This is a genomic window from Mycobacterium sp. NGS24 (genome assembly GCF_059813065.1).
This window is the reverse complement of record NZ_JCALDW010000016.1, coordinates 57436-115106: the sequence shown is the minus strand read 5'-3', so window position 1 is coordinate 115106 and position 57671 is coordinate 57436. Positions and strand designations below refer to the sequence as shown.

Sequence of the window (57671 nt, the reverse complement as noted above, 5' to 3'; positions counted from 1 at the left end):
CGATCTTGCCGGCGATCCAGCCCGCCAGCGCCCCGATGATGATGTAGCCGACAACACCCACGCTGGTCAGAGTTGTTGAGCGAGCGAGAAACTCGGTTGTTGCCACAACGTCCATGAGGGGTCTCCTTGCAGTCACTGACAGTCCAGCCCCAATGCCGGACCGTGATGTCGGGTATACCCCGTCTAGGTCACGAATTCGACACTAAGCGGGTTGGCTGCGTGGTTCGGCCGGCGCGGGATTTCCCGAGGCCGGAGCCTGGCCGGGAACCTGCGCGGGTGCAGGAGCGCCGGCGTCCGGTGCGGGCGCCCCTGGGACGGGCGCTGCCGGTGCCGGCGCACCCGCAGCCGGTGCCGGCGCCGCCGGAGCACCTGCCGCTGGAGCCGGCGCTGCCGGAGCACCTGCCGCTGGAGCCGGCGCTGCCGGAGCACCTGCCGCTGGAGCCGGCGCAGCTGGTGCCGGCGCACCGGGGACGGGAGCCGCGGGTGCGGGAGCGCCCGGGGCGGGGGCACCCGCGACACCCTCCGGAGCGGGAGCCGCCGGCGCATTCCAAGGCCGGATCGACTCGGCGAGCACCTTGGCGGCGTTCTTGTCGATCGGGTTATTGGACGTGCCCAGCCACACCACGAACCAGCGCTGCGGCGGGCCGGCCGCGGGGGTCGCGCCCGCGGGGGTGCCGACCACACCGGTCCAGATCTGGCCCACCGGCTTGGCGGCGTCGCTGAACTTCACCTCGTAGTACGACGCGCTGCCCGAGATCCCGTTGGCGTTGAGCGGAATCGTCTCCTGGTTGAGTCGGGTCCCCGGGTACGGCATGAAGAACTCGCCCATGTCCGAGCCGAGTCGAACCGCGGCCTTCGGGTTGGTGGCCTCGGCGCTCGCGTAGAGCTTCTGGTCCAGCCGCCCCAGCACGATCCGGGTGTCGTTGGCCACCGCCGGAGCCTGACCGGGCATCGGCGCCTCCCCGGCCGCCTTGCTCAGCAGCGCGGACCCGTAGTCGAGGTGGGACGCGTCCGACTCCACCCAGCCCGCCGGCACCACGAAGCTGAACCCGCCGACGGCGTTGGTCACCCGCCCAGGCTCAGGCGCAGCGGGGTCAGGCGGCGGCGCCATCGGGTCGGTCGGCGGGACCGCGTTGGGGTCACCGGGCTGCGCGATCGGCGCGGGTGCGCCGGGAGCGGGCGACGCACCGGCACCGGGCGGCGGAGCCGGAGACGCCTGGGCCGACGGGCTCGGCGGCGCCGGCTCCGGGTCGGCGCCCGCGGTTGCCGGCAAAGCAATGGTCACGACGCTGGCGCTGGTGGCCGCGGCGATCGCCAACGACGCCCACAGCCCCTTACGACGGGTCGGGTTCGAGTGCACCTGCTGCATGGCGACGAACCTACCGTGTCAACGCTGCGAAGCAAGGATGGCCCGGCCGGTGTCACCGCAGTTCATTCCCGTCGCCGCCACACCGGATGCAGGGCCACTTCGGCGGCCTTGACGGTGAACCAGACCCGGTCCCCCGTCGTGAGCTGCAATTCTGCAGCCGCCTCGACGGTGATGTCGGCGGCCAGGCCCGGCGCACCGTCGGCTTGGTCGGCACCGCGGACCGTCACCGCCGCCCCGCGACTGTCCATTGCGGCGACGACGACTTCGACGATGTTGCGCGGGCTGCCGTGCGGTCTTTCCGCGTACACGGCCACACTCGCGGGCGCGAATACCGCCACCGCAGGCTGACCACCAGAGATCCCGGCCGCCGCACCCGCGGCGCCGTGCCAGATCTGGCCGGACGGGGTGTGTAGCGCACCGTCGGATCGGATCGTTCCGTTGACCAAGTTGACACCGGCGAACCGGGCGCCGAAATGACTGCGCGGGGCGGCCAGGATCTGGGCCACCGTGCCGGCCTCGACGATCCGGCCCGACTCGAGCACAAGCACCCGATCAGCAAGGGCCAGCACATCCAACAGGTCATGAGTGACCACAATGGCCGCACAGCCGCCGCGCACGACCACATCGCGCAACACCGCGCGAACCGAGGCGGCCGCAGCGACGTCAAGACCGGTCAGGGGCTCGTCGAGCAGCAGTATCTCCGGTTCGACGGCCAAGGCACGGGCAATCGCCACGCGCTGCGCCTGCCCGCCCGACAACTGCTGCGGCGTGCGCTGGGCAAGCTCCTCGGCGTGCACCTGGCCCAGCCAGTGCAGTGCCGCACCGTGGTCGCGGGAGCGCCCGAACCGGAACAGCGGGCTCCGACTGCGCGGTCCGAACGCCACGTTCGCGGCGACCGTCAAATGCGGAAACAGCAGCGGATTCGGCAACAGCAGCCCGACTCGGCGGTCGTGTGTGGCCACTTGTATCCCGGCAGCGGTGTCGGTCAGCACCCGGTCGCCAAGTCGCACCAGCCCCGTATCGGGCCGCAGCAAACCCGCGATCACCTGCAGCGCGGTCGACTTCCCGGCGCCGTTGGGACCCAACACCGCCAGCACCTCCCCCGCGGCCACGCCGAATTCCACGTCCAGACAGCGCTCCTTGACCATCGCGCGCAACGCGAGATCGCTCATCGCGCTTCGGCCGCGATAAACCGGCGGGCACCCAGGCCGAGCACCACCAGGGCGGCGACCGCCACCAACAGCAGTGACAGCGCGACCGCGGCGTCGGGGTCGTCGACCCGGCGCAAATAGATCTCGAGCGGCAACGTTCGGGTGACGCCCTGCAGCGACCCGGCGAAGGTCAGCGTGGCGCCGAACTCGCCCAGCGCCCGGGCGAATGCCAGCACGGCCCCGGACACCAGGCCCGGCAGCAGCAACGGCATGGTGACCCGCCACCAGATCGTGGTGGGTCGCGCACCCAGCGTCGCCGCCACCACCTCGTAGTCGGCTCCGGCGCTACGCGCGGCACCCTCCAGGGAGATCACCAGGAACGGCAATGACACGAAGGCCTGCGCCAGCACCACAGCGGAGGTGCTGAACGCGATGCTGACGCCAGCGGCCTCCAGATACCGTCCCAGCAGGCCGAGCCGTCCGAAGACGTAGAGCAGCGCGATGCCCCCGACGACCGGCGGCAGCACCAGCGGAAGCAGAATCAGCGGTCGCAGCACGCGGACCAGGCGTAGCCGGCTGCGCGCGAGCACCAGCGCCATCGGCACCCCCAGCAGCACACACAACGCGGTGCTCGCCGCCGCGGTCTTCATACTGAGCAGCAGCGCGGTTGCCGACGATTCGCTGCTGATCAGCGACCAGAAGTGCAGCCAGTCCACCTTGAGCGCGATCCCGACCAGCGGCAGTCCGACAAAGACCGTCCCGATCGCGGCGGGCAGGTAGACCCAGCGAGGCAAATCCGTCCCGGCGCGCATCAGGGTTTGACGAAGCCCGCCCGGTCCAGGATCTGCTGCCCTGCCTGGCCGGTCACCGTCGCTGCGAATTTCCGAGCCAGCGCAGGCTGCGATGCGTTCTTCAGCACCGCGACCGAATAGGTGTTCACCGCGCGGGCGGCCTCGGGGATCCGCACCGTCGCCACCTTGCTGCCGGCGTCGAGCGCGTCGGTCACGTACACCAACGCGGCGTCGGCCTGTCCGGAGGTGACTTTGTTCAGCGCGTCGGTGACGCTCGGTTCTTCGCTGACCGGGTGCAGTCTGACCCCGCTGATTTCTGCTACCCGGGCGGTGGCGGCGCCGCACGGCACCGGACGCTGACAGACCACCACGTGAAGACCCGGTGCGGCCAGATCGGCAAAAGACTGCACGTGCTTCGGATTGCCCGGTGCGGTCACGATGACCAGCGTGTTGGCGGCGAAGGTGGCCGGATCGGCGGCCGGCAGCCCGGCCTTCGCGACCTTGTCCATCTGTGCGGCATCCGCGGAGGCGAAGACGTCGGCGGTGGCACCCTGGGTCAGCTGAGCGGCCAGGTCGGAAGAACCCCCGAAGTTGATCTTGACGTCGACCCCGGGGTTGTCCGCTCTGAACCGTTCGGCGATCTGAGTGAAGGCCGGGTTCAGCGATGCGGCCGCGAACACCACCAGCGCCCGGTCCCGCGACGGCGACGAGTGGCACCCGGTCAAGCCCACCACCAGCGCCGTCGCCAGGAAGACGGCGGGCAACCCGACACGGCGCATCGCTAGAACGTAGCGCAGCTGAATAGTTACCCAAATCGTCAGCGCGTCGTGGCGGTGTTCGGTTTCGCCGAATAGCTACTGTCCAGTAACATGAATCGGAATTGATGCCGCACAAGGAGGTCTGGCAGTGGAAGTTGTTGTCACTGGCGGCGACACCGATCTGGGGCGCGCGGTAGCCGAGGGGTTCCGCGACGACGGCCATAAAGTGACCCTGGTGGGCGCGCGCGGTAGCGACCTCGAGGTCATTGCCAAGGAACTCGACGTCGACGCGATCGTGTGCGATACCACCGATCCGGCCAGCCTCAGCGAGGCGCGCAGCCTGTTCCCCCACCACCTGGACACCATCGTCAACATTCCGGCCCCGACCTGGGACGCCGGCGACCCCCGGGCCTACACGCTGTCCGACACGGCAACGGCATGGCGCAAGGCATTGGACGCGACAGTGCTCTCCGCGGTGCTGACGGTGCAATGTGTCGGTGACCATCTGCGCTCCGGCGGGCACATCATCAGCGTGCTGCCGGAAAACCCGGCCACCGGCAGCGTGGACGCTGCGATCAAAGCAGCGCTCTCCAGCTGGGTCAGCGGCCAGGCCGAGGTGTACGGAACCCGGGGCATCACCGTGAACGCCGTGGCCTGCGGTCGCAGTGTGCAGGCCGGCTACGAGGGTCTTTCGCGCTCACCGGCGCCCGTGGCGGCCGAGATCGCCCGGCTGTCGCTGTTCCTCACCACCCCGGCAGCCCGGCACATCACCGGTCAGACGTTGCACGTGAGCCACGGGGCGCTGGCGCAGTTCGCCTGACACCCGCCGACGGCTACGGTGGACACCGTGGCAATTCGGCTGGGTTTCCAGATTCCCAACTTCTCCTACGGCACGGGCGTAGAAAACCTGTTCCCGACGGTCATCGCGCAAGCGCAGGAAGCCGAAACAGCCGGCTACGACTCGCTTTTCGTGATGGATCACTTCTATCAACTGCCCATGCTCGGGACTCCCGACCAGCCCATGCTGGAGGCCTACACGGCCTTGGGCGCGCTGGCCACCGCCACCGAGCGGCTGCAGCTGGGCACCTTGGTCACGGGCAACACCTACCGCAATCCGGCGCTGCTGGCGAAGGTCATCACCACGCTGGACGTGGTGAGCGGCGGACGGGCGGTGCTGGGCATCGGCACCGGCTGGTTCCAGCTCGAACACGAGCAGCTCGGCTTCGAATTCGGCACCTTCACCGACAGGTTCCACCGCCTCGACGAGGCGCTGCAGATCATCCTGCCGATGATCAAAGGCGAGCGCCCCACCTTCGCCGGAACCTGGTGCCAGGCCAGCGAGGCCATGGCCAATCCGCGTTTTCGCGATCACATCCCGCTGCTGATCGGCGGCAGCGGCGAGAAGAAGACATTTGCCCTGGCCGCCCGCCATTTCGATCACCTCAACATCATCGCCAGCCTCGACGAGCTGCCGCGCAAGATGGAAGCGCTCAAGGCCCGCTGCGACGAAGCCGGGCGGGACCCGGCGACACTGGAGACCAGCCTCATGTTGACCGTGATCATCGACGAGAACTTCGACCAGTCGCGTGCCAATCCGCGCATGGTCGCCGGCAGTCCGGCGCAGATCGCCGATCAGGTGCAGGACAGGATTCTCGACGTCGGCGTCGGCGGCGTCATCATCAACCTGCCCAACGGGCATGTGCCCGGGATGATCACCACCGCGGCCGAGGCGCTGCGTCCGCTGTTCGGCCTGTAACGCGGATCACCCGCGAATTCGCTGGATGTGGTTTATCGCACAAGCTGGCGACTGGGTTTGTCGACGTGCGTTGACTAGGCTCAGGACGGGTATTAGCTAACCGCAATCGCCCGCCGAGGAGCCCCGTCAGGAGCAGCGAAAAATGAGCCCCCAGCAAGAACTCACAGTTGAACCGCGTCGCCGGCACCGGGTCGTGATCATCGGTTCGGGGTTCGGCGGGCTCAATGCGGCAAAGAAGCTCAAGCGCGCCGATGTCGACATCAAGTTGATCGCCCGCACCACACACCACCTGTTCCAACCTTTGCTGTACCAAGTTGCCACCGGCATCATCTCGGAGGGCGAGATCGCACCGCCCACCCGCGTGGTGCTGCGCAAGCAGCGCAACGTGCAGGTGTTGCTGGGCAACGTCACCCACATCGACCTGGCCAACAAGCTGGTCGTCTCCGAACTGCTGGGTCACACCTACGAAACTCCGTACGACAGCCTCATCATCGCGGCCGGTGCCGGTCAGTCCTACTTCGGCAACGACCACTTCGCCGAGTTCGCGCCGGGCATGAAATCCATCGACGATGCGCTGGAATTGCGCGGCCGGATCTTGAGTGCCTTCGAGCAGGCCGAGCGGTCCAGCGACCCGGAGCGACGGGCCAAACTGCTGACCTTCACCGTCGTCGGCGCCGGGCCGACCGGCGTTGAAATGGCCGGACAGATCGCCGAACTGGCCGAATACACCCTCAAGGGCGCATTCCGGCACATCGACTCGACCAAGGCGCGGGTCATCCTGCTCGACGCGGCGCCCGCGGTGTTGCCCCCGATGGGTGAGAAACTCGGCGATCGGGCAGCCGCCCGGTTGCAGAAGCTGGGTGTGGAAATCCAACTCGGCGCCATGGTCACCGACGTGGACCGTAACGGCATCACGGTCCGCGACGCAGACGGCACCGAACGGCGGATCGAATCGGCGTGCAAGGTGTGGTCCGCCGGTGTGCAGGCCAGCCGTTTGGGTCGCGACCTGGCCGAACAGTCAGACGTCGAACTGGACCGGGCCGGCCGGGTCCTGGTGTTGCCCGACCTGTCCATTCCCGGGCACCCCAACGTCTTCGTCGTCGGCGACATGGCCGCCGTGGAGGGTGTCCCGGGGGTGGCGCAGGGGGCCATCCAGGGCGCCAAGTACGTCGCGAACAACATCAAGGCCGAACTCGCCGGCGCCGACCCCGCCGAGCGGGAACCGTTCCAGTACTTCGACAAGGGCTCCATGGCGACGGTGTCGCGGTTCTCCGCGGTGGCCAAGATCGGTCCGCTCGAGTTCAGCGGCTTCATCGCCTGGCTGATCTGGCTGGTGCTGCACCTGGTGTACCTGATCGGGTTCAAGACCAAGATCACCACGCTGCTGTCCTGGACGGTGACGTTCCTGAGCACCCGACGTGGTCAACTCACCATCACCGACCAGCAGGCATTCGCCCGAACGCGCCTCGAACAGCTGGCGGAACTGGCCGCCGAAGCGCAGAACTCCGGCGCGGTCGCGCGGAAAGCCAGCTAGACCTCGAGGTTCTGCAGCCGTACCTGGCCGCGGGCCACGACCCGGTCGTCGTCGTCGGTGATCGTCACCTGCCATAGCTGCTGGCGACGGCCGCGGTGCACGGGCTCGGCTCTGCCGTACACCGTTCCGGACTTGATCGCCCGCAGGAAGTCGGTGTTGTTGTTGACGCCGACCACGTTGCCGCCGCCGTGCTCGGCCAGCCAGGTGTAGGCGGCCACACTCGCCATGCTTTCGATCATCGAGCAGTAAACCCCGCCGTGCACCAGGCCCATCGGCTGCAGCAGGTGCGGTTTCACCTCGAGCTGCGCGCGGGCGCCCTCGGGACTGAGTTCGGTGAACTGCAAACCGAGCTGGTTGTCGAACGGGGCTTGGAAATCGGCGGTACCGGACGCGGATGACACGCCCTTGTGTCTACACCATGGGTAGCTGTGACCGGGTGGATGCGACTGCGTGAGGCTTCCCGGAAATACAGGCGAGCCCCGTGCACCAGGCACGGGGCTCGCCGATCGAGTAGGCCGGGGGTCACTGCAGCCCTCAGGACACTTCCGCGGCCGTTATTCGCTCGACCAGAATTAGCATAGGCAAGGCTGCCCTAATTTCGCAAGCACCGATTGCGTAGTGTTGTCGACGTACCGAGCCGGAAAGATCGTGACGGCCAGGTACGACACTCGGTAGTAAGCCGGAGTACGCTGGTACCAACGCTCAGGAGATGAACTATGGCCAAGCTGACGCGGCTGGGGGATCTGGAACGCGCAGTCATGGATCACTTGTGGTCTATGGCCGAACCCCAGACCGTACGCCAGGTGCACGAGGCATTGTCTGCGCGCCGCGACCTCGCGTACACCACCGTGATGACCGTGTTGCAGCGGTTGGCGAAGAAAAATCTCGTCTCCCAGATTCGCGACGACCGGGCACACCGCTACGCACCTGTGCACGGCCGCGACGAACTGGTCGCCGGGCTGATGGTCGACGCCCTGGCCCAGGCCGAGGACTCCGGCGGCCGCCAGGCCGCCCTGGTGCATTTCGTCGAGCGGGTCGGGGCCGACGAGGCCGACGCGCTGCGGCGCGCCCTGGCCGAACTGGAAGCAAATCACCGCAATTCGCCATCTGCTGGACCTCCGGCCGACGACTAAGGGAGAATTACAGCGTGTCTGCGCTGGCCTTCGCCATCCTTGCGGTGCTGCTGGCTGGCCCGACACCGGCTGTGCTGGCGCGTGCGGCCTGGCCGCTGCGCGCTCCCCGGGCCGCCATGGTGCTCTGGCAGGCCGTGGCGCTGGCCGCGGTCCTGTCCACCTTCAGTGCCGGTATCGCGATCGCCAGCCGATTGCTGATGCCCGGCCCGGACGGCCGTCCCACCGCCGGCATCCTGGACGCCGAGGGGCGGCTCGGCTGGCCGCTCTGGGCGGCCTACGTCGCCGTTCTCACGCTGACCGTGCTGGTCGGCGCGCGCTTGATGGTGGCTGTGGTGCGGGTGGCCATTGCAACGCGCCGCCGGCGCGCCCATCACCGGATGGTCGTTGACCTGGTCGGGGTCGGACGCGACTCGGCCCGGTGCACTCAGACCCGCGACCTGCGGGTGCTGGACGTCAAGCAGCCACTGGCCTACTGTCTGCCCGGCGTGCGCAGCCGCGTGGTGGTCAGCGAAGGGGCGTTGAACACCCTCACCGACAGCGAAGTCACCGCCATCCTCACCCACGAGCGGGCCCATCTGCGTGCCCGTCACGACCTGGTCCTGGAGGCATTCACGGCTGTACACGCCGCGTTTCCGCGGCTGGTGCGCAGCGCCAACGCTCTGGGCGCAGTGCAGCTGCTCGTCGAACTGCTGGCCGATGACAGCGCGGTACGCGCCACCGGACGCACTCCCCTGGCGCGGGCGCTGGTCGCCTGCGCATCGGGGCGCGCACCGTCGGGTGCGCTGGCTGCCGGCGGCCCGAGCACCGTGGTCCGTGTGCGGCGGCTCTCCGGCCGGCCGAACAGTCTGCTGTTGTCGGTGACGGCCTACCTGGCCGCCGCGGCGGTGCTGGTGGTACCGACCATCGCGCTGGCCGTACCGTGGCTGACAGAACTACACCGGCTGGTCAGCTTCTGAGCCGAACCCACCCCGGGAGTGCCGCAGGTCCGCTGTGTCACAGTGTGATCCGAATGGCTTGCGGGCGCCCTAGTTCGCCAACCTGGAGAGGCAGGACATGAGTTCATCGGATTCGCCGACCGCGACCGCCCAGATCGGAGTGACCGGCCTGGCGGTGATGGGTTCGAACCTGGCCCGCAACTTCGCCCGGCACGGTTACACCGTGGCGCTGCACAACCGGTCGGTCGCGAAAACCGATGCGCTGCTCAACGAACACGGCTCCGACGGTGAGTTCGTGCGCACCGAGACCATCGCGGAATTCCTTGACGCACTGGAAAGGCCGCGCCGGGTCATCATCATGGTCAAAGCCGGAGAGCCGACCGACGCCGTCATCAACGAACTCGCCGACGCCATGGAAGAAGGCGACATCATCATCGATGGCGGCAACGCCCTCTACACCGACACCATCCGTCGGGAGAAGGCGATTCGCGAACGCGGACTGCACTTCGTCGGCGCCGGCATCTCCGGCGGCGAGGAGGGCGCCCTCAACGGCCCGTCGATCATGCCGGGCGGGCCCGCCGAGTCGTATGAGTCGCTGGGCCCGCTGCTCGAGGAGATTTCCGCCCACGTCGACGGCGTGCCGTGCTGCACGCACATCGGCCCCGACGGCGCCGGTCATTTCGTCAAGATGGTGCACAACGGCATCGAATACTCCGACATGCAGCTGATCGGCGAGGCCTACCAACTGCTGCGCGACGCGCTGGGCAAGTCCGCCGCGGAGATCGCCGACGTCTTCGACGAGTGGAACAAGGGCGATCTGGACAGCTTCCTGGTGGAGATCACCGCCAAGGTGTTGCGCCAGACCGACGCGAAGACCGGCAAGCCGCTGGTCGACGTGATCGTCGACGAGGCCGAGCAGAAAGGTACCGGTCGCTGGACCGTCAAGTCAGCTTTGGACCTCGGGGTACCGGTCACCGGCATCGCCGAGGCGGTGTTCGCCCGGGCGCTGTCCGGGTCGGTGGCCCAGCGCAAGGCGACCACCGGACTGGCTTCGGGGGACCTGGGCGACAAGCCCGGCGACGCAGCGCAATTCATCGAGGACGTCAAGCGGGCCCTGTACGCGTCGAAGATCATCGCCTACGCGCAGGGCTTCAATCAGATCCAGGCCGGCAGCGCCGAATACGACTGGGACCTCACCCCCGGTGACCTGGCCACCATCTGGCGCGGCGGCTGCATCATCCGGGCCAAGTTTCTCAACCGGATCAAAGACGCCTTCGACGACGACCCCGACCTGCCCACGTTGATCGTGGCGCCGTATTTCCGGGACGCGATCGAGGCCGCCATCGACAGTTGGCGGCGCGTGGTGGTGGCTGCCACGCAACTGGGTATCCCGATTCCGGGGTTCTCTTCGGCACTGTCCTATTACGACGGTCTGCGCACCGAACGGCTGCCGGCCGCGCTCACCCAGGGTCTGCGCGACTTCTTCGGGGCGCACACCTACGGACGGACCGACGAGGAGCCCGGCAAGAAGTTCCACACCCTGTGGAGTGGAGACCGAAGCGAAGTACCTGCTTAGCGAGTAACTAAACGATGAGATTTCTCGACGGGCACCGTCCGGCGTTCGACCTGACCTACAACGACGTGTTCATCGTGCCCAATCGGTCCGACGTCGCCTCGCGGTTCGACGTCGACCTGTCCACGGTGGACGGCTCCGGAACCACCATCCCGGTGGTGGTCGCCAACATGACCGCGGTCGCCGGTCGGCGGATGGCCGAGACGGTCGCGCGCCGCGGCGGCATCGTGATTCTGCCGCAGGACCTGCCCATCCCCGCCGTTCAGCAGATGGTGCAGTTCGTCAAGGGCCGTGACCTGGTGCTCGACACCCCGGTGACACTGGCGCCCGACGACTCGGTGTCCGACGCGCTGGCGTTGATCCACAAACGTGCCCACGGTGTCGCGGTGGTGGTCTTCGAGGGTCGCCCGATCGGCGTGGTGCGCGAAGCGTCGTGCGCAGGTGTGGACCGGTTCACCCGGGTGCGCGACGTCGCCGTCACCGACTTCGTCACCGCACCGGAGGGCACCGAACCGCGCAAGATCTTCGACCTGCTCGAACACGCCCCCCTCGACGTCGCGGTGGTGACCGCCGCCGACGGCGCGCTGGCCGGCGTGCTGACCCGCACCGGGGCGATCCGCACCGGCATCTACAGCCCGGCCCTGGACAGTGCGGGCCGGCTGCGGATCGGCGCGGCGGTGGGCATCAACGGCGACGCGGCCGCCAAAGCCCGGGCCCTGGCCGAGGCCGGAGTGGACGTGCTGGTCATCGACACCGCGCATGGACATCAGGCCAAGACCATCGAAGCGATCAAGGCGATCGCCGCGCTGGACCTGGGGGTGCCGTTGGCGGCGGGCAATGTGGTGTCCGCACAGGGCACCCGCGACCTGATCGAGGCCGGTGCCGGCATCGTCAAGGTCGGGGTGGGGCCCGGAGCGATGTGCACCACCCGGATGATGACCGGCGTGGGCCGCCCGCAGTTCTCCGCGGTGGTCGAATGTGCCGCTGCGGCAAGACAATTGGGCGGACATGTGTGGGCGGACGGCGGCATCCGGCATCCGCGTGACGTGGCGCTGGCGTTGGCCGCCGGTGCGGCCAACGTGATGATCGGGTCGTGGTTCGCCGGCACGTACGAATCCCCCGGCGACCTGATGCGCGACCGCGACAACCAGCCGTACAAAGAGAGTTACGGCATGGCCTCCAAGCGGGCGGTGGTGGCCCGGACCGGCGCGGACAGCCCGTTCGACCGGGCCCGCAAGGCACTGTTCGAGGAAGGGATCTCGACGTCGCGGATGGGGCTGGACCCGCAGCGCGGCGGGGTCGAGGATCTGATCGACCACATCACCTCCGGCGTACGCAGCACCTGCACCTATGTGGGCGCGGCGAACTTGGAGGAGTTGTACGAGCGAGCCGTGGTCGGCGTGCAATCGGCCGCCGGATTCGCCGAGGGGCATCCCTTGCCCACCGGCTGGTGATCGGCCTGTGACCAATCCCGGCACTCTGATCAGCGTGCTGGCCATCCTGGGGCTGACCCTGGGGACGGCGATATTCGTCGCGGCGGAATTCTCGTTGACCGCCCTGGACCGCAGCGTCGTCGAGGCCAACGCCCGCAGCGGCGCCACCCGGGACCGCTTCATCCGGCGGGCGCACCGCCGGCTGTCGTTCCAGCTGTCGGGCGCGCAACTGGGCATCTCGGTCACCACGCTGGCCACCGGTTACCTGATCGAGCCGTTGGTGGCCGACCTGCCGCACCCGTGGTTCGACGCGGTGGGAATGCCGGACGAGGTGGCCAACACGGTCACGGTGATCCTGGCGCTGCTGGTGGTCACCTCGGTGTCGATGGTGTTCGGCGAGCTGGTGCCCAAATACCTGGGGGTGGCCCGGCCGCTGCCCACCGCGCGGGCAGTGGTGCTGCCGCAGTGGTTGTTCTCATTCCTGTTCACCCCGGCGATCCGGCTGACCAACGGCGCGGCGAACTGGATCGTGCGTCGACTCGGCATCGAGCCCGCCGAGGAACTACGCTCGGCCCGCACTCCGCAGGAACTGGTCTCGCTGGTGCGCACCTCGGCGCGCAGCGGCTCCCTGGACGACGTCACCGCGGCGTTGATGCACCGCTCGCTGCAGTTCGGTGCCCTGACCGCGGAGGAGCTGATGACACCCCGGTCCAAGATCGTGGCGCTGCAGACCGACGACACCGTTGCCGATCTGGTTGCCGCCGTCGCGGACACCGGCTTCTCCCGATTTCCGGTGGTGCGCGGCGACCTCGACGAGACGGTCGGCATCGTGCACGTCAAACAGGCGTTCGCGGTGCCGGCCGGCAAGCGCGCGCAAACTCTGCTGACCACGGTCGCCAAGCCGGTCCCGGTGGTGCCGTCGACGCTGGACGGCGACGCGGTGATGGCCGAGATACGCGCGAACTCGTTGCAGACTGCGATGGTCGTCGACGAGTACGGCGGCACCGCCGGGATGGTGACCGTGGAGGACCTGATCGAAGAGATCGTCGGCGACGTCCGCGACGAACACGACGACGCCACCCCGGACGTGGTCGCCTCCGGCGACGGCTGGCAGGTCTCCGGCCTGCTGCGCATTGATGAAGTGGAGACGGCCACCGGGTACCGGGCCCCGGAGGGGCCGTACGAGACGATCGGTGGGCTGGTGCTGCGCGAGCTCGGACACATCCCGGAGGCCGGCGAGTCGGTCGAACTGCCCGCGTTGGACCGCGACGGCCTGCCCGATGCCTCGGTGCGCTGGCAGGCCAAGGTGGTCCAACTGGACGGCCGCCGCATCGACCAGGTCAAACTGTGGGAGGTGGGCCAGGTGCCGGATGACCGGCAGGAAGCCGGCTCGCAGCGGGGCACTCTATGAGCTCCCTGCTGGCGGTGCTGCTGGCGATCCTGCTGATCGCCCTCAACGGGTTCTTCGTGGGCGCCGAATTCGCGTTGATCTCGGCCCGCCGCGACCGCCTCGAGGCGCTGGCCGAGCAGGGCCGGGCCAGCGCGGTGACCGTGATCCGGGCCGGTGAACAGTTGCCGGCCATGCTGGCCGGAGCCCAGCTGGGCGTCACAGTGTCCTCACTGCTGCTCGGCCGGATCGCCGAACCGGCGGTCGCTTCGCTGCTGCGCAGCTGGTTGGGGCTGACCGGCATCCCCCCGGCGCTGCTGCACACCCTGGCCTTCGTCATCGCGCTCGCCCTGGTGGTGACCCTGCACGTGTTGCTGGGTGAGATGGTGCCCAAGAACATCGCACTGGCCGGCCCGGAACGCACCGCAATGTTGCTGGTGCCGGCGTATCTGCCTTACGTGCGGCTGGCACGGCCCGTCATCGTGCTCTACAACAAGTGCGCCAACGCGATCCTGCGGCTGTTCGGCGTGGAGCCCAGGGATGAGCTCGACAGCACGGTGTCCACCGTGGAGCTTTCAGAGATGATCGCCGAGTCGCTGTCCGAGGGTCTGCTCGACCAGGAGGAACACGTCCGGCTGACCCGGGCGCTGCGGGTCCGCACCCGGGTGGTCGGGGACGTGGCGGTGCCGCTGGCCAGGGTGCACGCGGTGCCGGTCAGCGCGCCCGGATCCGGACCCACCATCGGCGCGATCGAACGGGCGTTGGGCCAGACCGGTTACTCCCGGTTCCCGGTGGTGGACGGCGACGGCAACTACCTCGGTTACCTGCACATCAAGGACGTGTTGGCACTCGGCAGCGATCATCCGGACACCGTGATCGATCTGGCGCTGGTCCGCGCCCTGCCGCGGCTACCCGGATCGTTGAACGTGCCCGATGCGCTGTCCCGGATGCGGCGCAGCAACAGCCACCTGGCGCTGGTGACCGCCGGCGACGGAGCGGTGGTGGCCATGGTCGCGCTGGAGGATCTGGTGGAGGACCTGGTCGGCAACATGCGCGACGACGCGCCCCGCGACTGAGCGGCCGCGGATCGCTCGCTCAGCGCGCCATCACCTGGTCGCGCAGGTCGCCCAGGCTACGCTCGTCGAGTTACCGCTCGGTAGTCTGACACCAGTGAATTGGGTCCAGAACAAGGCTGCGCGAGGGTGTCGAGGGGCCGGCAGTGGCCAGTACGGAGGAGAACGATGACTGATCGGGTTACCGAAGGCAACCTGCGTGTCGCCCGGGTGCTCTACGACTTCGTCAATAACGAGGCGCTGCCCGGCACCGGCATCGACCCGGACAGCTTTTGGGCCGGCGTCGACAAGGTGGTCACCGACCTCACCCCGCGCAACCAGGAACTGCTGGCCATTCGCGACGAGTTGCAGGCCCAGATCGACCGGTGGCACAAGCAGCGGGTGATCGCGCCGCTCGACGGCGAGGCCTACCGCCAGTTCCTCACCGAGATCGGCTACCTGCAGCCCGAACCGGACGACTTCACCATCACCACCTCCGGTGTCGACGACGAGATCACCAGCACCGCGGGCCCGCAGCTGGTGGTCCCGGTGCTTAACGCGCGCTTCGCACTGAACGCCTCCAACGCGCGCTGGGGCTCGCTGTACGACGCGCTGTACGGCACCGACGTCATCTCCGAAGCGGACGGCGCCGAGAAGGGGACGAGCTACAACAAGGTGCGCGGCGACAAGGTCATCGCCTACGCCCGCCAGTTCCTCGACGTCGCCGCGCCGCTGGCGTCGGGCTCCTGGTCGGAGGTGACGGGCCTGAGCATCGAGGACGGCCGGTTGCAGCTCGCCACCGGTTCGGAATCCACCGCACTGGCCAGTCCGGAGAAGTTTGTCGGATATTCCGGCGAACTCGGCTCCCCCAGCTGGTCGGTGCTGCTGGTGAACAACGGCCTGCACGTCGAGATCCTGATCGACCCCGAGTCGCCGGTCGGCCAGACCGATGCCGCCGGCATCAAGGACGTGGTGCTGGAGTCGGCGATCACCACCATCATGGACTTCGAGGACTCGGTGACCGCGGTCGACGCCGACGACAAGGTGCTCGGCTACCGCAACTGGCTCGGCCTGAACAAGGGTGACCTGTCGGAGAAGGTCAGCAAGGGCGGCGAGACGTTCACCCGGACCCTGAACGCCGACCGCACCTACAGCACCCCGGACGGCTCCGGTGAGCTCACCCTGCCCGGCCGCAGCCTGCTGTTCGTCCGCAATGTCGGGCACCTGATGACCAACGACGCCATCGTCGACGCCGACGGCAACGAGATCCCCGAGGGTATCCAGGACGCGTTGTTCACCGGTCTGGCCGCGATCCACGGGCTGCGCACCGGGGACGACAACGGGCCGCTGCAGAACAGCCGGACCGGCTCGGTGTACATCGTCAAGCCCAAGATGCACGGGCCCGACGAGGTCGCGTTCACCTGTGAACTGTTCAGTCGCGTCGAGGACGTCCTCGGACTGCCGCAGGGCACGCTCAAGGTCGGCATCATGGACGAGGAGCGCCGCACCACGGTCAACCTCAAGGCGTGCATCAAAGCGGCCGCCGATCGGGTGGTGTTCATCAACACCGGCTTCCTGGACCGCACCGGCGATGAGATCCACACGTCCATGGAGGCGGGTCCGATGATCCGTAAGGGCGCCATGAAGAACAGCGTGTGGATCAAGGCCTACGAGGACGCCAATGTCGACACCGGCCTGGCCGCGGGCTTCAAGGGCAAGGCCCAGATCGGCAAGGGCATGTGGGCGATGACCGAACTGATGGCCGACATGGTCGAGCAGAAGATCGGCCAGCCCAAAGCCGGCGCCACCACCGCGTGGGTGCCCTCCCCCACGGCCGCCACCCTGCACGCCATGCACTACCACGCGGTGGATGTGTTCGAAGTGCAGAACGAGCTCGAAGGCAAGAAGCGCACCACCATCGACGAGCTGCTGACCATCCCGCTGGCCAAAGAGCTGGCCTGGGCATCCGAGGAGATCCGCGAGGAGGTCGACAACAACTGCCAGTCGATCCTCGGGTACGTGGTGCGCTGGGTCGAACAGGGCGTGGGATGCTCCAAAGTTCCCGACATCCACAACGTGGCCCTGATGGAGGACCGCGCCACCCTGCGCATCTCGAGCCAGTTACTGGCCAATTGGCTGCGCCACGGCGTGATCACCCGCGAGGACGTCCGCGCCAGCCTGGAGCGGATGGCGCCGCTGGTGGACAAGCAGAACGAGGGCGACCGGTCCTACCGGCCGATGGCACCCGACTTCGACGACAGCATCGCCTTCCTGGCCGCCCAGGAGCTGATCTTGTCCGGCGGTCAGCAGCCCAGCGGTTACACCGAGCCGATCCTGCACCGCCGCCGGCGGGAATTTAAGGCCCGCGCGGGTGGGTAGGCACAGCAGACCCGACCCCGAGGATTCGCCGCTCGACGAGGATCCGGCGCCCTTCGACGAGGCCACCGCGATGGTGGCTGAGGAGACGCCACAGCCCCCGGGATTCGTCGACGACCCGGACGACCGCGGCTACCCGGAGGACGACTACTACGCGCCGTTCTCGGTGCAATCCCAGCCGGAGTTGCGTCCCGAAGATCGTCCAGATCCGCCGTTTCCGCCGGAGACCCCCGCGGACGACTACCCCGACTTCGGCACCCGCCCGACCGATGCGCAGTCGTCGGGCTCGGAGCCGCCGTCGGAACTGCCGGCGACGCCCCCGCCGCCGCTGTTCAGCGCCGGCCAGCGGGGCGTCAACGACTGGCAGGGCGGACACCGCAGCAGCGGCGGGCGGCGCGGGGTGAGCGTCGGCGTGATCGTGGCGCTGGTCAGCGTCGTCGTACTGGTCGCCGGCGTGATCTTATGGCGCTTTTTCGGCGACGCGCTGTCACACCGGTCCCACACGGCCGCCGCCGGGTGTGTAGGCGGTAAGGACTCGGTCGCCGTGCTCGCCGACCCGACGATCGCCGACCCGGTGAAGGAGTTGGCCGACAGGTTCAACGCGCAGGCGGGCCCGATCGGGGACCGCTGCGTCACGGTGACGGTGAAACCGGCCGGATCCGACGCCGTCATCAGCGGGTTCATCGGCAAATGGCCGAGCGAGCTCGGCAACCAGCCGGGCCTGTGGATCCCGGGCAGCTCGGTCTCGGCAGCGCGACTGGCCGGGGCCGCGGGCCAGAAGACGATCAGCGACAGCCGGTCGCTGGTGACCTCTCCGGTCGTGCTGGCCGTCCGTCCCGAATTTCAGCCGGTGCTGGCTAAACAAGACTGGGCGGCCCTGCCCGGCCTGCAGTCCAACCCCAACTCGATGGCCGCCCTCAACCAGGCGCCGTGGGGCTCCCTGCGGCTGGCGATGCCGATCGGCGGCAACGGCGACGCGTCGTTCCTGGCCGGTGAGGCGATAGCCGCTGCGTCGGCCCCCGCGGGTGCGCCCCCGACCGCCGGGACCGCCGCGGTGCGCACTCTGATGGCCGGTCAACCCAAACTGGCCGACGACTCGCTGAACGAGGCGTTCGCTGCGCTGCTCAAGTCCGGGGATCCGGCGTCCGCGCCGGTGCACGCAGTGGTCACCACCGAGCAGCAGTTGTTCCAGCGCGGTCAGTCGACCCAGGATGCCAAGAGCAAGCTGGCCTCCTGGACCCCGCCCGGACCGGTCCCGGTGGCCGATTACCCGACGGTGCTGCTCAACGGCACGTGGTTGTCGCAGGTCCAGACGACAGCGGCCAGCGCCTTCGCCCGATTCCTGCACAAGCCCGAGCAGCTGGCCAAGCTGGGTAAGGCCGGTTTCCGCGCGAACGACGTCAAACCGCCCAGCAGCCCCGTCACCAGCTTCGCGGCACTGCCCGGCACCCTGTCGGTCGGCGACGAGGCGACACGCGCCACGCTGGCCGACACCATGGCCACACCGTCGGCCGGACTGGCCGCGACGATCATGCTCGACCAGTCACTGCCGGTCGACGACGGCGGCGGCAAGACGCGGCTGGCCAATGTCGTGGCGGCCCTGAACACCAGGATCAAGGCGCTGCCGTCCACCGCGGTGGTGGGACTGTGGACGTTCGACGGTCACGAGGGGCGCTCGGAGGTGGCGGCGGGACCGCTGACCGACCCGGTGAACGGCCAGCCCCGGTCGGCGGCGCTGCAGGCGGCGCTGGACAAGCAATTCTCCTCCAGCGGTGGCGCGGTGTCGTTCACCACGCTGCGCATGATCTATCAGGAAATGCAAGCCAATTACCGCACCGGGCAACAGAATTCGATCCTGGTAATCACCGCGGGACCGCACACCGACCAGTCCCTGGATGGACCTGGCTTGCAGGAGTTCATCCGGTCCAGCGCCGACCCGGCCCGGCCCATCGCAGTCAACGTCATCGACTTCGGTGGCGACCCGGATCGCGCCACCTGGGAAGCCGTCGCCAAACTCAGCGGCGGCAATTACCAGAATTTGGCCACCTCGGCCGGCCCGGAACTGGCCACCGCGGTCAACGACTTCCTGAGCTGAACGCTTCTCACCGGGTGACCGGCTCCGGTGCCTCGCCGAACCGGGCCAGCACCATCGTCGCGGAGACCGCGACGGCGAAGCCCAGGATGACCACCCAGCCCAGGCCGGGGCGGGCGCTGTCGCCCAGCCATACGACCCCGACGAGTGCGGGCGCGATCGTCTCGCCGACGACCATCGCCGCCACCGTCGTGGTCACGGACCCGCGTTGCAGCGCGGAGGTGAGCAACAGGAACGCGACCAGGCCACCGGCACCCGCCGCGTACAGCGCCGGGTTCGCGTAGAACGCGAGCTTGGTCGGGTTGGTCACCTCGATCAGCCGCACCCCGACCTCGACGACGCCGAACCCGGTGCCGGCGCCGAAGCCGAGCACCAGCGACCGTGCCCGGTCGCCCAACCGGCTGGTCAGCGCGCCCCCGAGCAGCACCACCGCGACTACCACCAGCAGCGCCCAGCCGAGCCCGGCGGGGGCGCGCCGATAGTGCCCCGGCCCGGCCGCGAGCGCCAGCATCGCGAGGCTGACGCAGACCACGCCGACGGCTGTCCACTCGACCGGCGACAGCCGCGCGGACAGCATCCACGCCGCGACGATGCCGGTCACTGCGATCGAGGCGGCCAGTGCCGCGGCCACCACATAGATCGGCACCAGCCGCAGCGCCGCCACCTGCAGCAGAAAGCCCAGACCGTCCAACCCGATACCGGCGAGATAGCGCCACTGCCGCAGGGCGCGAAGCACCAGCATCGCGTCCACCCCGGAGTTGCCGCCGGGTTCGACGGCCCGGGTCGCCGCGGCCTGCAGCACCGTCGCCGAGCCGTAACACACCGAACAACCGAGCGCGAGCAGGAAACCGATCAGCACCCCTCGACACTACGAGGACATACCATCGGTTGCTGACGCAAGGAGGGTGATGACGATCAACTTCACGCCGGATCCAGCGCTGTACCCGTTCGAGTCGCGCTGGTTCGACAGCTCCCGGGGTCGGATCCACTACCTCGACGAAGGGGACGGCCCACCGATCCTGTTCTGCCACGGCAACCCGACCTGGAGCTTTCTCTACCGGGACATCGTGGTGGCGCTGCGGGACCGGTTCCGCTGCATCGCACCGGACTACCTCGGTTTCGGGCTGTCCGAGCGCCCGCCCGGATTCGGCTACCGGATCGAGGAGCATGCCGGGGTGGTCGGCGAACTCGTCGACCATCTCGGCCTGGACGGCTTTGTGACCATGGGTCAGGACTGGGGCGGCCCGATCGGCATGGCGGCCGCGGTCGACCGGGCCGACCGGGTGCGCGGCGTGGTGCTGGGCAATACCTGGTTCTGGCCCACCGACGTGCTCAGCACCAAGATCTTCTCCCGGGTGATGTCGAGTCCGCCGCTGCAGTATGCGATCCTGCAGCGCAACTTCTTCGTCGAGCGGCTCATCCCGGCGGGCACCCAGCGCCGGCCCGACGCCGCGGTGATGCAGCACTATCGCGCCGTGCAGCCCGACGCCGCCGCGCGGGTGGGCGTCGCCCGCATGCCCAAGGAGATCCTGGCCGCCGAACCGCTGCTGCAGCGGCTGGCGCGCGAGGTGCCGGCCCGGCTGGGCGGCAAACCCGCACTGCTGATCTGGGGCATGAAGGACTTCGCCTTCCGGCCGGGGCCGTCGCTGCCCCGGATGACGGCGGCGTTCCCCGATCACGTGCTGGTCGAGCTGCCGGCGGCCAAGCACTACATCCAGGAAGATGCGCCGCAGCGGATCGCGGCGGCCATCGTGGAACGCTTCGGTTAGGCGAACGCCTCGATCGGCGGGCAGGAGCAGACCAGGTTGCGGTCGCCGTAGGCGCCGTCGATGCGCCGCACCGGCGGCCACACCTTGGGCCGGAACGCCTTGCCCAGCGGGTACGCCGCCTCTTCGCGGGTGTAGGGGTGGTCCCAGACGGAGGCCACCAGGCATTCGGCGGTGTGCGGGGCGCCGCGCAGCGGATTGTCGTCCACCGGCCACTCCCCTCTGCCGACCCGGTCGATCTCCCCGCGGATACCGATCATCGCCTCACAGAACGCGTTGACCTCGGCCAGGCTCTCGCTTTCGGTCGGCTCCACCATCAGGGTGCCGGCCACCGGGAAACTCATGGTCGGTGCGTGAAAACCGTAGTCCGCCAACCGTTTGGCGACGTCGTCGACGGTCACGCCGGTGGCCTTGGTGATGCCGCGCAGGTCCAGGATGCATTCGTGGGCGACCATGCCGTTCTCCCCGGTGTAGAGCACCGGGAAGTACTCGTCGAGCCGGCGGGCGATGTAGTTCGCCGACGCGATCGCGGTCAATGACGCTGCCCGCAGCCCGTCGCCGCCCATCATCCGGATGTAGGCCCAGCTGATCGGCAGAATCGAGGCCGACCCGTACGGCGCCGACGACACCGGATGCCCCTGGGGAAGTTCCGGAGCGTACGGGTGACCCGGCAGGAAGTCCGCCAGGTGTGCGCGGACCGCGACCGGACCCACGCCGGGACCGCCCCCGCCGTGCGGAATGCAGAACGTCTTGTGCAGGTTCAGATGGCTGACATCACCGCCGAACCTGCCCGGCCGGGCCAGGCCGACCAGCGCGTTGAGGTTGGCGCCGTCGACGTAGACCTGGCCGCCGGCGTCGTGCACGGCCGCGCAGATCTCGGCGATGTCGTGCTCGTAGACGCCGTGCGTGGACGGGTAGGTGATCATCAACGCCGACAACCGCTCGGCGTGTTCGCTCACCTTGGCGCGCAGATCGTCGAGGTCGACGTCGCCGTTCTCGTGGCAGCCCACCACGACCACCCGCATCCCGGCCAGCGCGGCCGAGGCGGCGTTGGTGCCGTGCGCGCTGGACGGAATCAGACAGATGTCGCGGTGCGGCTCGCCGCGGCTGGCGTGGTAGTCGTGAATGGCCAGCAGGCCGGCGTACTCGCCCTGCGAACCCGCGTTGGGCTGCAGCGACACGGCGTCGTAGCCGGTGATGTCCACCAGCCAGCTCTCCAGGTCGGCGATCAGCCGACGCAGACCCGGGGTGTCGGAGGCCGGGGCGAAGGGATGCTGACGCCCGAATTCCGGCCAGGTGATCGGCTCCATCTCGGCGGCGGCGTTCAGTTTCATGGTGCATGAGCCGAGCGGGATCATGCTGCGGTCCAGGGCGATGTCCTTGTCCGCCAGGGTGCGCAGGTAGCGCATCATCGACGTCTCGGTGCGGTATTCGCTGAATGCGGGGTGGGTCAGGAAATCCGAAGTGCGCGTGCCGATGTCGGTCCCGGCTGATGGCCGGGCCGACACGCCGAGCGCCGCCAGCACCACGGCCACCTGCGTGTCGGTGGTGGCTTCGTCGCACGCTATCGACACGTGGTCGGCGTCCACCCGCCACAGGTTGATGCCGTCGGCTTTGGCCGCGGCCACCACCTGCTCGGCACGGCCGGGTACCCGGGCCAGCACCGTGTCGAAGTAGGTGTCGTGCACCAGCGCGGCACCCAGGGCCGCGGCGATGGTGTCGGCGTGGGCGTGCACCCGCCGCGCGATTGCGGTCAGGCCCTCGGCGCCGTGGTAGCTGGCGTACATGGCGGCCATCACCGCCAGCAGCACCTGTGCGGTACAGATGTTGCTGGTCGCCTTGTCGCGGCGGATGTGCTGTTCGCGGGTCTGCAGCGCCAGGCGGTACGCGACGTCGCCGTCGGCGTCCACCGACACCCCGACCAGCCGTCCGGGCAGCTGGCGGGCGTGCTTGGTGTGCACCGTCAGGTATCCGGCGTGTGGGCCGCCGAATCCCATTGGCACGCCGAACCGTTGGGTGGTGCCGAACGCGACGTCGGCGCCGATCTCGCCGGGCGGCGTCAATAAAGTCAGCGCCAGCAGGTCAGCGCCGACGGCCACCAGCGCTCCGCGGTCATGGGCCTGCGTGACCAGGGCGCTCCAATCGGTGACCCGGCCGCTGGCTCCCGGCAGTTGCGCGATGACGCCGAAGAACTCCCCGTCGGGCAGGCCGTCGCGCAGGTCCGCCGTCACGATCTCGATGCCCAACGGCTTCGCCCGGGTGGCCAGTATCGCCGCGGTCTGGTCGAACACGTCGGTGTCCACGGCCAGGCGGTTGGACCGACCCCGGAAGGCCCGGTGCATCAACGTCATCGCCTCGGCCGCCGCGGTGCCCTCGTCGAGCATCGACGCGTTGGCGATCTCGAGCCCGGTGAGGTCGGTGACCATGGTCTGAAAGTTCAGCAGCGCTTCCAGCCGGCCCTGGCTGATCTCCGGCTGGTACGGCGTATAGGCCGTGTACCAGGCCGGATTCTCCAAGATGTTGCGCAGCAGCACCGGCGGGGTGAACGTGTCGTAATAGCCCTGCCCGATCATCGACACCGCGACGGTGTTGCTGTCTGCCAGCGCTCGCAACTCGGCGAGCGCCTCCGACTCGGTGGCCGCGGCCGGCAGCCGATCCAGTCCCGGGGCAGCGCCCGATTCGCTCAGCTTGTCCAGGATGCCGGACGGGACCGCCTTGGCGGCCAGCTCGTCGAGCGAGTCGACACCGATGACGGCGAGCATAGTGGCGACGGCGTCGCCGTCCGGGCCGATGTGCCGGTCTGCAAAGGTTTGGTGGAGCACAGCGGGAATCTCCTGACATGGGGGACGCGACCAAGGTCCTCCCCCTCTGTCCTCACCCGAGTGCCGGGCGCCTGAGAGATTCGGCGGCTACGCCTTTCCCCATCGGCGGGTGTGGGGGTGGATCCCGCACCGCTTTCCAGAGGCATCGTTGTCTGGCGCGGTCCGGGTGCCTGAGAGGTTGACGGAGAGGTGTTGCTCCTTCGGCGTCTGTAGCTGGCGGCCACAGAGCTCTCCCGCGCGAGAGCGATGCGGGTACCAGTTTACTGCGCGCGGTTTGAGCGCGTCAGCCGATCTTGCGGTCGCGGTGTTTGCGCCGCGAAGCCAGCTCGTCCTCGGGGGCGGCGATCGACTCGCCGCCGTCGGCGCGCTCGCCGGGGAAGTCGGCGATCACGCCGGTCAACTCGCGCATCGCACCCGAGACGGCGATCCCGAACACGCCCTGGCCGCCCTGCAGCAGGTCGACGACCTCTTCGGCCGAGGTGCATTCGTAGACGCTGGTGCCGTCGGAGAACAAGGTGATGTTGGCCAGATCCTGCACGCCGCGCTGCCGCAGATGGTCGACCGCGACGCGGATGTTGTGCAGCGAGATCCCGGTGTCCAGCAGACGCTTGACGATCTTGAGGACCAGGATGTCCTTGAACGAATAGAGCCGCTGGCTGCCGGATCCGGCCGCGCTGCGGATCGAGGGCACCACCAGCGAGGTACGTGCCCAGTAGTCCAGCTGGCGGTAGGTGATGCCGGCGATCTGGCAGGCACTCGGCCCACGGTAGCCCACCAACTCGTCCGGCACGGAGTCGTCGGGGAACAGTCCGGGCTGCACCGGTTCGCCGGCCACCACCGGCTTGGATCCGGTAGCCGGGTGATCGGCAAGGTCAAGCTGTCCTTGACGTGGCTGCTCGCTCACGGTGCATCCTCTCGCCGATCGCGCTGGTGGTTCAAAGCTGCGTCACTGACTGCCCCAACAGCCACGTTATTCTCAGGCCCGAGTGTGCTAGAGCATACGCCGTTCGGTGGCTGCCGTGCTGTGGGTCCATCATCAACTCGTCATCAAAGTATGGCGGCCGCCCGAAGGACTGAGTGATATCCGGCAGGCGTGTCGACATTCCGTTGTGTGATATGAGACGCATCCGTGATCTCGGGCGGGTACCCGATCACGTCGCCTTGAAATCGTCGGGCGACACGCTGTCGAGAAACTCTTTGAATTTCTCCACCTCGTCCTCGCGGACGGGGCTGCCGCCCTCTTCGTCGCTTTCATCCGGAATCAGCAGACCGGCTTGGGCGAGCACCGACTCCTCGACATAGATCGGCACGTTGACGCGCAGGGCGATCGCCACCGAGTCCGACGGCCGGGCCGACACCTTGATGTCCCGGTCGAAGATCAAGTCCGCGTAGAAGGTGCCTTCCTGCAGATCGACGATGCGTACCTCTTTGAGCGAATGCCCAAGCGCGGCAATCAAATCCCTGATCAGGTCATGGGTGAGCGGGCGCGGGGGTTCGACACCCTGTTGCTCCAGGGCGATCGCGGCGGCCTCCGACTGGCCGATCCAGATCGGCAGGTACCGGTCACCGTTCGTCTCGCGCAGCAGCAGCACCGGCTGATTCTGCGGCTGCTCGACACGAATGCCGACAACACGAACTTCACCCATCTGTGTCTGCCCTCCGCACGCCGCTGCCGTCGAAGGTGAAGTCTAGTCCTCAGCGATGCAGTACGTCGCGAACGGCCGACTTGATCAGCGAGGTGTGCAGCGTGATCGCCAGTGCGGCGACTTCGCGCGCCAGCTCGTCGGCCCGGTCCCGCGCGCCGGCTTTGCCCGCCTTGACCAGCGGCCCGGCGATCTGGGCGATCAGGTCCGACTGCCGGTCCGCCGCGGAGCGGAACGCACGCAAATGCCTTGGCTCCACGCCGTAATCGGCGAGCGCACGCGCACACTGCAGAATCACCACCGCGTGCTCGTCGAAGAATCCGCCTGGGCCGGTGGTGATGACCCCCGCCTTCAGCAGGGCGGTCAGGGTGCCCTCGTCGACGCCCGAACGGTCCAGCAGATCGTCGCGACTGAGCCGGACGGCGGTGGGTGAGACCGCGGCCGGCTCCGGGCCCGAGTCGGTGCCATCGCCCGCCACCGACACCAATCGCGGTACCGCGTAAGGAGATCCGACCGCCGGCAGCTCCCCGTCGGGCTGGGCGTCGAGCTGTGCCCGGATCACCTTCAGCGGCAGGTAATGGTCGCGCTGGGCGGTCAGGATGAAGCGCAGCCGCGCGCAGTCGTAGGCGGTGAATCTCCGATAACCCGACGCCGCGCGTTGCGGCGTCACCAGCCCCTCGGCCTCCAGGAAACGAATCTTGGAGATGGTGACATCGGGGAAGTCCGGTCGCAGCAGGTCCAGGACCGCCCCGATCGACATCCCGGAAAGTGCCGGGCTATCGGGTGCGCTCACTAGCCGCCGGATCCCCCGTCGTCGTCACCCTTGGGTCCGGTCAAGAAGACCAGCCGGAACTTGCCGATCTGAACTTCGTCACCGTTGGCCAGCACCGCGGAATCCACCGGTTCACGATTCACATAGGTGCCGTTGAGGCTGCCGACGTCGACGACGTTGAATTCCGAGCTTTCCAAGCGGAATTCGGCATGGCGACGGCTCACCGTGACGTCATCGAGAAAGATGTCGCTGTCGGGATGCCGGCCGGCAGACGTGATGGCCTGGTCCAGCAGGAACCGGGACCCGGCGTTAGGCCCGCGTTTGACGACCAGCAACGCCGACCCGGCCGGGAGCCCCTCCACGCCCGACACCGAACTCTCGGTACCCGCCTGCGCGGGTGCGTCCAGTTCGTTGAGGAAGTCGGCGCGGAAGACCGAGGTGGTCTCCACCGTGACTTCGTCACTCTGCTCGTTATCCGTCACCCGCTGCTCCTCACTGGCCGCTGTGGCGTCCATATGCCGGCGTAGTACGGGCCGTAGCTCGGCCCGCTTCCCACTCGCATTTACCGCTTGTACTGCTGTCTACCGCTTCACGTCCGTGCTGCCTTGACCGTACCGCGCACAGGTTGTCGATGTGGCAACCACCTGCAGGATCGTAAGCCCCGCACCCCGGCTTGTTCTACATCCGGCGCGCGACCCGCGATCCGCCCCGAAACTGGGAGGTTAGCAACCGTCATTCGGCCAGCGTGCCGCGGTAGGCCTCAGCGTCGAGCAGACCGGCGATAGCCGAGTCCAGGGCGGCGACGTCGGCGCAGCCCACCTGGAGTTCCAGCAGCCAGCCGGCGCCGTACGGGTCGGAATTCAGCAGCTGCGGCGTGCCGTCCACATCGCCGTTGACCGCAGACACGGTGCCCGACACCGGCGCATACAGATCGGACACGGATTTGGTGGATTCCACCTCACCGAACGAATCTCCGGCGCGCAGTTCGGTGCCCACGTCCGGCAGCTGGACGAAAACCACGTCACCCAGTGCCGACTGCGCGAAATCGGTGATCCCGACCCGCACGGTGTCTTCCCCGCTGCGGCGCACCCATTCGTGTTCGGCGGTGTAGTGCAGATCGGAGGGGATATCGGTCACGGTGATCCTGTTCTGGTCGATGGCCGGGGCTGCTTCACTTGACGGGCTGAGCGTATTGGCGCGTTTTCGGTGGCCGCAAGGTGGTCACCTCGACGTGGTCGGACTGCTGCACCGACATCCGTCCGCCGACGCGTTTGACGCTGTCCTCCGCACCGCCCGGAATGTTCATCGCCGCCGCCAGTGTCGGCGGATCACCAATGGCCAGAAGCGAATACGGCGGGGCGAAAGCTTTGTTGTCGATGGTCAACGAGCCCGCCGAGCCGACCACCCAGGTGTCGACGCCGACTCGCACCGACTGCTGCGCGTCGTTGATCTGGATGGCCTCGGCGCCCGCGGCGCGCAACTCGTTGATCACGTCCAGCATCACCTCCGGCGCCACCCCGGGGCCGGGGTCGTCGATCCTGATGGTGACGCCCGGTCCGGTCGCACCCACCGCGCCGACCAGGATGGACAGCGCGGCCAGGCGTGCCTGGGCGTTCTCGATGGCGGCCTGATCGGTGTTGCCCGACGCCTGCAGCCTGTTCAGCGTGTTCTGCAGGTCGGCGACTTCGGTGCTCAGCGTCGCCTCCCGCTGCCGCAGCGAATCCAGCAGCACCAGCAGGTCGGCGGGTCGGGCGGTTTCCAGGGAGTCGCCGGACTCGTTCTGCCGGACCTGGGTGACGATCGCGACACCCAGCACCAGGCACAGCAGCACGGCCAGCGTGCCGAACGCCAGGCGGGACCGGCCGGCCTTCGGGCGCCGCCGGCCGTCCGGGGGCAGCTCGTGCCGCCCGCGGTGCGCAGCCTCGGGCGACTTCGCCTCGTCCTGGCTCACCCACACCTCATCTCAGAGCTCAAGTCACGCCCCGAACAGTCGGCGGCGCAGCGCGGCTGCGTTGCCGAAGATCCGGATGCCCAGTACGACGATGATGGCGGTGGACAGCTGAGTGCCGACGCCCAGTTGGTCGCCGACGTAGACGATCAGCGCCGCCACCAGCACGTTGAACACGAACGAGACGACAAAGACCTTGGGGTCGAAGATGCGTTCCAGGTAGGCACGCAACCCGCCGAAGACCGCGTCCAGCGCGGCGACGACGGCGATCGGCAGGTACGGCTGGATCACCTCGGGAACACTGGGGTGAAACACCAGGCCCAGCACGATGCCGATGGCGAGGGCGGCGATTCCGATCATGCCGGCAGATGACTTCTCACTTGACTTTCCTTACGGCCCAATCTGGTTGGCGAACGTGACCTCCCGGACAGCTCCGGCCGGCAGCGCTAGACCGTCCCCCACGTTGACGTTGACGCCCACACCATAGGAGACCTCCAGCAGCCTAAGCCGACGCAGTCCGGGACTGCGATCGAAGGCGTCCCGCATCGCCTTCGGGGGCCCGATCGCCACGATGGTGTACGGGCTGGTGGTCGGGTTGTTGTCGACCAGGATCGCGCCGCCGGCTTGCCGGATGGTCACATTGGGGCCGATCCGGGCGCCGTCGATCGAAATCGCTTCGGCGCCACTGGCCCACAACGAGTTGACGACGAGTTGCAGGTCGCGGTCCAAGATGATCTGTTGCCTGCCGCTCACCCGCTGCTTGGAGGCGTCGGACAGGTTCGGTCCGGCGCCGGGGTCGGTGACGGTGACGGTCACACCCGGGCCGATCACCGCGGTGCTGGCGGCGGCCAGGCTCAGCGCGTCGAGGCGGGTCAGCAGACGTTGCCCCTCGGCGTCGTCGGTCAATGCGAGCCGCTGCACCTCGTCGACCTTCGCGGCCAGCGCGCTGCGCTGCCGGAACAGCCGGGTCGCGGCGGACTGCGTGGACCGGACATTCGCGGTCAGCAACTGCTGAGCCGTCCGCACCCCGGGCGCAACCGAACGGGCCTGGGCCACGGCGGCGGCGAACACCGCGGCGACCAGGGTCGCTGCCAACGCCTGCCACATCCAGCCGAAAGCTCGGGCGCGGTGGGTTTCCGGCGCGCCGCTGCGCTCGCGTGCGGCGGCCGCAGCCGCGTAGCCGGGGTCCAGATGCTCCGACAATAGGGCGCGGAGCAGCGAGGGCACCGGGATACGTTTCGGGCGGGATGTGTGCGCGCTCAGGCCGGCGTTGGGGTCGTAGCCCCCGAGCAGCCGATCGGGCTCAGTCATGCTCCTGCCTTCGGGTCGGCTGCAGCGCGGCTGACCTTCGGCATCGTGCGCAGGACCAGCACCACCTGCACCAGGTACAGCACGAACGCCCACAGGTACATGTACATGCCCCAGATCAGAAACGCCCACCCGCAGTACCCCACGACCCGGCTCCACAGCGCGTCCCACTGACCCAGCAGGACCAGCGGGAAACCGCACATCAGGGCAAAGGTCGCGGCCTTACCCACATAGGAGACCGGCAGCGCCGACAGGCCGCGGCTGCGCAGCAGTGGCAGGGTGGCGGCCAGCAGCGCGTCGCGGCCCACCAGCGTCAGCACGAACCACCAGGGCGCTATCCCGCTCAGGGCGAACACGATCGGGACGGTGACCATGTAGAGCCGATCGACGGCCGGGTCCAGCAGCGCCCCCAGCCGCGACGACTGGTCCAGCAGCCGGGCGATCTTGCCGTCCGCCCAGTCGGAGAACCCGCTGAACATCAGGATCGCCACCGCCCAGCTGTGGATATGGGCGACCAGCATCAGGTAGATGAAGACCGGAATGAGGGCCAGCCGCACGATGCTCAGCACATTGGGCACCGTCAGCACCCGATCCTGTGCCAACCCAGGCTCCATGAGCCGTGACCTTAGCCCGCCGACGATGCCGTCCGCACGCGGAGGGCTGAGGAGGTGGGCGATGCAGCCGGGCCCGCCGACGATGCCGTCCGCACGCGGAGGGTTGAGGAGGTGGGCGATGCAGCCGGGTCCGCCGACGATGCCGTCCGCACGCGGAGGGTTGAGGAGGTGGGCGATGCAGCCGGGTCCGCCGACGATGCCGTCCGCACGCGGAGGGCGTGTCTAGCCGGAGCTCAGCGGAAGACGCCGGGCAGGCTCAGCGTGGACAGGGTGTCGTCGGACAGCGGGTTGTCGTTGACCATGTAGGTCCACGTCGACGTCGGCCGGGCGAGCTTGGACAGGTCCAGCCCCTGCTCGTCTTCGAGGATGTTCGCCGTCTCGAACGTCTGCTGCGCCGCCTCGATCGCATCGGCGGCCAGCGAGGCGAACGCATCCACTGCCATCCGGTGGAACTCGTCGAGCGGATTCTGCCGACCCAGTGCCCGCAGGTGGATGCTCTCCCGGATATCGGCCAGATACGCGAGGTGATCAGCCCAGCCGCGGTCGAGGTGATAGAGCATGATCAACCGGCAGATCTTCTCCAGTCGCTCCTCGGAGAGATCTTCGGCCAGCTCCTTGTATCGCTTGGGGGCCAGCTCCTCGAGTTCCTCGCGCGCGGTCGCGTCGCGCAGCAGCGTGTTCCGGCGATCGACGATGATCGCCCGCTGCTGGGCGATCAGCTGGTTGTAGCGCCAGGTGTTGGCGTGCACGTCGAGCATCCGGCCCTCGGCGACCCGCTGCGCGTGATCGAGCAGTCCGGCCGCCTTCGGACTGACGATGCGGCCGTCTTCGTCGGTCTGCATCGGCAGCTTGTTGTGGTCGAGGTTGGCCGACACCACGTCGTCCTCCCAGCTGGAGAAGAATACCGACGAGCCCGGGTCACCCTGGCGTCCCGCGCGGCCCCGGAGTTGGTTGTCCAGCCGCTGGGTGTGGTGCCGGCCGGTGCCCACCACGTGCAGGCCGCCCAGTTCCGCGACGCGGTCGTGGTCGGATTCGTCGGATCCGCCCAGCCGGATGTCGGTGCCCCGGCCGGCCATCTGCGTCGACACGGTGACCACGCCGTGCTTGCCGGCCTCGGCGATCACCTGCGCCTCTTCCGCGTCGTTCTTCGCATTCAGCAGCACCGCGGGAACGTCGCGACGCAACAGCCGCTCGTGCAGGTCCTCGGATTCGGCGACGTCGCGGGTGCCTACCAACACCGGCTGCCCGGTCTTGTGCACCTCGGCGATGTGCTCGACGATCGCGTCGTTCTTGGCGGCCGCGGTGATGTAGACCCGATCGGATTCGTCCTCGCGGATGTTGGGTGTGTTCGGCGGAATCGGCGACACACCCAGCTTGTAGAACTGACGCAACTGCTCACCGGCGGCCAGCGCGGTGCCGGTCATCCCACACACTGTGGTGTACCGGTTGATCAGCGCCTGCACGGTGATGGTGTCGAGCACCTCACCGGTCTCGGTGGTCTCGATGCCTTCTTTGGCCTCGACGGCGGCCTGCAGACCGTCGGGCCAGCGCTGCAGCTGCGCGATGCGCCCGCGCGAGGAGTTGATCAGGTGCACCGCGTCGTCGCGCACGATGTAGTGCACGTCGCGCTGCAACAAGACGTGCGCATGCAGGGCGACGTTGATTTCGGTCAGCGTGGTGCCGACGTGTTCCTCGGAGTACAGGTCGATTCCGCCGAGCGCCTTCTCGACCTTGCGGGCACCCGATTCGGTGAGATGGACGTTGCGGCTGTCGGAATCGGTGTCGTAATCGGTCTCCGGGTTCAACCGGCCGACCAGGTTGATGATTTCCACCCGCGGGGTCTCCCGGTGGCTGGTGCCGGCCAGCACCAGCGGCACCAGCGCCTCGTCGACCAGCACCGAGTCGGCCTCGTCGATCAGCGCCACGTCGGGATTCGGCGAAACCAGGTCCTCCACGTCGGTCACCAACTGGTCGCGCAGCACGTCGAACCCGATCTCGTTGACCGAGGCGTAGGTGACGTCGCAGTCGTAGGCCGCGCGGCGGTCCGCACTACTGGACTCCGCGGTGATCCAGCCGACCGTCAGGCCCATCGCCTCGATCAGCGGACCCATCCATTCGGCGTCCCGGCGGGCCAGATAGTCATTGATGGTCACCACGTGCACATGTCGGCCGGCCAGCGCGTACCCGGCCGCCGCGATCGCACCGGCCAGCGTCTTGCCCTCACCGGTGGCCATCTCGATGACGTCCCCGGCGAGCATGCGCAGCGCACCCAGCAGCTGGACGTCGAACGGGCGCAACCCGGTTGTCCGCTCACCGGCCTCCCGGGCGATCGCCAGGAACTGGGGGATGTCGTCGGAATCGGCGAGATCGTCGAGGTTGAGCAGTTTGGAGGCCTTGCGCAACTTTTCGTCGCTGAGGTCGGCGGCTTCCTTGTCGTACTCCTCGGAAGCCGTCACGACCTCCATCGAGCGGCTGCGGTCCTTTTCGGTGCTGGCGCCCAGCAGACGCCAGAAGCGGCCGCTCAGACGGCCGGGTTGGGAACGGGTGGTCTTAGGCACAGCCCAACGGTACGCGGCGGCATTTACGCCAGGTTGGAGCGGCGCGGGTAGGCGACGCTGGGATCGGTCAGGACGTTGACGACCGAAGGCAGCCCGCTGGCGAAGGCGCGGTCCAGCGCAGGGCGAAGCTCGGCCGGTGCCGAGACCAGTTCGCCGTGCGCGCCCAGGGCACGGGCCACCTCGTCGTACCGGGTGCCCGGACGCAGTTCAGCCACTACCGAGTAGCCGTACAGCGCCTCCATCGGGTGTTTCTCCAAACCCCAGATGCCGTTGTTGCCCACCACCGACACCACCGGCACGTTGTGCCGGACCAGGGTGTCCCATTCCATCCCGCTGAACCCGAACGCGCCGTCGCCCTGCAGCAGCACCACCTGCCGGTCCGGGTGAGCGAGCTTGGCCGCCAACGCGTATCCGGGACCCGAGCCCAAGCAGCCGAACGGGCCGCTGTCCAACCAGCAGCCCGGCTGGTAGCTGTCGATCACCCGGCCGGCGTAGGAGCCGAAATCTCCGGCGTCGATGACCACGATCGCGTCGCGATCCAGCAGCGGGGCCAGCTCGGCGTAGACGCGCATCGGGTGCAGCGGGATGCGGTCTTCGGCGAGTTCGGCCTGTTCCAGGTCGCGCGCGGCGGATTCGGCCAGCCGCAGCTCGTCGATCCAACTCTGGTGCCCGGTCGCGCCGCATCCGGCCAGCGTCGACAGGATCGCGTCGAGGTCGCCGTACAGCTCGGCGGCCACCGGGCGCGGATGGCCACGCTCCGGGCGGGCCCGGTCGGCCACCACCAGCTGGGTCTGCTCGCCGAACACCTTGCCGAAGCCCAGCCGGAAGTCCATCGGGACGCCGACGATCAGCGCCACGTCGGCGCCGCCCAACGCTTTCGAACGAGCCCGGGAGAACGCCAGCGGATGGTCGGCGGGCACCGCGCCGCGGGCCATCCCGTTCATCAGCACCGGAATGCCCAGCTGCTCGGCGAGGCGCAGCAGTGCGATCTCCCCGCGACCCCACCAGACATTCGTGCCGGCCATGATCACCGGCCGCTGGGCCTTGGACAGCAGGTCGGCTGCCCGGTCCAGCGCGTCGGTGTCGGCGCTCGACGGTTCCGGCAGGTCGAACAGGGCACCGACGCGCCCGTCGTCGTCGGCCATGGAGAAGACGTGATCCATCGGGAAGTCGACGAATCCCACCCCCGACGGTGCGCCCACCGCGGCCCGCAGTGCCTGGTCGACGAGCCGGCCCGCGTCCTCGGCTGACTGGGCGGTGGCAGCGAAACGGGTCAGCGGCGCCACGAACGGCACATGGTCGATCTCCTGCAGCGAACCCATTCCCCAGCGCAACGCCGGTGCCCGGCCGCCCAGCACCACCAGCGGGGACTGATTCTGCTGCGCGGCCGCCATGGCGCTCATGCCGTTGGTGATACCCGGCCCCGCCGTCAACGCGGCCACACCCGGCACCCGGGTCACCTTCGACCAGCCCTCCGCGGCGAACGTCGCGGTCTGCTCGTGGCGGGTGTCGATCAGCCGCACCCCTTCGTCGCGGCAGCCGTCGTAGATCGAGAACAGATGCCCGCCGGACAGAGTGAACATCGTGTCGATGCCGCTGGCCTTGAGCCGGCGGGCGATGAGCCGGCCGGCGTGGACGGTGGGTGGAGCTGCGGTGCTCATCCCGGCAGCCTAACCGCCGCGCTCGGGTACCTTCGCGGGGAAGTACGCGTCGCGTGCCAGCCTGCTAGGAGGCGTCGAAGTTGGACAAGAAGCCGTTCCAGCCGTCCATCGACTGGTCTGCGGCACCCCTGGACTCCATTGAATGGCTCGCACTTGCGTGGCTGATCAGTGCGGCCTGCATCGTGACCGTGGTGGTCGTGCTGCGATATGCGACCGTGTGGGGCCGGCAGTTCTGGCGGATCACCGGCGACTACTTCACCGGCCCGCACGCCGTCCGCGTGTGGCTGATGCTGGGCGTGCTGCTGATGATGGTGCTGTTCTCGGTGCGGCTGGACGTGTTGTTCAGTTACCAGGGCAAGGATCTGTACGACTCGCTGCAAGCCGCGTTCGAAGGCATGGGCGCGGGAAATGCCGCAGTCACCCGCTCCGGCAGGCACGGCTTCTATATGTCATTGCTGCACTTCAGCGTGTTGGCCGCCATCTTCATCGGGCGGATCCTCCTCGACATCTATCTGACCCAGCGGTTCGTCATCAGATGGCGCATCTGGCTGACCGCCCGGCTCACCGACGACTGGCTGGACGGCCGGGCCTACTACCGGGACCTGTTCATCGAGGAGCCCATCGACAACCCCGACCAGCGCATCCAGCAGGACGTCGACGTCTTCACCGCCGGCGTCGGCGGCACCGCGAACGCACCCGGCAACCAGGCGCAGGGGATGTTGCTGTTCGGTGCGGTGCATGCGATCGCCGCGGTGATCTCGTTCGCCTCGATTCTGTGGAACCTGTCCGGACGGCTGGAAATTTTCGGTGTCGGGCTGCCCCGCGCGATGTTCTGGATCGTGCTGGTCTATGTGGTGGTGGCGACCGTGGTGGCCTTCCGGCTCGGCCGGCCGATGATCTGGCTGAGCTTCTCCAACGAGAAGCTCAACGCCGCATTCCGTTATGCCCTGGTGCGGTTGCGCGACGCGGCCGAGGCGGTGGGCTTCTACCGTGGCGAGCGGGTCGAACGTGCGCAGTTGTGGCGGCGCTTCACGCCGATCATCGACAACTACCGTCGGTACGTCCGGCGGACCATCATCTTCGACGGCTGGAACTGGACGATGGGTCAGTCGATCGTCCCGCTGCCCTGGGTGGTGCAGGCACCGCGGTTGTTCTCCCGGCAGATCACCTTGGGCGACGTCGGGCAGACGGCGAGCGCGTTCACCCACATCGAGGGCGGCCTGTCGTTCTTCCGCTACAGCTACGACAGGTTCGCGCCCTACCGCGCCGCGATCATCCGGCTGCACGGACTGGTGGACGCGAACCAGAAGGGTCGCGCGCTGCCGTCGGTGCTGGTGCAGCCGAGCCGGGACGCAGTCGTCGAACTCGCCGACATCGAGGTGCGCAGTCCCGCCGGGGACCGCCTGATCGACCCGGTCGACGTGCAGCTCGATCGGGGTTCGTCGCTGGTGATCGTGGGCCAATCCGGGTCGGGGAAGACGACGCTGCTGCGTAGCCTCGCCGAACTGTGGCCCCACGCTTCGGGCACGTTGCGCTGCCCGGCCGGTGAGAACGAGACGATGTTCCTGTCCCAGTTGCCCTACGTGCCGCTGGGCACCCTACGCACCGTGGTGAGCTACCCGAATGCACCCGACGATGTCGCCGACGACACGCTGCGCGCGACGCTGATCAAGGTCGCGTTGGCGCCCCTGTGCGATCGGCTGGACGAAGAGCGCGACTGGGCCAAGGTGCTCTCCCCCGGTGAGCAGCAGCGCGTCGCGTTCGCCCGCATCCTGCTCACGAAGCCGAAGGCGGTATTCCTCGACGAGAGCACGTCGGCTCTCGACGAAGGGCTGGAATTCGCGCTCTACCAGCTGCTGCGTAGCGAACTGCCGGATTGTGTGGTGGTCAGTGTGAGCCACCACCGGGCCGTCGAGTTGCTGCACGAACGCCGGCTGGAGTTGCTGGGCGGCGGCCGGTGGCGGCTGGGCCCGGTGGATCAGAAGCCCGCGCAGGTCTAGGTCGTCGCCGCCGCGGCCGCGTGCGCTCCGGCGCGGCGCCCGAAGAAGGATCCCTCACCCAACTGCGTCCCGCTGGCGTATCCCTTGCCGTCCTGGGCGATGTTGGAGGCGCCGGCGCCGGCGGCATACAGACCCGGGATGACGCTGCCGTCGGCGCGCCGCACCTGCCCGTCCAGGGTCACCGCCAGGCCACCGATGGTGAAGCCGGAGTACATCGCCCGCCCGAGCGACAGGTCGAACACCGCCCACGGACTCTTATCTTGTGCCGCAAGGTATTCCGGCTGCTTGTGAAACTCCGGGTCGTCGCCCTTGGCGGCGAATTCGTTGTAGCGCTGCAGCGTCGCGGCGAGGTTGCCGGCGGGGATGCCCAGCGCTTCCTCCATTTCGCCGATCGTCTCGTAGCCGTCCAGGAACTTGATCAGCGGCATCTCGGGCATCTGCATGTGTGCTTCGTCGACCACCAGGTACGCGGTCTGCTCGGGCTGTTCGAGGACGAACGCCGAGGTACGCGAGTGATAGGAGTCCTCGGCGACGAACCGCTTGCCCTCCTTGTTGACGATCACCCCGGTCAGCAGGATCTCCGGCGGATAGGCCGCCGCGGTGATGAACAACTCGTCCATGAATTTGGTCGCGCCGCCTGCCGAGACACCCAATCGGATACCCAGGCCGTCGTCGTTGGGGTTGCCCAGGATGTAGGGCGCGACCATCCCGTGGTGTTTGGTGCGCCGTTGCTGGCCCAGGGCGGGCGTGTGAGTGGCGACCATGTCCGGGTTCATCGCGAAACCGCCGGCGGCGATCACCACTGCCTTGGCCCGGACGGCCCCGGTGTCGGCGAAATGCTTCCAGCTCACCCCGACGACAGCACCGCCGTCGTCCACGATCAGATTGGTGGCCCCGGTCTCGTAGCGGATGGCTACGCCGAGCTCGTCGGCGCGCTTGAGCAGCAGGTCGATCACCATCGCCGCACCACCTAACTCGCCGGGCACCGGCACGGAGTGCCCGCGCGGCGCCGGGACGGCCTGCTCGCAGAACGGCCATACCTTCTCGTTGCCGGTGTAGCTGAGACCTTCGGTGCCCGGGGGTACGACCACCTTGCCCGGGTAATAGCTGCGCTCGAACTGGAACCCCAGCCCCTCCAACCAGTCGAAGTGCTCCACGCTGCCGTCGCAGTAGGCGCGAATCTTGTCCAGTTCGGGCTCGCGCGACACCGCGACCAGGTACTTGTACATCTCCTCCGCAGAGTCGGAGTGCCCGGTGGCCTCCTGGACCGCGGTGCCCCCACCCAGATAGAAGTGCCCGCCGGCCATCGAGGTGGTGCCACCGGCCGCGGCCGCGCGTTCCAGCACCAGCACCCGGGCGCCTTCGGCGGCTGCGCTGACCGCAGCACACCCGCCGGCGATACCGAAACCGAGCACCAGCACGTCGACCTCGTCCGACCAGGACCCGACCGTGTCCACCCGGACCGTTGCTGGGATGTCGGTGCTCATCGGGGCCCCTCCTGGTTGTTGCGCACGTCGTCGGAGCGGCTCATCACTGCTCCCGTTTCAGGTAGTCGTAGAACGCCTTGATCTCGTCGGACAGGTAGGCGATCTCCACGAACGGCACGCCCGCCTGCGGCGCCGACACGTAGGCGAAATGCATTCCGCCGGGCATCACGCCCTGTTGCACGACCGTCGCACCCCGGGTCGCGGCATCGGCGAGGGCCGCGTCGAACTTCGCGAGTGTTTCGGCCGCCACGCAGATGTGGTGCAGACCGGGGCCGTGGTCCCGCAGAAAGTCACTATAGATATTCTCCCCGCGGACCGGCTCGATCAGCTCCAGCTGCATGTCTCCGAGGTAGCTCAGGGCGATATTCGCGACGAAATCCGCCGGCTCGCCGCGGTACGTGCACGTCTCGGGACCGAAGTGCACCTCTGGGATCCGCACCCACTTGCGAACGCCTAACAGGCCGGTGAGAGCGGTTTCGGTGGTGCCGAGATCCGCCGCCACCCAGGCGATTTGAATGGGCGACTGAACGAGGAGGTTCATCGTCTCGCAGAATATCCCAGTCGCGCGCCGGCCAGGACTGCTGGTGAGCACTTTGCCGTGTCCGCCGCGCCGCGGGCGCGGACACGGCGGTGAACGTGTTCTAGTTGATGCTCAGTGTCGGGCCAGAACCTCGACCAGCAGGCGCACCTGGGTGTCGAAAACCGTCGCAGCATCGCCGAGGGTGTCGGTGCCGTACTTTCCGAACACCTCGAGGCTGATCGCTCCCACCACGCCGGCGAACAGCAGGAAGCACTTGCCGACGACGTGGTCGTCACCGGGGAAGGCGTACACGTCGCGCAGCCGCCGGAAGTCGGAGGATGTCGGTTGCGGCGCGTGGCTGTCGACCAGCACGATGTCACCGGTCGTGATCCCGGCGGCGACGGCATCGAGGAACGACGCCACGATGCGGGTGCCGATCGGTCGGGCACGATCTTCGGGCGCGGGAAAGCCGGGCTCTGGACTGCCGTAGAGCAGTCCCCACCGGGCGGGGTGCGCCACCGCCCACTCGCGCATGGCGTGAGCCATCGCGATCACCTCGTGGCTCCACGATTCGCCGCCGGCCCCGTCTCGTGCCCGGTCCACCTGGTCGGCGAGGTCGGCATAGGCATCGATGACCGCGGCCTCGATGTCCTCCGGCGAGTCCTGGCGTGTGCCCACGGTCAAGTCTGACACGATCGCCCTGCGCCCGCGTTCGGGCCGAGCTCGTGCCGCTAGCTCGCGCCGGCCCCCAGGTCGTGGCGGGCCTGCTCGGAGGCGCTCTGCCAGGACACCGCGGCCGGCAGGTCGCCCCAGATACTGTTGAAGATCCCGATGATCTGACCGGCGGAGCCGTTGGTCAGGTACACCGGCCCGCCGGAATCGCCCTGTTGGGTCTGCACACCGTGCGACATGGTGAACCAGCCGTTGTTGACGCTTTCCACGGTGCCGCAGGTTTCGCCGGTGGTCACTCCGAAGTGGCAGACGGCCTGTCCCGGGGCCGGTGCCGCGCCGGTGGACACCAGGCCGCGGCCGCCGGGCAGAATGTTGCTCATGGTGACGCCGTTGGCCAGCGCGATCGCCTCGTAGTCGTCGATGGGCTGATCGGTGGCCACCGTCGACCCGGTCGGGGTGTTGTCCCGCGACGCCACCACGTGACCGATCAGGTTGTTGTTGCCGTCGTAAACCGACCCGCCGCCGCGGCAGTGCCCGGCGCTGAACGCCATGCGCCGGGCGATGTCGACGAACCCCAGCGTGCAGACGCGATTGTCCTGATGGATTTCCATTCCCGGGAACACCAGCGGCGGGTCGGCGCTGGCGGTGGCCGGCGACAGCCCGAAGGCCGCTGCCGCGGACATCATCGACGCGAGGACTGCCCGCGTTAGTGTGCGGCCCACGAAGGCCTCCCATCCGTCGTGATCGACACGCCGTCCATCAGGTCACGGCGCTATAACGTCAACATTAAGGCTTTCGCGCGGACGGGCTGCAGCGTTACCGAGCGCTGGCCAGCGGGGTGGCGTCCGCGGTCTGCCGCCTCTCGCGCGGCGTCCAACCGGGCGGGCCGAAAACATATCCCAGGCGGGCCCGCAGCCCCCGCGCCGAGCGCAGGTCCCGAGCGATCGCCACGTATTCGCGGGTCTGCAGTTTCCAGATGTTGAAGGTGCCGACCGGCTTGGTCAGCCCGTAGTGGGGCCGGAACAGTTCCTGCTGGAAGCTGCCGAATAGCCGGTCCCAGACGATGAAGATGCCGCCGTAATTCTTGTCCAGGTACGGCTGGTCCATGCCGTGATGCACCCGGTGGTGCGACGGCGTGTTGAAGATGAACTCGAACCACCGGGGCAGTTTGTCGATGCGCTCGGTGTGCACCCAGAACTGGTAGATCAGGTTCAGCGACCAGCTGAAGAAGATCAGCCACGGCGGCACGCCCAGCAGCGGCAGCGGCACCCACATCAGAATCTCGCCGCTGTTGTTCCACTTCTGGCGCAGCGCGGTGGCGAAGTTGAAGAATTCGCTTGAGTGATGAGCCTGGTGGGTAGCCCAGATCAGCCGAATACGGTGGGCGGCGCGGTGATAGGCGTAGTAGAGCAGGTCGACACCCAGGAACGCGACGACCCACGTGTACCACTTGGTCGCAGGGAGGTGCCATGGTGCGACATAGGCATACAACGCGGCGTATCCGAACAGCGCCAACGCTTTCCAGGCCGCCGTGGTCGCGATCGACACCAGGCCCATCGAGATGCTGGCCATCGAATCGCGGGCGAGGTAGGCACCTGACGCCGGCCTGGCATGCCCCGGGTCCCCGGTGCCGGCCGCCGCGTCAAATTTCTCGAGTTTGCGCGCCGCCGTCCACTCCAGCGTCAGCAGCAGCAGGAAAAACGGAATGGCGAACAGCACCGGATCCCGTAGCTCGGCGGGAAGGCCGGCGAAAAAGTCCGTGACACCATTCACACTGGACAGATTACTGAACCCGTGCCGATTGACGAACCGAAGACGAGATGATCCGCCCGATCCGTAAACCGCACGTCACCCAGCGGCTGCTGCGCGCGTCCGGCGTGCGCAACCGGATGTTTCCGCCGGCCAAACTCGAACACTGGGCCGCGCATCCGCGCCCGCCCTACTGCGGCCGGCCCTCGTCGCTGGTACTGAAGAAGATCGACGTGGTCCGCACCGACCTCAACGGCCGCCCGGTGTATCAAGTCACCCCGCGCCACGTCGACGCCGGCGAACTGACCGGCCACGTGCTCTACCTGCACGGTGGCGCCTACGTGCTGGATCTGCTGCCGCACTTCCACTGGCCCGCCATCGCCCGGCTGGCGCACGTGCTGCGCCGCACCCTGGTGGTGCCGATCTACCCGATCGCCCCCGAACACAGTTACCGCCAGGTCTTTCCGTTCCTGTTGCAGGTCTACCGGCAGGTACTGGACACGCACGATCCGAAATCGATTGCTTTCATGGGCGATTCAGCCGGCGGTGGGATGGCCTTCGCGTTGTGCCACGCGGTGCGCGACGCCGGACTCCCCCAGCCCACCGACGCGCTGCTGCTCTCCCCCTGGATGCACCTCGGACTACCGGACCCCGAGGTGCTCAAGGTCGCCAAGATCGATCCGTTTCTCAACCTCGACGACCTGCGGGCCGCCGGTATCCGCTATGCGGGCGGGGACCCGCTGGACCACCCCTTGCTCAGCCCGAGCATCGGACCCCTGGACGGGCTGCCGCGCCTGACGGTGTTCACCGGCACTCATGACGTGCTCAACCCGGACGCGCGTGCGTTTCGCCGGCGGGCGAGCAGCGAAGGCCTCGACATCGGCTGGTACGAGCTCGAGGGAGGCATGCATACCTGGATGTTGCTGCCGGGACCCAAGGCGAAAGCGACGCTCGGCCAGATTCGTACGGTGTTGTCCGGTTGAGCCGCGTTGTGGTGATCGGCTCCGGGTTCGCGGGGCTGTGGGCCGCACTGGGCGCCGCTCGTCGGCTCGACGAACTCGGCGTCGCGCCGGGAACCGTGGACGTCACGGTGTTGAGCGCCAAGCCGTTCCACGACATCAGGGTGCGTAACTACGAGGCGGACCTGAGCGCCTGTCGGCTGCCGCTTGCCGACTTGCTCGATCCGGTCGGTGTCGGACACGTCACCGCCGAGGTGACCGGGATCGACGCCGACGCCCGCACCGTGACCACCGCGGCCGGCACGACCTATCCCTACGACCGTCTGGTGCTGGCCGCGGGTAGTCGGCTCAGTAGACCCGACCTGCCCGGGCTGCGCCGATTCGGCTTCGACATCGACACCTACGACGCCGCGTTGCGATTGGAACGGCGGTTGCGCGAGGTCGCCGATCGGCTGCCGGCCGCTGGGTCGGCGACGGTGGTCGTGGTCGGGGCGGGTCTGACCGGTATCGAGACCGCCTGTGAGTTGCCCGAACGGTTGCGTGCGCTGGGGTTGACACCGCGGGTGGTGCTGATCAACCACACGGAGGTCGGCTCGGACATGGGTGCGTCAGCGCGACCGGTGATCCTGGCAGCGCTGTCGGACAACGGGGTTGAGGTGAGGACCGCGGTCAGCGTCGCCGGGGTCGATCCGGACGGGGTGACGTTGTCGTCGGGCGAGCGGATCGACGCCGTCGCCCTGGTGTGGTGTGCGGGCATGCACGCCAGCCCGCTGACCGAACAGCTACCGGTGGCCCGCGACCGGCTGGGCCGGGTGCCGGTGGATGACCACCTGCGGGTGATCGGCGTGCCGTCGATATTCGCCGCCGGCGACGTGGCGGCCGCGCGGCTGGACGACGAGCATCTGTCGGTCATGTCGTGTCAGCACGGCCGCCCGATGGGCCGTTATGCCGGCTACAACGTGATCAGCGACTTGTTCGGTGCGCCGCTGCTGACGCTGCGGATCCCGTGGTATGTCACTGTGCTCGACCTGGGACCTGCCGGCGCGGTGTACACCGAAGGCTGGGACCGCATGGTGGTGGCTCAAGGCGCGGCGGCCAAAGCGACCAAGCAAACGATCAACGGCCGACGCATCTATCCGCCGCTGTCCGCCGACCGCGCCGATCTGCTGGCCGCCGCCGCACCTGAACTGCAGGCCCGGCCCTGATCAGTCGGACTGCGGGTCGGGCAGGATCGGACTGCTCGGCTCGCCGGCGTACCAGTGCACGGCGTAGACGCCAGGTTGCAGGGACAACTCGCCGACCAGTCGCTCCAGCTTGGCCGGCGAGTGACCGTCGACCAGTACATGCGCGGTGAGCGCGATGTTGTCGTTGCCGTGGTCGAAGCCGGCTTGTCCGGTGTGGATGCCGCGCAGGATGATGTCGTTGCCGCTGGTGTGCTGCACGATCTGGGCGCGGGCGTACTTCGCGGACTTGGGCCGGCAGATCACCTGAACCTGGTAGGGCTCCAGGCTCTCGTCCTCTTCACCGGAATTGTCGTGATCGATGATCCGGCCCAGCGGCCGCCCCAGCAGGTGGATGCCGACGACGGTGCCGGTGGCGATCAGCGCGAACGCCAGGTGTCCGGACGCCGCCAGGACCCCGACCGCCGCAGAACACCACAGGGTGGCTGCGGTGTTGAGCCCGCGGACGTTGAAGCCCTCGCGCAGGATGACCCCGCCGCCGAGAAAGCCGATACCGGACACCACATAGGACGCCACCCGGGTGGGGCTGCTGTCCTCGGTGGCGGCGGCGTACAGCACGAACAAGGTGGCACCGGTCGCGACCAGCGCGTTGGTGCGCAGACCCGCCATCCGGGCCCGCCACTGGCGTTCCAGGCCGATGAGCGCGCCGCATCCGACTCCGACGCAGAGGCGCAGAGCGAACTCGGCAGTGCTCAGCGTCTGCACCGCGCCACCCCCTCTCCCTGGACCAACGGGCTACGGCAGCCAATCAGATTCGGGTTAACACCAGGTGGAGGACAGGCTAACGGGCCCTCGCCGGGCGGTCAGATCAGAAATAACCACCCTCGGGTTGCCCCAGGTGCTCGGGGCAGTACGTGTTCGACGCGATCGCGGTGAACAATGCCGCCCCGTCCAGGGTCAATGCGGGATTTTGGTTCTTCACGTCGGTCAGCACCTGCAGACCTGTTTCGCCGTTGCGCATCAACCCGCATACGGCCTGCGCGGAGGCAATCGCCTGACCTGGGTTGGGGACCGTGATGCCGGCGTTGGCCAGCGCGGACAGAAACGCGGCGTCATCACCGCCGGGGTCGCCGTGCGCGGGGACCGCGAGACCGAGCATCGCGACCGCACCCACCGCGGCTGCCAGTACTCGCAGGCGGATCATCGCCGAACCCTACTGCGCATCGGGCAGCATGATTTTCGGCTTATCGCCGCTGGACACGTGCACCGCATGGATGCCGGGTTTCTTCGACAGTTTCTCGAGCAGGCCGTCCAGCCCGGCCTTGTCGACGTTCCAGTGTTGGACCGCTTCCGGTTCCTGCTGCAGTTTCGCGATCACACTGTCCAGCTTCACCGGCTCGACCGGGCCTTTCCCGCCGTTGGCGCGGGCGCGGGCACCGCTGCCGCTCAACACTTGGGCGCCGACGGTGCCGGCTGCCCCGCCGGTGAGACTTCCCAAGGCCATTTGGTTGATCAGGTCGGCGGGGATCGCTGCCGCCGGAGCCGCGGCCATGCTGGTGGCCGGCAATGCATTGGAGACCATCCGGATCGCAGGGGTAGCCGACGCCCAACTCGGTGGCACCGACAATTTGCCCACCACGTTGGCTTCACCGGTACCCGCCGACACCGCGTTGGTCAGACCTGCCGTCGGCGACATCCCCAACCCGGCTCCCAGCGCGGACTTCGGGATCTCCTCGAGCGGCGGCTTCCAGAACAGTTTGAACTCCGTCATGCCCAGGTTGGGCACGCTCATGATGTCGTTGGCCACGGTGCTGAACCGGCCGATGTCGGCGAAGATCCCGAAAGTCAGCTCCCAGGTCGGGCCGGCCAGCGGGGTACCGCCCAGCGCGTTGAGCACCTCACCCATGGCCTGCATGTAGGAGGTGCTGGCCCCGCCGAGGGCCTGCAACGCCTGTAGCACGACGTCGAACGGGAAGACCGGTGCCGCCGTCGGTGCGGCAGTCGCTGCCGCGGTGGCTGCCCTGGTGCCCGCGGCCAAAGCGCCGGCCTGCCCGACGGCGCTCTGTTGAGTGCCCAGCCCGGCCACGTTGGTGACCTGCGGTGGTTCGGTGTAGGGCGTCAGCCTGGCGGCGGCCGCGGACGCCGTGGCGTAGCCGAACATCGCCGCGATGTCCTGCGCCCACATTTCCGCATACTGGGCTTCGAGGGCAGCGATCGCCGCGGTGTTCTGCCCGAATATGTTGGTGGCCAGCAGCAGCGCCAGCTGGCTGCGGTTGAGCGCGATCTCCGCCGGCGGTACCACCGCAGCGAAGGCCGTCTCATACGCGCTCACTGCCGCCTTGGCCTGGTCGCCCGCCTCCTTGGCCTGCGCGGCGGTGGCCGACATCCAGCTCACGTAGGGTGCGGCCGCTGCGGCCATCGCGGCCGCCGAGGGCCCGGTCCAGGTTTCGTTGGCCAGGCCGTCGACGACCAGACCGTAGGAGGATGCCGTGGCCTGCAGTTCGGTGGCCAAGGTGTCCCAGGCCGTGGCTGCGGCGATCATCGGACCCGCGCCCGGTCCGGCATACATCATCGCGGAGATGATCTCCGGTGGTCGTACCGCGAAACTCATCAGTCCCGCCTCTCTCAGTCCGCCGGTATCACGATGATGGTCGCCGTGGTCGCGACGTCTTCGGCCGCGGCCACGCCGCCGCTGGCGCCCGCGGTGCCGCTGCCGACGGTGCGCACGGTGGCCCCGGCCAGGGCGCGTCCGGCCAGGCTGGCCATCGCCATCTCGCCGAACAGGCCGCCTTCGGCCGCCGCCGGGACCGCGGCGAGTGCTTCCGGAGTCGCCCCCGGCAGCACGGACGTCATAGCCCGGAGCACCGGCGCCTCGGTCACCCAGCCTTGCGGCACCGACAACGACCCGACCAGCGTGGAGTTCCCCATCGCGCCGGCCACCCCGCCCGCCGGCGCAGCGGACGCCACGTACCCGGCTCGTAGCGGCGACAGACCGGCCAGCGGCTTGCCGCCGCTGTTCAACAGGGACGCCACCCCGGGTGCGTTCTGCGACAGACCGAGGATCTGCAGGCCGAACAACCACCAGCCGCCACCGAGGACGAAAGGAATGATCGGGCTGTATGCGCCGGTGACGGCAGCAAAGAAGGGGCGGATAGCTGCGGCGTACGGGTAGAGGGCTTCGATGACGTTGCCGACCGGTGTCGTCGCCGCCGGGGCGGCGGCCGTGGTGGTGGCCAAACCCTGCAGCATGTTCGGGAAGAGATTCAACAGCTGCGACAGCTGCGACTGAATGTCCGTGGCGGCTGCGGTGCCCGCGGCTTGCGTGACTGCCGCCGCTTGATCGGCCGTCCCCGCCACGTTGGTGGTCTCGGGCGGCGGCTCGAACGGAGTCAGCACGGTCGCGGCCGCTGAGGACGCCGCATAGGCGTACATGGCGGCGGCGTCCTGCGCCCACATCTCCATATACTGCGCTTCGGTGGCTGCGATGGCGGCTGTGTTCTGTCCGAGAATGTTGGTAGCCACCAGGGTCATCAGCAATGCGCGGTTGGCCTCGATCACCGGTGGCGGCACCGTCGCCGCGAACGCTGTCTCGTAGGCCGCGGCGGCAAGCTTCGCCTGGGTGCCCGCCTGTTCCGCCTGTGTCGCGGTGGCGGCCATCCAGGCCATATACGGTGTCGCCGCTGCCGACATCGACATCGCCGCCGGACCGTGCCAGGAGCCGACGGCCAAACCGTCGATCGTCGATCGGTACGACGCCGCGGTGTAATGCAACTCTGCGGCCAATGCGTCCCAGGCCGCCGCAGCGGCCAGCATCGGCCCGGATCCCGCCCCCGTGTACATTCGTCCAGAGTTGAATTCTGGTGGCAGCGCCCCGAAGTCCATCTCTTCCCCTCCGGTCCCTCTGTCGCCGCCATGGTAGTCACGCCACCAGGGTCCCGTCGGCGAGTCCTGCCGGACTCATACAGAACTCACTAGAAATCCCGATGTGCGTGGTTCCTCGGGTGACCTCGGGTTTAACCCGAGCACCCGGGTGCCGAATATATTCGGGAAAGTTCACACAGATCAGGAAATCGTACGACGATCGATGTCGTACGGCGTGAATGAAAGAGCGACCGGATACGGTCGGCAGCTAATACATTTGCAGCGTCGGTAGCTGTCAGCTCTTGGCCAGTTGCTGTGGACAGTAGAATTTCGCTGAAATGACCGCGAATTCGGCGGCGGCGTCCAACGTAAATCCCGCATTGCGCTTTTTGATGTCGTTCACCAACTCGAAACCAGATTCGCCGTTGTCCAGACAGGTACACACGGCCCGGGCCGACCCGATGGCCTGATCGGAGTTGCTGTAACCGATGTCAGCGGTGCGCAACGCGGCCAGAAAACCTGCGTCGGCGGCATCCGGCCCATTGCCCGGATCGCCGTTCGCCGGTGCGGCGCAACCGATCATGACACCCGCGCAGGTCAGCGTCAGCAGCCATCTGAACATGCAGAATTTCCTCTCCCTCAGCCCAAATGGGCATCCGCCGGAACAACCTGGGGTTTGTCGCCATTGGTGAGGTGCACGGCATGGATGCCGGGTTTCTTCGCCAACTGTTCGAGCAGGCTGTCCAGGCCCTGCTGGTCGACGGTGTGGTGCTGCACGCTGTCGGGCCGGTCCGATATCTGCGCAACCATCCGCTTGAGCAGCTCCGGTGACCTGAGATCCTTCAGGTCTTTGACCGGGGTGAGGCGGCTTCGCGCACCGGTCACCGAGCCGGGGGCACCGGCACCGAGTGCGCTGCCGGCCATGCCCGCTGATGACATCGAACTCAACAGGCCGCCCTGCCCGAGTTCGGCCGCGGGCACCGCTTCGTTGCCGGCTGCCGACAACGCTGCGGCGACAGTCCGGATGGCCGGGGTGTTGGCGGTCCAACTCGGTGGCACGGTGAGCGCACCGACCAGCGTGCCTCGACCCAAATGCGCTGTGGGAGTTGGCGACACCGCGCTGGTCAGCCAGCCGTGACCCCAGTGCGGGGTGAGTCCCCCGCCCAGTGCGTCCTTGGGCAGCCCGCCGAGCGCGGACGTCGGCTTCGCGGCGAACTTGAGGAACTGCGATGCGGGGAGGTTGATCAACAGCCCGATGTCGTTGAACTGGGTGGTGAAACCGAGGGGGACCTTGACCGCGGAATACAGGGCGGTGAACGTCGATGCGCCGCTGGACCCGAACAGTCCGTTGAGCAGTCCGGTCACGGTGGCGGTGTAGTCGGTGCTCAAGTTCGCCAGGGTCTGCAGCGGCTGCGAGAGCGGTTGCGCCGTTGACAGAATCGTCTGGGTGAGCGCGTTGACCACGTGGGGAGGTTCGGTGAACGGCGTCACCTCGCTTGCGGCTGCCGATGAGGCGGCGTAACTGTCCATCGCGACGGCGTCTTGTGTCCACATTTCGCCGTACTGGGCTTCCAGAGCCGCGATTGCGGCGGAGTTCTGTCCGACGATGTTCGTGGCCACCAACGACGCCAACTGGCTGCGGTTGGCCGCGATCTGCGCCGGTGGTACGTGCCCGCCGAACGCCGTCTCGTAGGCGGCGACCGCGGCGTTGGCCTGGCTGGCGGCCTGGGCGGCCTGTGCAGCGGTCTCGCTCATCCAGGCCACGTACGGTGTCGCTGCCGCGGTCATCGCCTGGGCCGAGGGTCCCACCCAGGGTGCGCTGGTCAGGCCGGCGATCAGTGCGGCATAGGACGCGGCGGTGGCGTGTAGCTCGCTGGCCAGCCCGTTCCAGGCCGCGGCGGCGGCCAGCAGCGGCCCCGATCCCGCCCCGCTGTACATCCGGCCCGAGTTGACCTCCGGCGGAAACGCTGCGTAGAACACTCTTTCTCCCCCTACCTGGACTAGGCATCCTCGAGCGGTGGAAGCACGAAGATCATCGCTGCGGCCGGGTCGGCCGCGGTGACGACACCGCCCAGCGAACTGCTGCCGCCACCGGCACCCGTGGCGGTGGCACCGAGGGCCCGCCCGGCCAGGCTGGACAGCGCCATCTGGCCGAAAACACCGGCCTCCCCGGCGGACGTGGCAGCCGGTACGGCGGCCACATTGGTGGACAGTGTCGCGGCAACTGTCCGGACGGCCGGAGCCGCCACCGTCCAGCCCTGGGGCACCGACAGGGTGCCCACCAGTGCAGCGCGGCCCATAGTCGCCGTCGCCGCTCCCCCGGACGAAGTCAGATGAGGGGTGAGCGACTCGGCGATCGGGGCCAGTGCGCCGGTCACCGGTGGTGCGGGGGTAGCGAATGCCTGCAGCCCCTGCCCGTTCTGTGCGTAGGCATAAACCTGTCCGAACGACAGGAACGGGCCGCCCGGGATCGACGACCAGCCCTGCAACGAGAACGGTCCGGTCAGGGCTGCCAGGGTGGTGTTCCAGTTCGCCACCTCGGTCGCCAGGCCCGACGGCAACGACACGGATGCCAGTTGCGGCAAGGCGAGTCCGGGCAACAACGAGGTCGAGCCCGTCGTCGGTGCAGCCGCAAGAGTTGATGTCATGCCCTGCAACGCATTCGGGACAGATGCGAGCAGCTGGGCGGCCGCCGGCGCGGCTGCGCCCGAGGCGGTCGTGGTCGGCGGTGGTTCGGTGAACGGGGTGAGCTGTGTCGCGGCCGCCGAGGAGCCGGCGTAGGCATACATCGCCACGGCATCCTGAGCCCACATCTCCAGGTACTGGGCTTCCGTGGCTGCGATAGCCGCTGTGTTCTGGCCCAGGATGTTGGTGGCGATCAGCGCCAGCAGCTGCGCCCGATTCGCAGCGATCACCGGCGGCGGAACCGTTGCCACAAAAGCGGTTTCGTAAGCGATCGCCGCCGCCTTGGCCAGTGCGGCCGCCTCATCGGCGCGAGCTGCGGTGGCTGAGATCCAGGACACGTACGGACCGGCCGCGGCGGCCATCGTCATTGCGGTCGGTCCCTGCCACGAGCCCGCTACCAGTCCCTCGATCGCGGACGCGTAAGCGACTGCGGTCGAATACAATTCGGCCCCCAAGGCGTCCCATGCCGCTGCCGCTGCCAACATCGGCCCCGCGCCGGGACCGGTATACATGCGCCCAGAGTTGACCTCTGGCGGAAGTGCCCCATAATCCATGCGCGTATACGCCCCTTATCCGCCAGTAGTGATCCTTCGCGTGGTTTTGTTGAGTTGCCGACCATGTGCTCTACCAGAATCGAATCGCATTTCTCCAGCCCCCGCTCGATATGATGAATGTTCGTTGCGGCATATTTTCGCAACGTTCCCGGTAGGTAAGCGCAATGTAAATAACTTATCGCACTACCGTCGTGACTGCTGTGATACAGCAAATTGCCGAAATACTAACAGCAAACTCCAAGGTCAACGGCGTAGCCATGCACAATAGGTTGACAAGTTATCATCTGAATATTTCAAAACAATGGCGCCGGGCATTGTGAATACCGTCGGCGAACTTTGCAATTCACTGAAATGGATGCGCGAAGCAGCAGCATGTGCGCCGCCCGCGAAAGCAGTGGGTCAGGTCGAGTCGACGAAGCTCGGCCGTCTTCGGCGGTGGGGCCCGGCGGCACCGCCGGTCCGACCCGGGGACACCGCCCGGCAGGCTCTCTCTGACTCGAGGAAAAACGTACGCATCACGAGGGCACACGGTACGTCCTGATGCCTGCTACCCGGCTGCCTCGTACCTGACGGTTCGCTGAGAGCGCTGTTTTGCCTGGTCAGGTGGCTGCGCGTGCTATCCGGCCGCGGGCGAGCGGGCCACGACCGTGGGGCGGAACCCGTATTGCGGGACAGCCCGGCCGAAGGGTTGACCCGCGAGGTTGCCCAGCGGCACCCCCGGCATACCGGGCGTGCCGGACGGCGGCGGCGCGACCATCGGGGTGCCACCGAGCGCGGAGTGCAGGGCGCCGGGCGGTGGGGTGGCCGCAGCCCAGGCCGGGGGCACGGACAGTTTGCCGACCACGCCGGAACTGCCAGATCCGAGGGCGGTGAGACCGCGCGTTTCCAGCGGCACGGCGCCCCCGCCCGCGCTCGGTACCAGCACCTGCGCGGCGTCGGCCACGTCGGTCATCGCTGCGCTGCCGAACAAGCTGGAGAGGGTTCCTATCGTGGCGCCCGGGGTGAACAAACCGGTGGAGGTGATCGTGTTCCACACGTTCGCGTTGGGGCCCCATGCGGCCATGAACTCCGACCAGCTCGACGTCCCGGAACCGGTGAGCGCGGTGGTCGCGAGGTCGGCCAGGCCGCTGCCGCCGTCGGCACCGGAAAGCCCCTGCAGTGCGCTCGGCACGGCGGACATCAGCTGCGACAGAGCGCTGTGCTGGCCGAGAGCGGACGTGTCGGCCGCCTGACTGACCGCGGCCGCCTGGGCCGTGAGACCGCTGGGGCTGGTGATCTGCTGCGGCGCGACGAACTGGTCCAGCTCGGTGGCTGCCGCCGAGGCGCCGGCGTAGCCGTACATCGCGGCGGCATCCTGGGCCCACATCTCCAGGTACGCGGCTTCGGTCGCCGCGATCGCCGGGGTGTTCTGGCCCAGGATGTTCGTCGCAACCAGTGCGGCCAACTGGGTGCGGTTGGCCGCGACGAGTGGCGGTGGCACTGTCGCGGCGAATGCCGTCGCGTAGGCGGTCACCGCGGCCTCGGCCTGCGCCCCGGTCTGCTTGGCCTGCACGGCGGTGGCGTTGAGCCACACCACGTACGGCGTGGCGGCGGCAGCCATCGAGGCCGCCGCGGGCCCGAACCATTCGTCACCGGCCAGCGCGGACAGCACAGCTTCGTAGGTCAGCGCGGTGGCGCGCAGCTCGGCGGCCAACCCGTTCCATGCCGAAGCTGCAGCCAGCATCGGCGCGGCACCGGCGCCGGCGTACATGCGCGCGGAGTTGACTTCGGGTGGCAGAGCGGCAAAGTCCAGTGCGGCGGTCATCGGTGGTCCCCCTTGAGTTCACCCCTGCTGGGGCACGAAACCCGGGTCGCCAAGAACGCAATTCCACGCCTTTTTCCGCGCGCAATTAATACGCGCTTCGCGATATCAGCGAGCGCCGTTTGCGGCTATCAGAAATGCGATTCAGGCGGCGATGCCGGTGCCCGGGTCGGATCGAAACGAAATGGTCGTCGATTTCGAATACGGACTGTCGTCGGGACTCATTCCGCTCTCACCTCCTCAGGGCCGTGGCATGCGGGGATGCCGGGTGCACGACGCATGGGATGAGAGTCCAGCGGGCACGACGGCCCACCAGATCACAGCACCCCTCTCGACAGAGCTTCGGCACCACACGGCGTATCCAGCAGTAATGCTGGAAGCCACTTGGGCTCAACCCTTAAGCCGGGAAGAGCTGTCCTGACCCTGGGCGTCTTTCGACGTTCGAGGTCAGTGGCCTGTGTCCGTGCAGACGCCTCACCTAGCGAGGTGCATGCAGTGGCAATAATGGCACTCGCGACGACCAGAGTCAACTCAGACGTCCCGTCGAATTCGAATTCCGATATTCGAAAGGCGGGAATTGCCGGGACTTTCTTTGGGCGGCGTTATCCCGCAGCCACCGGTCGCGGCATGATTGTCAATCGGGAACCGTAGCGGGGGCCGTTGCCCCAACTCCGTGCGCACGCGTTGGCGGCAGGCAGTGCGGGCATCCCGGGTGCGCCCGCGGCGGATGCCGGAACGGCCGCCGTGCTGCCCGCGCCGGGTACTGCGCCGAACGGCTTCGCTACATCGACGGCGGCCGCCCAGCTCGGCGGAACAGACAGGCGGCCCACCAGGGACGCCTGAGTGCTGCCGGCGGCGACTCCCCCCACGCCGGACGGCGCGGTCGTTGCCGTCATCGCGGCGGCCTCGGCCGAACCGGCGCCGGCGATCTCTGGCTCCGCCCCTTCGACCACCCCGTTGACGTCGGCGACGGCATCGGTCACCGTGGGCACGATCAGTGCCGGCGCCGTATATCCGGCGGAGACGACGCCGTTGAACAGGGAAGAGTTCAAGAAGACCCCGACGGCGTTGCCGTCGTTGCCATCCAGGAAGTTCAGGACATCGACGAGCAGACCTGTCTGCGGAAGTGCGTCAAACGGAGAGGCCGCCGCCGGCGCGGCGAGATCCTGCAGGGTGGCCGGTACCGATGCCATCGCCCGCGCGACCGCGGCGGCTTGGTGGGCCGGACCGGACGGGTCGGTGGTCTGCGCCGGCTCGCCGAACTGTGTCAGCGCGGCAGCCTCAGCCGCGCTGGCGGCGTAGGTGTACATCGCCGTCGCGTCCTGAACCCACATCTCGGCGTACTCGGCTTCGGTGGCCGCAATCGCGGCGGTGTTGATACCCAGAAAGTTGGTGGCCACCAGCGCGAGCAGTCGTGCCCGGTTCGCGGCGACCACGGCGGGGGGAACCGTCATCGAGTACGCGGCCTCGAAGGCCGCCGCAGCTGCTGCGGCGTGACTGGCCGTCTCTTCGGCCTGCGCGCCGGTGCCGCGCAGCCAGTCCAGGAACGGAGCGACCGCGGTCATCATGGCGGTCGATGCCGGACCCAGCCAGCCGTCGTCGACCAATGTGGACAACACCGATTCGTACGCCGTCGCGGTCAACCGCAGCTCGTCGGCCACCGCATCCCAGGCCGTCATGGCGGCCAGCATGGGCGCCGAGCCCGGCCCGGTGTGCATGCGCAGCGAATTGACTTCAGGGGGGAGGGCTCCAAAATCCAATGCCAGCACCTCCTTCAAACCGACCGTCCGTCGGTAACCGCCGGTGTTGCGGAACCGATCAGCGATATCGCGGTTGTCTCCCCCCTGTCATCCAGCGGCCGGTGGGCGTCCCATGATCGTCGGCCGGAATCCGTAGCGCGGCGGACTGCCGAAGTTGTTGCCGGACATGCCGAGTAGCGGCATCCCCGGTGCGCCGGGCAGACCGGCCGCCGCCGCTGGGACCACTGCGTTGCTGGTCCAACCCCCGCCCGGCGCCGCGGTACCGGCGTAATTGGCCACCGCGCTCGCCGCTGTCCAGGTCTGGGGCACCGACAAACGTCCGACCAACGCCGACTGGTTCGTGCCAGCCGTCACGCCGCCCCGGGCAAACGAGACGTCGGCGGCGTCCTGCAGCGGGGGCAGGTTGGCGGGGTTGGCCGGCGACCGCGATGGAATCGGGGACGCGTTGCCCTCACCGGAGCCCATGCCTGGCACGTCGGACTCCGTTGCACCCAGCACCACCGCGTTGATGTCGGCCAGGCCGGCAAACGCCGCGGGGGCCACGATCGCGGGGCTGACATACCCGGCTGAGATGAATCCGTTCGCCAGGCTGGAGTTCAGGAAGGTGCCGTACGGGTTCCCATCGGCTCCGTCCAGGAAGTTCAACAGGTTGACCAGCAGATCCTCACCGGGGAAGGCTTCGGCCGTTGCCGCTGCCGTCGGTGCAGCGAGGCCTTGCAGCGTCGACGGCACCGACGACATCAGTTGCGGCAGCTCGGTCTGCGTGAGGTTGGCTCCGGCACTGGCGGCGGCCTGGGTGACGGCCTCGCCCTGCCGGGCCTGCCCGGCCGGGTTGGTGGTGGGCGCCGGGTGGGTGAACGAGCTCAGCGTGGCCGCCAGCGCGGACCCGACGGCGTAGCCGTACATGGCCGCCGCGTCCTGGGCCCACATCTCGCCGTACGCGGCCTCGACAGCGGCGATCGCGGGCGTGTTCTGACCGAGCAGATTGGTCGCGACCAGCACCGCCAACTGCTGGCGATTGGCCGTGACGACCGCGGGCGGCACGGTTGCGGCAAATGCCGATTCGAACGCGCCCGCGGCCGCCGCCGCCTGAGCGCCGGCCTGCTCGGCCTGCAGCCCGGTGAGGCTCATCCAGGTCAGGTACGGGATGACCGCGTCCTGCATGGCTGCCGCCGCCGGACCCCGCCAGCCGTCGCCGGTCAGCACCGAGATCGCCGTCTCGTAGCCGGCCGCGGTGGCACGAAGTTCAGCTGCCAGCCGATCCCAGGCCGCGGCGGCGGCCAGCATCGGTGCCGAACCCGGTCCGGTGTACATGCGCAGGGAATTGATCTCGGGTGGCAACGCTCCGTAATCCATTGCCGTCACCACCCTCGGACTTGCTGAATATTAGCGAAAGGCGTTGCTGCACAACGAACTTTCGGCATCATTCGCGGCACAGGATGGGGCATCGGACTTTCTCCTTGTTGAGAATGGTCCGACCCAGCTACGGACGCCGCCCGCTTCGGGTGATGATCGATAGCGCGTGCGACTCGCTGCGCACCGTGTGTCGGGTACTCGCGCCAACGGGAGACTGCGGACGCCGCGACCGGATCGGGGAATGGTCATCGACGGGGAATCAGCATTCGACAGATCAGTGCGGCCCCACCTCCCGTCACTGTCGCGGCAGCAAAGCACCGCTGTGGTGGCCCAGGCCGGGATGACGCCGCCGTCCGAGTTTGCCGGGCGTGCCGAATCCTTCCGTCCCAGCGCGAAATTTCACACAGCGTAGCGGGCTGTGGCGGCCGCGGCGGGCAGTTGCGCACAATCCATATTCCGGCGCGCCGTGCCCCACCGATAGCGGGCGGTTTCGGCGAATCGAGCGGGTCCGGGCCGCGCTGCGGCGGGCACCGGGTCCGATCCGGGCCGGCGCCGAGTCAGCGCGGTAGCTGTCCCTGGCGTCTGCGCCCAGAGGTTAGCTGCAGATGTCGCCGGTCACTTGTTGCGCTTCTCTTCCGCGACGGCCGCGCTGAGACCTTCGGCGAGGTCGTCGCGCGTCAATTCGCGGAACCGTCGCAGCTGCGCTTCGCTGAAATCGGTCAGGTCACTGTTAAGAACCGCGTCCAGATCCTCGTCGTCGAGCCGGAAACTGCGGTGGTCACGGGCCTTCTCGACCACGTTGCGCACAAATCCGGCGTTGCCGAGCATGTCGATGCCCCGGATCAGGTCGCCGTCCTCGGAGTAGGTCTCGTCGAGGTAGAACTTGGTGTAGGAGGGCAACAGAATCGAAGCCTCCTCCTCGGTGATGACGTCCTCGTTCTCCCGGCCCATCAGGACGGTCAACGCCACCAGCTCGTCCGGGGTGTAGCTGAAGAACTCGATCACCGTCGAAAAGCGCCGCCGGAGGCCCTGGTTCACCTCCAGCATCTTCTCCATCGCCTTGGCGTAGCCGGCCCCGAACACCACCAGCTCGTCGCGGTGATTCTCCATGTAGAGCAGCAGGGTGTTGATGATGGCGTTGCCGTAAGGGTCGCCCTGCGAGTAACCCTTTTCGTGCAGGGTGTGCATCTCGTCGAAGAACACGGCGCCGCCGAGTGCCCCTTCGAGCATCTCCTCGCAGTTCTTCTCCGCGTCGGCCATGTAACGACCCAGCAGTTTGGTCCGGCTGGTCTCCACCACCACCGGCTTGCGCAACACCGTCAACCCGCACAGCTGCTTGCTGAAGGCCCGCGCCACCGATGTCTTGCCGGTGCCGGGCGGCCCGAGCAGCAGGGTGTGACGCGAGGTCACCGGAACCGGCAGCCCCATCTTGGCGCGCGCCAGATTCACCTTGGTGGTCGACTTAATGAGCTTGATTTCCTTCTTGGCCTGCTCCATGCCGAGCATCGCGTTCAGCTCGGCGTCGCCTTCGGCCAGGTACCGGGCGGCCTCCTCGGCGTGCCGGGCGGCTTCGGCCTGCGCACGCGACGGCGCGCTGTCCGGATCCCACGGGTCGGTGCGGGCCTCGATGGTCTCCGGATCGGTCAGCACCAGCCGGAAGTTGGGGTTGTCCAGAGCCTCTCGGGCCGGGGTGAATTTCGCGTCGCGGGAATACACGCGGCGCAGCAGTTCGACGGCCTCATCTTCGCGACCGACGTGCCGCAGGCACATGCCCTGGGTGTAGAGGGCGATGTTCGCGGCCCCCGGTACCCGGTCCCCCTCGATGGCTTCCTGCCCGCGCCGGAAGGCCTCCTCGAAGACGCCGAGCGACGCCAGCGCCGTGGTGGCCATTGCAGCGCCGGCCGCCTTCAGCTCCGGGTGCCGCCACTGGGTGGCCTCGGGGAACTGCACCAGCACCTCAGGCCACCGTTTGGTGCGGAAATAGAGCACCCCCCGCACATAGCCGACCAGTTCGCTATCGAAGGGATGGCGGGGTTCGGTGGCGTCGAGCAGGGCAGCCGCTTCCTTGTACCGCTTGTTCTCGGCCAGTACGGCGGCGTAGGCGCAGGCCAGGGAATCGACGCTGGTGACGGCGAGCCGCAGGAACAGCCCGTCGGAAACCTCGGGCCGGAACTGCAGGTCGGTGACACCGAGGCGGCGGGTCTCCCAGCCGAATGTCCTTACCGCCGCCCAGGCGCCGGCCAGCACCTCGATGCTCTGGTCACCGGCCAGGATGCGCGCCAACCAGGCATCACACATGCCGGCGTCGAGTTGGGTGGCGGTGGTGAACATCTGCGCTGCCACCGTCGGGTTGTGGCTGGGCTGCAGTCCGTTGACCGAGATGCCCGACGCCAGCAACCCCGCGACCATGGCATTGCGGGCATCTTCAGCGGCAGACTGCGCTCGCGTCATTGTGCTGCTGAGCTGGTCACGTGCTCCGCGTCGTGACCCATTGGCAATTCCAGTTCGTCGTGGTCTCTGAGTTCGCGGCTCGGGACCACCAGCTGTGCCCGCGTCGACGGCGCCGGCAGGCTGGCCCGCACCGCCGCCAACTGCCGACCGGTGAGCCGGTTGAGTCCTGTGGTCAGATCCCTCGGCAACCGGGCTTCACTGTG

At 68.1% G+C, this 57671-nt stretch carries 51 protein-coding genes, 1 pseudogene and 3 riboswitches (2 of these 55 only partly in view); of the genes and pseudogenes, 15 read left to right on the top strand and 37 right to left on the bottom strand.

The window, feature by feature from the left end; translation table 11 throughout:
- From AC5Y6Y_RS19450 to modA, 6 genes and pseudogenes are all read right to left on the bottom strand, one after another.
- Positions 1–115: the 5' portion of a GlsB/YeaQ/YmgE family stress response membrane protein gene (locus AC5Y6Y_RS19450; protein WP_463828975.1), read on the bottom strand. The gene continues 185 nt to the left of window position 1, outside the view; only the first 115 of its 300 coding nucleotides appear in the window; it begins with the start codon at positions 113–115; its stop codon lies off the left edge, out of view.
- 87 nt (positions 116–202) lie between these two features.
- Positions 203–1369, bottom strand: coding sequence for an alanine and proline-rich secreted protein Apa (locus tag AC5Y6Y_RS19445; protein ID WP_499918973.1), 1167 nt, complete (start codon positions 1367–1369; stop codon positions 203–205).
- 62 nt (positions 1370–1431) lie between these two features.
- Positions 1432–1677 carry a TOBE domain-containing protein gene (locus AC5Y6Y_RS19440; RefSeq protein ID WP_499918998.1) on the bottom strand — a complete coding sequence of 82 codons (246 nt, stop codon included), beginning with the start codon at positions 1675–1677 and terminating at the stop codon, positions 1432–1434.
- 378 nt (positions 1678–2055) lie between these two features.
- Positions 2056–2493 (bottom strand): annotated as a pseudogene (locus tag AC5Y6Y_RS19435) (ATP-binding cassette domain-containing protein); the annotation flags it as partial.
- Positions 2494–2537: 44 nt separating this feature from the next.
- Positions 2538–3332, bottom strand: coding sequence for an ABC transporter permease (locus AC5Y6Y_RS19430; RefSeq protein ID WP_499918969.1), 795 nt, complete (start codon positions 3330–3332; stop codon positions 2538–2540).
- Positions 3332–4090: a molybdate ABC transporter substrate-binding protein gene (modA, locus tag AC5Y6Y_RS19425; protein ID WP_499918967.1), complete on the bottom strand. Its 759-nt coding sequence runs from the start codon at positions 4088–4090 to the stop codon at positions 3332–3334. Before modA ends, AC5Y6Y_RS19430 begins: the two co-directional genes overlap by 1 nt.
- Positions 4091–4211: 121 nt before the next feature.
- On the opposite strand from modA, the gene AC5Y6Y_RS19420 reads away from it, so the two are divergent.
- The 3 genes from AC5Y6Y_RS19420 (at position 4212) to AC5Y6Y_RS19410 (ending at position 7359) form a co-directional block, all read left to right on the top strand.
- Positions 4212–4889 carry an SDR family oxidoreductase gene (locus tag AC5Y6Y_RS19420; RefSeq protein ID WP_499918996.1) on the top strand — a complete coding sequence of 226 codons (678 nt, stop codon included), beginning with the start codon at positions 4212–4214 and terminating at the stop codon, positions 4887–4889.
- 27 nt (positions 4890–4916) lie between these two features.
- The gene (locus AC5Y6Y_RS19415) at positions 4917–5825 is read left to right on the top strand and encodes an LLM class F420-dependent oxidoreductase (RefSeq protein WP_499918965.1); all 909 of its coding nucleotides are present in this window, start codon (positions 4917–4919) and stop codon (positions 5823–5825) included.
- 142 nt (positions 5826–5967) lie between these two features.
- Entirely contained in the window at positions 5968–7359 is a 1392-nt protein-coding gene (locus AC5Y6Y_RS19410) for an NAD(P)/FAD-dependent oxidoreductase (protein WP_499918963.1), read from the top strand.
- Here the strand turns inward: AC5Y6Y_RS19410 and AC5Y6Y_RS19405 are convergent.
- Positions 7356–7760, bottom strand: a complete 405-nt coding sequence (locus tag AC5Y6Y_RS19405) for a PaaI family thioesterase (protein WP_463828982.1) — start codon at positions 7758–7760, stop codon at positions 7356–7358. The two genes, AC5Y6Y_RS19410 and AC5Y6Y_RS19405, sit on opposite strands and share 4 nt — an antisense overlap.
- A 315-nt stretch (positions 7761–8075) precedes the next feature.
- Here AC5Y6Y_RS19405 and AC5Y6Y_RS19400 point away from each other — a divergent pair, with 315 nt between their 5' ends.
- From AC5Y6Y_RS19400 to AC5Y6Y_RS19365, 8 genes are all read left to right on the top strand, one after another.
- Complete coding sequence (locus AC5Y6Y_RS19400) at positions 8076–8492, top strand: BlaI/MecI/CopY family transcriptional regulator (RefSeq protein WP_463828983.1); 417 nt, start codon at positions 8076–8078, stop codon at positions 8490–8492.
- A gap of 14 nt (positions 8493–8506) precedes the next feature.
- On the top strand, positions 8507–9448 hold the full coding sequence (locus AC5Y6Y_RS19395; protein ID WP_499918959.1) for a M56 family metallopeptidase: 942 nt from the start codon (positions 8507–8509) through the stop codon (positions 9446–9448).
- A 97-nt stretch (positions 9449–9545) separates the two neighbouring features.
- Positions 9546–11003: an NADP-dependent phosphogluconate dehydrogenase gene (gnd, locus tag AC5Y6Y_RS19390; protein ID WP_499918955.1), complete on the top strand. Its 1458-nt coding sequence runs from the start codon at positions 9546–9548 to the stop codon at positions 11001–11003.
- A 14-nt stretch (positions 11004–11017) separates the two neighbouring features.
- Positions 11018–12454 (top strand): GuaB1 family IMP dehydrogenase-related protein, encoded by a 1437-nt coding sequence (locus AC5Y6Y_RS19385; RefSeq protein WP_499918952.1) that lies wholly within the window; start codon positions 11018–11020, stop codon positions 12452–12454.
- A gap of 7 nt (positions 12455–12461) precedes the next feature.
- Positions 12462–13844 carry a hemolysin family protein gene (locus AC5Y6Y_RS19380; RefSeq protein ID WP_463828987.1) on the top strand — a complete coding sequence of 461 codons (1383 nt, stop codon included), beginning with the start codon at positions 12462–12464 and terminating at the stop codon, positions 13842–13844.
- A complete protein-coding gene (locus tag AC5Y6Y_RS19375) occupies positions 13841–14896 on the top strand; it encodes a hemolysin family protein (protein WP_463828988.1) in 1056 nt (351 codons plus the stop codon). Before AC5Y6Y_RS19380 ends, AC5Y6Y_RS19375 begins: the two co-directional genes overlap by 4 nt.
- 165 nt (positions 14897–15061) lie before the next feature.
- A complete protein-coding gene (locus AC5Y6Y_RS19370; RefSeq protein ID WP_499918945.1) occupies positions 15062–17251 on the top strand; it encodes a malate synthase G in 2190 nt (729 codons plus the stop codon).
- Positions 17244–19343, top strand: a complete 2100-nt coding sequence (locus tag AC5Y6Y_RS19365) for a substrate-binding domain-containing protein (RefSeq protein WP_499918943.1) — start codon at positions 17244–17246, stop codon at positions 19341–19343. The genes AC5Y6Y_RS19370 and AC5Y6Y_RS19365 overlap by 8 nt, the downstream gene beginning before the upstream one ends.
- 7 nt (positions 19344–19350) lie before the next feature.
- Here AC5Y6Y_RS19365 and AC5Y6Y_RS19360 read toward each other — a convergent pair whose 3' ends face one another.
- Positions 19351–20199 (bottom strand): DMT family transporter, encoded by an 849-nt coding sequence (locus tag AC5Y6Y_RS19360; protein WP_463828991.1) that lies wholly within the window; start codon positions 20197–20199, stop codon positions 19351–19353.
- 49 nt (positions 20200–20248) lie between these two features.
- Between AC5Y6Y_RS19360 and AC5Y6Y_RS19355 the strand changes: the two genes are divergently transcribed.
- Positions 20249–21109, top strand: a complete 861-nt coding sequence (locus AC5Y6Y_RS19355) for a haloalkane dehalogenase (protein WP_463828992.1) — start codon at positions 20249–20251, stop codon at positions 21107–21109.
- On the opposite strand, the gene gcvP is transcribed toward AC5Y6Y_RS19355, so the two are convergent.
- From gcvP to AC5Y6Y_RS19295, 12 genes are all read right to left on the bottom strand, one after another.
- Complete coding sequence (gene gcvP, locus AC5Y6Y_RS19350; RefSeq protein WP_499918940.1) at positions 21106–23928, bottom strand: aminomethyl-transferring glycine dehydrogenase; 2823 nt, start codon at positions 23926–23928, stop codon at positions 21106–21108. The genes AC5Y6Y_RS19355 and gcvP overlap by 4 nt on opposite strands.
- A 36-nt stretch (positions 23929–23964) precedes the next feature.
- A riboswitch (glycine riboswitch) is annotated at positions 23965–24076 on the bottom strand.
- Positions 24077–24174: riboswitch (glycine riboswitch) on the bottom strand.
- Positions 24175–24211: 37 nt separating this feature from the next.
- Complete coding sequence (locus AC5Y6Y_RS19345; protein ID WP_463828994.1) at positions 24212–24832, bottom strand: MerR family transcriptional regulator; 621 nt, start codon at positions 24830–24832, stop codon at positions 24212–24214.
- A 247-nt stretch (positions 24833–25079) separates the two neighbouring features.
- Positions 25080–25574, bottom strand: coding sequence for a bifunctional nuclease family protein (locus AC5Y6Y_RS19340; protein WP_499918937.1), 495 nt, complete (start codon positions 25572–25574; stop codon positions 25080–25082).
- Between the two features lie 49 nt (positions 25575–25623).
- Positions 25624–26364 (bottom strand): transcriptional regulator FtsR, encoded by a 741-nt coding sequence (gene ftsR, locus AC5Y6Y_RS19335; RefSeq protein WP_463828996.1) that lies wholly within the window; start codon positions 26362–26364, stop codon positions 25624–25626.
- Positions 26364–26825, bottom strand: a complete 462-nt coding sequence (garA, locus tag AC5Y6Y_RS19330; RefSeq protein ID WP_463828997.1) for a glycogen accumulation regulator GarA — start codon at positions 26823–26825, stop codon at positions 26364–26366. The genes ftsR and garA overlap by 1 nt, the downstream gene beginning before the upstream one ends.
- Positions 26826–27075: 250 nt before the next feature.
- A complete protein-coding gene (gcvH, locus tag AC5Y6Y_RS19325; protein WP_499918934.1) occupies positions 27076–27480 on the bottom strand; it encodes a glycine cleavage system protein GcvH in 405 nt (134 codons plus the stop codon).
- Positions 27481–27514: 34 nt separating this feature from the next.
- Complete coding sequence (locus AC5Y6Y_RS19320) at positions 27515–28300, bottom strand: DUF881 domain-containing protein (RefSeq protein WP_499918932.1); 786 nt, start codon at positions 28298–28300, stop codon at positions 27515–27517.
- Positions 28301–28318: 18 nt separating this feature from the next.
- Positions 28319–28651, bottom strand: coding sequence for a small basic family protein (locus tag AC5Y6Y_RS19315; protein WP_083111365.1), 333 nt, complete (start codon positions 28649–28651; stop codon positions 28319–28321).
- Between the two features lie 30 nt (positions 28652–28681).
- Positions 28682–29602 (bottom strand): DUF881 domain-containing protein, encoded by a 921-nt coding sequence (locus AC5Y6Y_RS19310; RefSeq protein WP_463829000.1) that lies wholly within the window; start codon positions 29600–29602, stop codon positions 28682–28684.
- A complete protein-coding gene (locus AC5Y6Y_RS19305; protein WP_463829002.1) occupies positions 29599–30213 on the bottom strand; it encodes a CDP-alcohol phosphatidyltransferase family protein in 615 nt (204 codons plus the stop codon). The genes AC5Y6Y_RS19310 and AC5Y6Y_RS19305 overlap by 4 nt, the downstream gene beginning before the upstream one ends.
- A 233-nt stretch (positions 30214–30446) precedes the next feature.
- Positions 30447–32771 (bottom strand): accessory Sec system translocase SecA2, encoded by a 2325-nt coding sequence (gene secA2 / locus AC5Y6Y_RS19300; RefSeq protein WP_499918929.1) that lies wholly within the window; start codon positions 32769–32771, stop codon positions 30447–30449.
- Between the two features lie 23 nt (positions 32772–32794).
- Complete coding sequence (locus AC5Y6Y_RS19295) at positions 32795–34432, bottom strand: acetolactate synthase (protein ID WP_499918925.1); 1638 nt, start codon at positions 34430–34432, stop codon at positions 32795–32797.
- Between the two features lie 80 nt (positions 34433–34512).
- Here AC5Y6Y_RS19295 and bacA point away from each other — a divergent pair, with 80 nt between their 5' ends.
- Positions 34513–36432, top strand: a complete 1920-nt coding sequence (gene bacA / locus AC5Y6Y_RS19290; protein WP_499918923.1) for a vitamin B12 ABC transporter pemease/ATP-binding protein BacA — start codon at positions 34513–34515, stop codon at positions 36430–36432.
- On the opposite strand, the gene AC5Y6Y_RS19285 is transcribed toward bacA, so the two are convergent.
- From AC5Y6Y_RS19285 to AC5Y6Y_RS19265, 5 genes are all read right to left on the bottom strand, one after another.
- A complete protein-coding gene (locus tag AC5Y6Y_RS19285) occupies positions 36429–37919 on the bottom strand; it encodes an FAD-binding protein (protein WP_499918922.1) in 1491 nt (496 codons plus the stop codon). The genes bacA and AC5Y6Y_RS19285 overlap by 4 nt on opposite strands.
- 43 nt (positions 37920–37962) lie before the next feature.
- On the bottom strand, positions 37963–38460 hold the full coding sequence (locus AC5Y6Y_RS19280) for a VOC family protein (RefSeq protein WP_463825426.1): 498 nt from the start codon (positions 38458–38460) through the stop codon (positions 37963–37965).
- Positions 38461–38571: 111 nt separating this feature from the next.
- Positions 38572–39225, bottom strand: coding sequence for a TetR-like C-terminal domain-containing protein (locus AC5Y6Y_RS19275; RefSeq protein ID WP_463825474.1), 654 nt, complete (start codon positions 39223–39225; stop codon positions 38572–38574).
- A complete protein-coding gene (locus AC5Y6Y_RS19270) occupies positions 39171–39833 on the bottom strand; it encodes an Rv1815 family serine proteinase (RefSeq protein WP_463825425.1) in 663 nt (220 codons plus the stop codon). Before AC5Y6Y_RS19270 ends, AC5Y6Y_RS19275 begins: the two co-directional genes overlap by 55 nt.
- A gap of 94 nt (positions 39834–39927) precedes the next feature.
- Complete coding sequence (locus AC5Y6Y_RS19265; protein WP_463825424.1) at positions 39928–40884, bottom strand: sterol desaturase family protein; 957 nt, start codon at positions 40882–40884, stop codon at positions 39928–39930.
- A gap of 47 nt (positions 40885–40931) precedes the next feature.
- On the opposite strand from AC5Y6Y_RS19265, the gene AC5Y6Y_RS19260 reads away from it, so the two are divergent.
- Both AC5Y6Y_RS19260 and AC5Y6Y_RS19255 read left to right on the top strand, forming a co-directional pair.
- Positions 40932–41843 carry an alpha/beta hydrolase fold domain-containing protein gene (locus AC5Y6Y_RS19260; RefSeq protein ID WP_463825423.1) on the top strand — a complete coding sequence of 304 codons (912 nt, stop codon included), beginning with the start codon at positions 40932–40934 and terminating at the stop codon, positions 41841–41843.
- A complete protein-coding gene (locus tag AC5Y6Y_RS19255; RefSeq protein WP_499918919.1) occupies positions 41840–43024 on the top strand; it encodes an NAD(P)/FAD-dependent oxidoreductase in 1185 nt (394 codons plus the stop codon). Before AC5Y6Y_RS19260 ends, AC5Y6Y_RS19255 begins: the two co-directional genes overlap by 4 nt.
- Here AC5Y6Y_RS19255 and AC5Y6Y_RS19250 read toward each other — a convergent pair whose 3' ends face one another.
- From AC5Y6Y_RS19250 to eccE, 12 genes are all read right to left on the bottom strand, one after another.
- Complete coding sequence (locus AC5Y6Y_RS19250; protein ID WP_463825421.1) at positions 43025–43765, bottom strand: MgtC/SapB family protein; 741 nt, start codon at positions 43763–43765, stop codon at positions 43025–43027.
- 103 nt (positions 43766–43868) lie between these two features.
- A complete protein-coding gene (locus AC5Y6Y_RS19245) occupies positions 43869–44204 on the bottom strand; it encodes a DUF732 domain-containing protein (protein WP_463825420.1) in 336 nt (111 codons plus the stop codon).
- 9 nt (positions 44205–44213) lie between these two features.
- The gene (locus AC5Y6Y_RS19240; protein WP_463825419.1) at positions 44214–45611 is read right to left on the bottom strand and encodes a PPE family protein; all 1398 of its coding nucleotides are present in this window, start codon (positions 45609–45611) and stop codon (positions 44214–44216) included.
- Between the two features lie 14 nt (positions 45612–45625).
- Positions 45626–46882 (bottom strand): PPE family protein, encoded by a 1257-nt coding sequence (locus AC5Y6Y_RS19235; protein ID WP_499918918.1) that lies wholly within the window; start codon positions 46880–46882, stop codon positions 45626–45628.
- A 274-nt stretch (positions 46883–47156) separates the two neighbouring features.
- Complete coding sequence (locus tag AC5Y6Y_RS19230; protein WP_499918916.1) at positions 47157–47483, bottom strand: DUF732 domain-containing protein; 327 nt, start codon at positions 47481–47483, stop codon at positions 47157–47159.
- A gap of 17 nt (positions 47484–47500) precedes the next feature.
- Positions 47501–48841 carry a PPE family protein gene (locus AC5Y6Y_RS19225; RefSeq protein ID WP_499918915.1) on the bottom strand — a complete coding sequence of 447 codons (1341 nt, stop codon included), beginning with the start codon at positions 48839–48841 and terminating at the stop codon, positions 47501–47503.
- 20 nt (positions 48842–48861) lie between these two features.
- On the bottom strand, positions 48862–50100 hold the full coding sequence (locus AC5Y6Y_RS19220; protein ID WP_499918913.1) for a PPE family protein: 1239 nt from the start codon (positions 50098–50100) through the stop codon (positions 48862–48864).
- A gap of 616 nt (positions 50101–50716) precedes the next feature.
- Positions 50717–51904, bottom strand: a complete 1188-nt coding sequence (locus tag AC5Y6Y_RS19215; protein WP_499918912.1) for a PPE family protein — start codon at positions 51902–51904, stop codon at positions 50717–50719.
- Positions 51905–52220: 316 nt separating this feature from the next.
- A riboswitch (M-box (ykoK) riboswitch) is annotated at positions 52221–52394 on the bottom strand.
- Positions 52395–52503: 109 nt separating this feature from the next.
- Positions 52504–53661 (bottom strand): PPE family protein, encoded by a 1158-nt coding sequence (locus AC5Y6Y_RS19210; RefSeq protein ID WP_499918910.1) that lies wholly within the window; start codon positions 53659–53661, stop codon positions 52504–52506.
- 87 nt (positions 53662–53748) lie between these two features.
- Positions 53749–55017, bottom strand: coding sequence for a PPE family protein (locus AC5Y6Y_RS19205; RefSeq protein WP_499918908.1), 1269 nt, complete (start codon positions 55015–55017; stop codon positions 53749–53751).
- Between the two features lie 615 nt (positions 55018–55632).
- A complete protein-coding gene (gene eccA, locus AC5Y6Y_RS19200) occupies positions 55633–57468 on the bottom strand; it encodes a type VII secretion AAA-ATPase EccA (protein WP_499918907.1) in 1836 nt (611 codons plus the stop codon).
- Positions 57465–57671, bottom strand: partial view of a type VII secretion protein EccE gene (eccE, locus tag AC5Y6Y_RS19195; RefSeq protein ID WP_499918905.1) — the end only. 1014 nt of this gene lie beyond the right edge of the window; 207 of the gene's 1221 nt are visible here — the last part of the coding sequence; its start codon lies off the right edge, out of view; the stop codon is at positions 57465–57467. Before eccE ends, eccA begins: the two co-directional genes overlap by 4 nt.

Excerpts from the sequence above, each read along its gene's own strand:
- AC5Y6Y_RS19260 (WP_463825423.1), top strand. The coding sequence starts at position 40,932 with ATGATCCGCCCGATCCGTAAACCGCACGTCACCCAGCGGCTGCTGCGC.
- AC5Y6Y_RS19355 (WP_463828992.1), top strand. The coding sequence starts at position 20,249 with ATGACGATCAACTTCACGCCGGATCCAGCGCTGTACCCGTTCGAGTCG.
- AC5Y6Y_RS19375 (WP_463828988.1), top strand. The coding sequence starts at position 13,841 with ATGAGCTCCCTGCTGGCGGTGCTGCTGGCGATCCTGCTGATCGCCCTC.
- AC5Y6Y_RS19410 (WP_499918963.1), top strand. The coding sequence starts at position 5,968 with ATGAGCCCCCAGCAAGAACTCACAGTTGAACCGCGTCGCCGGCACCGG.
- AC5Y6Y_RS19245 (WP_463825420.1), bottom strand. The coding sequence starts at position 44,204 with ATGATCCGCCTGCGAGTACTGGCAGCCGCGGTGGGTGCGGTCGCGATG.
- modA (WP_499918967.1), bottom strand. The coding sequence starts at position 4,090 with ATGCGCCGTGTCGGGTTGCCCGCCGTCTTCCTGGCGACGGCGCTGGTG.
- AC5Y6Y_RS19230 (WP_499918916.1), bottom strand. The coding sequence starts at position 47,483 with ATGTTCAGATGGCTGCTGACGCTGACCTGCGCGGGTGTCATGATCGGT.
- AC5Y6Y_RS19340 (WP_499918937.1), bottom strand. The coding sequence starts at position 25,574 with ATGGGTGAAGTTCGTGTTGTCGGCATTCGTGTCGAGCAGCCGCAGAAT.
- AC5Y6Y_RS19385 (WP_499918952.1), top strand. The coding sequence starts at position 11,018 with ATGAGATTTCTCGACGGGCACCGTCCGGCGTTCGACCTGACCTACAAC.
- AC5Y6Y_RS19315 (WP_083111365.1), bottom strand. The coding sequence starts at position 28,651 with ATGATCGGAATCGCCGCCCTCGCCATCGGCATCGTGCTGGGCCTGGTG.
- AC5Y6Y_RS19240 (WP_463825419.1), bottom strand. The coding sequence starts at position 45,611 with ATGAGTTTCGCGGTACGACCACCGGAGATCATCTCCGCGATGATGTAT.
- AC5Y6Y_RS19285 (WP_499918922.1), bottom strand. The coding sequence starts at position 37,919 with ATGAGCACCGACATCCCAGCAACGGTCCGGGTGGACACGGTCGGGTCC.
- eccA (WP_499918907.1), bottom strand. The coding sequence starts at position 57,468 with ATGACGCGAGCGCAGTCTGCCGCTGAAGATGCCCGCAATGCCATGGTC.
- AC5Y6Y_RS19280 (WP_463825426.1), bottom strand. The coding sequence starts at position 38,460 with ATGAACCTCCTCGTTCAGTCGCCCATTCAAATCGCCTGGGTGGCGGCG.
- AC5Y6Y_RS19235 (WP_499918918.1), bottom strand. The coding sequence starts at position 46,882 with ATGGACTTCGGGGCGCTGCCACCAGAATTCAACTCTGGACGAATGTAC.
- AC5Y6Y_RS19430 (WP_499918969.1), bottom strand. The coding sequence starts at position 3,332 with ATGCGCGCCGGGACGGATTTGCCTCGCTGGGTCTACCTGCCCGCCGCG.
- AC5Y6Y_RS19215 (WP_499918912.1), bottom strand. The coding sequence starts at position 51,904 with ATGACCGCCGCACTGGACTTTGCCGCTCTGCCACCCGAAGTCAACTCC.
- AC5Y6Y_RS19370 (WP_499918945.1), top strand. The coding sequence starts at position 15,062 with ATGACTGATCGGGTTACCGAAGGCAACCTGCGTGTCGCCCGGGTGCTC.
- AC5Y6Y_RS19295 (WP_499918925.1), bottom strand. The coding sequence starts at position 34,432 with ATGAGCACCGCAGCTCCACCCACCGTCCACGCCGGCCGGCTCATCGCC.
- AC5Y6Y_RS19220 (WP_499918913.1), bottom strand. The coding sequence starts at position 50,100 with ATGGATTATGGGGCACTTCCGCCAGAGGTCAACTCTGGGCGCATGTAT.
- AC5Y6Y_RS19445 (WP_499918973.1), bottom strand. The coding sequence starts at position 1,369 with ATGCAGCAGGTGCACTCGAACCCGACCCGTCGTAAGGGGCTGTGGGCG.
- gnd (WP_499918955.1), top strand. The coding sequence starts at position 9,546 with ATGAGTTCATCGGATTCGCCGACCGCGACCGCCCAGATCGGAGTGACC.
- AC5Y6Y_RS19400 (WP_463828983.1), top strand. The coding sequence starts at position 8,076 with ATGGCCAAGCTGACGCGGCTGGGGGATCTGGAACGCGCAGTCATGGAT.
- AC5Y6Y_RS19310 (WP_463829000.1), bottom strand. The coding sequence starts at position 29,602 with ATGACTGAGCCCGATCGGCTGCTCGGGGGCTACGACCCCAACGCCGGC.
- AC5Y6Y_RS19205 (WP_499918908.1), bottom strand. The coding sequence starts at position 55,017 with ATGGATTACGGAGCGTTGCCACCCGAGATCAATTCCCTGCGCATGTAC.
- AC5Y6Y_RS19305 (WP_463829002.1), bottom strand. The coding sequence starts at position 30,213 with ATGGAGCCTGGGTTGGCACAGGATCGGGTGCTGACGGTGCCCAATGTG.